At 73.8% G+C, this 56970-nt stretch carries 52 protein-coding genes (2 of these 52 cut by a window edge); 36 read left to right on the plus strand and 16 right to left on the minus strand.

What is annotated here, in order from left to right; translation table 11 throughout:
- Both NQU55_RS01570 and NQU55_RS01575 read left to right on the plus strand, forming a co-directional pair.
- Nucleotides 1-4541 carry the 3' end of a type I polyketide synthase gene (locus NQU55_RS01570; protein WP_256789471.1) on the plus strand. It extends 10912 nt beyond the left edge of the window, so the window shows 4541 of its 15453 coding nt (coding positions 10913-15453); the start codon falls outside the window, past its left edge; the stop codon is at nt 4539-4541.
- A 14-nt stretch (nt 4542-4555) separates the two neighbouring features.
- The gene (locus NQU55_RS01575; RefSeq protein WP_256789474.1) at nt 4556-8440 is read left to right on the plus strand and encodes a type I polyketide synthase; all 3885 of its coding nucleotides are present in this window, start codon (nt 4556-4558) and stop codon (nt 8438-8440) included.
- A 61-nt stretch (nt 8441-8501) separates the two neighbouring features.
- Here the strand turns inward: NQU55_RS01575 and NQU55_RS01580 are convergent, their stop codons facing one another.
- Entirely contained in the window at nt 8502-8846 is a 345-nt protein-coding gene (locus tag NQU55_RS01580) for a PqqD family protein (RefSeq protein ID WP_240976493.1), read from the minus strand.
- 270 nt (nt 8847-9116) lie between these two features.
- Between NQU55_RS01580 and NQU55_RS01585 the strand changes: the two genes are divergently transcribed.
- From NQU55_RS01585 to NQU55_RS01600, 4 genes are all read left to right on the plus strand, one after another.
- A complete protein-coding gene (locus NQU55_RS01585; protein WP_168093796.1) occupies nt 9117-9917 on the plus strand; it encodes an ABC transporter ATP-binding protein in 801 nt (266 codons plus the stop codon).
- Nucleotides 9917-12439, plus strand: a complete 2523-nt coding sequence (locus NQU55_RS01590; RefSeq protein WP_168093797.1) for an FtsX-like permease family protein — start codon at nt 9917-9919, stop codon at nt 12437-12439. Before NQU55_RS01585 ends, NQU55_RS01590 begins: the two co-directional genes overlap by 1 nt.
- Nucleotides 12440-12603: 164 nt before the next feature.
- Nucleotides 12604-13923 (plus strand): sensor histidine kinase, encoded by a 1320-nt coding sequence (locus NQU55_RS01595; protein ID WP_372504600.1) that lies wholly within the window; start codon nt 12604-12606, stop codon nt 13921-13923.
- Nucleotides 13887-14531, plus strand: a complete 645-nt coding sequence (locus NQU55_RS01600) for a response regulator (RefSeq protein WP_168093798.1) — start codon at nt 13887-13889, stop codon at nt 14529-14531. The genes NQU55_RS01595 and NQU55_RS01600 overlap by 37 nt, the downstream gene beginning before the upstream one ends.
- 12 nt (nt 14532-14543) lie before the next feature.
- Here NQU55_RS01600 and NQU55_RS01605 read toward each other — a convergent pair whose 3' ends face one another.
- Nucleotides 14544-14981: a hypothetical protein gene (locus tag NQU55_RS01605; protein ID WP_168093799.1), complete on the minus strand. Its 438-nt coding sequence runs from the start codon at nt 14979-14981 to the stop codon at nt 14544-14546.
- Nucleotides 14982-15255: 274 nt separating this feature from the next.
- On the opposite strand from NQU55_RS01605, the gene NQU55_RS01610 reads away from it, so the two are divergent.
- Nucleotides 15256-15669, plus strand: coding sequence for a DUF6542 domain-containing protein (locus tag NQU55_RS01610; RefSeq protein WP_168093800.1), 414 nt, complete (start codon nt 15256-15258; stop codon nt 15667-15669).
- Nucleotides 15662-17029 (plus strand): LCP family protein, encoded by a 1368-nt coding sequence (locus tag NQU55_RS01615; RefSeq protein ID WP_206329519.1) that lies wholly within the window; start codon nt 15662-15664, stop codon nt 17027-17029. Before NQU55_RS01610 ends, NQU55_RS01615 begins: the two co-directional genes overlap by 8 nt.
- A gap of 36 nt (nt 17030-17065) precedes the next feature.
- Here NQU55_RS01615 and NQU55_RS01620 read toward each other — a convergent pair whose 3' ends face one another.
- Together NQU55_RS01620 and NQU55_RS01625 are read right to left on the minus strand one after the other, a co-directional pair.
- Entirely contained in the window at nt 17066-17380 is a 315-nt protein-coding gene (locus tag NQU55_RS01620) for a putative quinol monooxygenase (RefSeq protein ID WP_168093801.1), read from the minus strand.
- A 26-nt stretch (nt 17381-17406) separates the two neighbouring features.
- The gene (locus NQU55_RS01625; RefSeq protein ID WP_240976494.1) at nt 17407-18414 is read right to left on the minus strand and encodes a hypothetical protein; all 1008 of its coding nucleotides are present in this window, start codon (nt 18412-18414) and stop codon (nt 17407-17409) included.
- 259 nt (nt 18415-18673) lie between these two features.
- On the opposite strand from NQU55_RS01625, the gene NQU55_RS01630 reads away from it, so the two are divergent.
- The 12 genes from NQU55_RS01630 (at nt 18674) to NQU55_RS01685 (ending at nt 32263) form a co-directional block, all read left to right on the plus strand.
- Complete coding sequence (locus NQU55_RS01630; protein ID WP_256789476.1) at nt 18674-19645, plus strand: glycosyltransferase family 2 protein; 972 nt, start codon at nt 18674-18676, stop codon at nt 19643-19645.
- A complete protein-coding gene (locus tag NQU55_RS01635) occupies nt 19645-21018 on the plus strand; it encodes an NAD(P)/FAD-dependent oxidoreductase (RefSeq protein ID WP_256789514.1) in 1374 nt (457 codons plus the stop codon). The genes NQU55_RS01630 and NQU55_RS01635 overlap by 1 nt, the downstream gene beginning before the upstream one ends.
- A gap of 14 nt (nt 21019-21032) precedes the next feature.
- Entirely contained in the window at nt 21033-22448 is a 1416-nt protein-coding gene (locus NQU55_RS01640) for an aspartate aminotransferase family protein (protein WP_168094508.1), read from the plus strand.
- On the plus strand, nt 22445-22813 hold the full coding sequence (locus NQU55_RS01645) for a hypothetical protein (RefSeq protein WP_168094507.1): 369 nt from the start codon (nt 22445-22447) through the stop codon (nt 22811-22813). Before NQU55_RS01640 ends, NQU55_RS01645 begins: the two co-directional genes overlap by 4 nt.
- Complete coding sequence (locus tag NQU55_RS36720) at nt 22810-24300, plus strand: FAD-dependent oxidoreductase (RefSeq protein WP_168094506.1); 1491 nt, start codon at nt 22810-22812, stop codon at nt 24298-24300. Before NQU55_RS01645 ends, NQU55_RS36720 begins: the two co-directional genes overlap by 4 nt.
- 59 nt (nt 24301-24359) lie before the next feature.
- The gene (locus tag NQU55_RS01655; RefSeq protein WP_168094510.1) at nt 24360-25541 is read left to right on the plus strand and encodes an MFS transporter; all 1182 of its coding nucleotides are present in this window, start codon (nt 24360-24362) and stop codon (nt 25539-25541) included.
- 116 nt (nt 25542-25657) lie between these two features.
- A complete protein-coding gene (locus NQU55_RS01660) occupies nt 25658-26074 on the plus strand; it encodes a hypothetical protein (RefSeq protein WP_168094505.1) in 417 nt (138 codons plus the stop codon).
- A gap of 158 nt (nt 26075-26232) precedes the next feature.
- On the plus strand, nt 26233-27840 hold the full coding sequence (locus tag NQU55_RS01665) for a M48 family metallopeptidase (RefSeq protein ID WP_168094504.1): 1608 nt from the start codon (nt 26233-26235) through the stop codon (nt 27838-27840).
- A gap of 52 nt (nt 27841-27892) precedes the next feature.
- Nucleotides 27893-28963: a hypothetical protein gene (locus NQU55_RS01670; protein WP_168094503.1), complete on the plus strand. Its 1071-nt coding sequence runs from the start codon at nt 27893-27895 to the stop codon at nt 28961-28963.
- Between the two features lie 223 nt (nt 28964-29186).
- Nucleotides 29187-29705, plus strand: a complete 519-nt coding sequence (locus tag NQU55_RS01675; RefSeq protein ID WP_240976205.1) for a cupin domain-containing protein — start codon at nt 29187-29189, stop codon at nt 29703-29705.
- Between the two features lie 34 nt (nt 29706-29739).
- Nucleotides 29740-31428 carry an FAD-binding oxidoreductase gene (locus NQU55_RS01680; RefSeq protein ID WP_168091838.1) on the plus strand — a complete coding sequence of 563 codons (1689 nt, stop codon included), beginning with the start codon at nt 29740-29742 and terminating at the stop codon, nt 31426-31428.
- 73 nt (nt 31429-31501) lie between these two features.
- On the plus strand, nt 31502-32263 hold the full coding sequence (locus NQU55_RS01685; protein ID WP_168091839.1) for an SDR family NAD(P)-dependent oxidoreductase: 762 nt from the start codon (nt 31502-31504) through the stop codon (nt 32261-32263).
- A gap of 54 nt (nt 32264-32317) precedes the next feature.
- Here NQU55_RS01685 and NQU55_RS01690 read toward each other — a convergent pair whose 3' ends face one another.
- The 5 genes from NQU55_RS01690 to NQU55_RS01715 all read right to left on the minus strand — a co-directional run bounded on the left by NQU55_RS01690 (nt 32318) and on the right by NQU55_RS01715 (nt 37517).
- Complete coding sequence (locus NQU55_RS01690) at nt 32318-33511, minus strand: ferritin-like domain-containing protein (RefSeq protein WP_168091840.1); 1194 nt, start codon at nt 33509-33511, stop codon at nt 32318-32320.
- Nucleotides 33508-35433 carry a GMC family oxidoreductase gene (locus NQU55_RS01695; protein WP_168091841.1) on the minus strand — a complete coding sequence of 642 codons (1926 nt, stop codon included), beginning with the start codon at nt 35431-35433 and terminating at the stop codon, nt 33508-33510. The genes NQU55_RS01690 and NQU55_RS01695 overlap by 4 nt, the downstream gene beginning before the upstream one ends.
- Nucleotides 35430-35939, minus strand: a complete 510-nt coding sequence (locus NQU55_RS01705; RefSeq protein ID WP_168091842.1) for a hypothetical protein — start codon at nt 35937-35939, stop codon at nt 35430-35432. The genes NQU55_RS01695 and NQU55_RS01705 overlap by 4 nt, the downstream gene beginning before the upstream one ends.
- A 229-nt stretch (nt 35940-36168) precedes the next feature.
- Nucleotides 36169-36882 carry a L,D-transpeptidase gene (locus tag NQU55_RS01710; RefSeq protein WP_168091843.1) on the minus strand — a complete coding sequence of 238 codons (714 nt, stop codon included), beginning with the start codon at nt 36880-36882 and terminating at the stop codon, nt 36169-36171.
- Nucleotides 36883-36998: 116 nt separating this feature from the next.
- Entirely contained in the window at nt 36999-37517 is a 519-nt protein-coding gene (locus tag NQU55_RS01715) for a hypothetical protein (protein ID WP_256789479.1), read from the minus strand.
- 261 nt (nt 37518-37778) lie between these two features.
- Between NQU55_RS01715 and NQU55_RS01720 the strand changes: the two genes are divergently transcribed.
- On the plus strand, nt 37779-38672 hold the full coding sequence (locus NQU55_RS01720) for a DMT family transporter (protein ID WP_168091845.1): 894 nt from the start codon (nt 37779-37781) through the stop codon (nt 38670-38672).
- A 27-nt stretch (nt 38673-38699) separates the two neighbouring features.
- On the opposite strand, the gene NQU55_RS01725 is transcribed toward NQU55_RS01720, so the two are convergent.
- The 3 genes from NQU55_RS01725 to NQU55_RS01735 form a co-directional block, all read right to left on the minus strand.
- The gene (locus tag NQU55_RS01725) at nt 38700-39269 is read right to left on the minus strand and encodes a sugar O-acetyltransferase (protein WP_168091846.1); all 570 of its coding nucleotides are present in this window, start codon (nt 39267-39269) and stop codon (nt 38700-38702) included.
- Nucleotides 39270-39389: 120 nt separating this feature from the next.
- Nucleotides 39390-39719 (minus strand): putative quinol monooxygenase, encoded by a 330-nt coding sequence (locus NQU55_RS01730; protein ID WP_058041714.1) that lies wholly within the window; start codon nt 39717-39719, stop codon nt 39390-39392.
- A 263-nt stretch (nt 39720-39982) separates the two neighbouring features.
- Nucleotides 39983-40837, minus strand: coding sequence for an ATP nucleotide 3'-pyrophosphokinase (locus NQU55_RS01735; RefSeq protein WP_168091847.1), 855 nt, complete (start codon nt 40835-40837; stop codon nt 39983-39985).
- 438 nt (nt 40838-41275) lie between these two features.
- On the opposite strand from NQU55_RS01735, the gene NQU55_RS01740 reads away from it, so the two are divergent.
- On the plus strand, nt 41276-43039 hold the full coding sequence (locus NQU55_RS01740) for a glycosyltransferase family 2 protein (protein ID WP_372504601.1): 1764 nt from the start codon (nt 41276-41278) through the stop codon (nt 43037-43039).
- 63 nt (nt 43040-43102) lie between these two features.
- On the plus strand, nt 43103-43765 hold the full coding sequence (locus NQU55_RS01745) for an NADPH-dependent FMN reductase (protein ID WP_240976206.1): 663 nt from the start codon (nt 43103-43105) through the stop codon (nt 43763-43765).
- A gap of 25 nt (nt 43766-43790) precedes the next feature.
- On the opposite strand, the gene NQU55_RS01750 is transcribed toward NQU55_RS01745, so the two are convergent.
- Nucleotides 43791-44753, minus strand: a complete 963-nt coding sequence (locus NQU55_RS01750; protein WP_168091848.1) for an FAD-dependent oxidoreductase — start codon at nt 44751-44753, stop codon at nt 43791-43793.
- Nucleotides 44754-44939: 186 nt separating this feature from the next.
- Between NQU55_RS01750 and NQU55_RS01755 the strand changes: the two genes are divergently transcribed.
- The 3 genes from NQU55_RS01755 to NQU55_RS01765 all read left to right on the plus strand — a co-directional run bounded on the left by NQU55_RS01755 (nt 44940) and on the right by NQU55_RS01765 (nt 48394).
- Entirely contained in the window at nt 44940-45602 is a 663-nt protein-coding gene (locus tag NQU55_RS01755) for a DUF4360 domain-containing protein (RefSeq protein WP_168091849.1), read from the plus strand.
- 95 nt (nt 45603-45697) lie between these two features.
- Complete coding sequence (locus NQU55_RS01760; protein WP_168091850.1) at nt 45698-47002, plus strand: cytochrome P450; 1305 nt, start codon at nt 45698-45700, stop codon at nt 47000-47002.
- Nucleotides 47003-47140: 138 nt separating this feature from the next.
- On the plus strand, nt 47141-48394 hold the full coding sequence (locus tag NQU55_RS01765) for a hypothetical protein (protein ID WP_168091851.1): 1254 nt from the start codon (nt 47141-47143) through the stop codon (nt 48392-48394).
- 2 nt (nt 48395-48396) lie between these two features.
- Here NQU55_RS01765 and NQU55_RS01770 read toward each other — a convergent pair whose 3' ends face one another.
- Nucleotides 48397-49542 (minus strand): amidohydrolase family protein, encoded by a 1146-nt coding sequence (locus tag NQU55_RS01770; protein WP_168091852.1) that lies wholly within the window; start codon nt 49540-49542, stop codon nt 48397-48399.
- Nucleotides 49543-49604: 62 nt separating this feature from the next.
- Nucleotides 49605-50996: a glutamine synthetase family protein gene (locus tag NQU55_RS01775; protein ID WP_372504602.1), complete on the minus strand. Its 1392-nt coding sequence runs from the start codon at nt 50994-50996 to the stop codon at nt 49605-49607.
- A gap of 172 nt (nt 50997-51168) precedes the next feature.
- Here NQU55_RS01775 and gvpO point away from each other — a divergent pair, with 172 nt between their 5' ends.
- The 10 genes from gvpO (at nt 51169) to ctaF (ending at nt 56860) form a co-directional block, all read left to right on the plus strand.
- Complete coding sequence (gvpO, locus tag NQU55_RS01780) at nt 51169-51489, plus strand: gas vesicle protein GvpO (protein ID WP_168091853.1); 321 nt, start codon at nt 51169-51171, stop codon at nt 51487-51489.
- Between the two features lie 138 nt (nt 51490-51627).
- Nucleotides 51628-52047 carry a gas vesicle structural protein GvpA gene (locus NQU55_RS01785; protein ID WP_168091854.1) on the plus strand — a complete coding sequence of 140 codons (420 nt, stop codon included), beginning with the start codon at nt 51628-51630 and terminating at the stop codon, nt 52045-52047.
- Nucleotides 52044-52760: a GvpL/GvpF family gas vesicle protein gene (locus tag NQU55_RS01790; RefSeq protein ID WP_168091855.1), complete on the plus strand. Its 717-nt coding sequence runs from the start codon at nt 52044-52046 to the stop codon at nt 52758-52760. Before NQU55_RS01785 ends, NQU55_RS01790 begins: the two co-directional genes overlap by 4 nt.
- Nucleotides 52757-52969, plus strand: coding sequence for a gas vesicle protein GvpG (locus NQU55_RS01795; protein WP_372504605.1), 213 nt, complete (start codon nt 52757-52759; stop codon nt 52967-52969). The genes NQU55_RS01790 and NQU55_RS01795 overlap by 4 nt, the downstream gene beginning before the upstream one ends.
- On the plus strand, nt 52966-53373 hold the full coding sequence (locus NQU55_RS01800; RefSeq protein ID WP_168091856.1) for a gas vesicle protein: 408 nt from the start codon (nt 52966-52968) through the stop codon (nt 53371-53373). The genes NQU55_RS01795 and NQU55_RS01800 overlap by 4 nt, the downstream gene beginning before the upstream one ends.
- Entirely contained in the window at nt 53363-54229 is an 867-nt protein-coding gene (locus NQU55_RS01805) for a GvpL/GvpF family gas vesicle protein (protein WP_256789484.1), read from the plus strand. The genes NQU55_RS01800 and NQU55_RS01805 overlap by 11 nt, the downstream gene beginning before the upstream one ends.
- Nucleotides 54226-54411: a gas vesicle protein GvpJ gene (gvpJ, locus tag NQU55_RS01810; protein ID WP_168091858.1), complete on the plus strand. Its 186-nt coding sequence runs from the start codon at nt 54226-54228 to the stop codon at nt 54409-54411. The genes NQU55_RS01805 and gvpJ overlap by 4 nt, the downstream gene beginning before the upstream one ends.
- Entirely contained in the window at nt 54408-54686 is a 279-nt protein-coding gene (locus NQU55_RS01815; protein ID WP_168091859.1) for a gas vesicle protein K, read from the plus strand. The genes gvpJ and NQU55_RS01815 overlap by 4 nt, the downstream gene beginning before the upstream one ends.
- Nucleotides 54687-54791: 105 nt before the next feature.
- Nucleotides 54792-56474 (plus strand): aa3-type cytochrome oxidase subunit I, encoded by a 1683-nt coding sequence (gene ctaD / locus NQU55_RS01820; protein WP_372504606.1) that lies wholly within the window; start codon nt 54792-54794, stop codon nt 56472-56474.
- A complete protein-coding gene (gene ctaF, locus NQU55_RS01825) occupies nt 56471-56860 on the plus strand; it encodes an aa3-type cytochrome oxidase subunit IV (protein ID WP_168094954.1) in 390 nt (129 codons plus the stop codon). Before ctaD ends, ctaF begins: the two co-directional genes overlap by 4 nt.
- Here the strand turns inward: ctaF and NQU55_RS01830 are convergent.
- Nucleotides 56857-56970 carry the final stretch of a hypothetical protein gene (locus NQU55_RS01830; RefSeq protein ID WP_168094955.1) on the minus strand. 801 nt of this gene lie beyond the right edge of the window, so 114 of the gene's 915 nt are visible here — the last part of the coding sequence; its start codon lies off the right edge, out of view; its stop codon occupies nt 56857-56859. The two genes, ctaF and NQU55_RS01830, sit on opposite strands and share 4 nt — an antisense overlap.

Below are 56970 nucleotides of genomic sequence, written 5' to 3' on the forward strand. Positions count from 1 at the left end.
TCCGCGGCACCGCGGTCAACCAGGACGGCGCCTCCAACGGCATCACCGCCCCCAACGGCCCCGCCCAGCAGCGCGTCATCCGCCGGGCCCTGGCCGCCGCGGGCGTCTCGGGCGCCGACGTCGACGTCGTCGAGGCGCACGGCACCGGCACCACGCTCGGCGACCCCATCGAGGCCCAGGCCCTGATCGCCACCTACGGCAAGGAGCACACCGGCGACCGCCCGCTGTGGCTGGGCTCGGTCAAGTCCAACCTCGGGCACACCCAGGCCGCGGCCGGCGTCGCCGGCGTGATCAAGATGGTCCAGGCCCTCCGCAACGAGGTCCTGCCCCGGACCCTGCACGTCGACGAACCCTCCCGGCACGTCGACTGGTCGGGCGGCACCGTCCGGCTCCTCACCGAGGCCCGGGAGTGGCCGGAGTACGGACGCCCGCGCCGCGCCGGCGTCTCCTCCTTCGGCATCAGCGGCACCAACGCGCACGTGGTCCTCGAAGCCGCCCCGGCGGACGCCGAACCCGCGCCGGAGCCGCGGACCGCGCCGCTCCCGGCCGTACCGTGGCTGCTGTCCGGCCACGACCAGGACGCCCTGCGCGCCCAGGCCGGACGGCTGCTGTCCCACCTGGCGGACCGGGACGACCTCGACCCGCACCACGTCGCCGGAGCCCTCGCCGGCGCGCGGACCGCGCTCACCCACCGCGCGGCCGTCACCGGCGGCGACCGCGGGGAACTCCTGCGCGGCCTGCGCGCACTGGCCGCCGGAACCTCCTCGCCGGCCGTGGTCACCGGCACGGCGACGGACGGCAAACTCGCCTTCCTCTTCTCCGGCCAGGGCTCGCAGCTCGCCGGCATGGGCCTGGAACTCGCCGCGGCCTTCCCGGCCTTCGACCGCGCCCTCGACGAGGCCTGCGGCCACCTCGACCCGCTGCTGGACCGGCCCCTGCGCGACGTCCTGTCCTCCGCGGAGCTGCTGGAGCGGACCGAGTACACCCAGCCCGCCCTGTTCGCCGTCGAGGTCGCCCTCTTCCGGCTGCTGGAGTCCTGGGGCGTCCGGCCGGACCTGCTGGCCGGCCACTCCGTCGGCGAGTTCGCCGCCGCCCACGTCGCGGGCGTCTGGTCCCTGGCCGACGCGGCGACCCTGGTCGCCGCCCGCGGCAGGCTCATGCAGGCCTTGCCCGCCGGCGGCACCATGGCCGCCGTCAAGGCCGCCGAGGACGCGGTCGCGCCCCTGCTGACCGGCGACGTCAGCATCGCGGCCGTCAACGGCCCGGACTCCGTCGTGCTCTCGGGCCCGGCGGAGGAGGTCCGCGCGATCGCGGCCCGCTTCGAGCGGACCCGGGAACTCGCCGTGAGCCACGCCTTCCACTCGCCCCTCATGGAACCGATGCTCGACGCCTTCCGCGAGATCGCCGAGGGCATCGCCTTCCACCCGCCCCGCATCCCCTTCGTCTCCGCCCTCACCGGCGCCCGGGCCACGCAGGACGAGCTGTGCTCGCCCGCATACTGGGTGCGCCACGCCCGCTCGGCGGTGCGCTTCGCCGACGCCGTGCGCGCCCTTGAGGACGCGGGCGCGCGGCGCTTCGCCGAGATCGGTCCCGGCGGGGTGCTGACCGCGCTGGCCGCCGAGTGCCTGACCGGCGACGCCGCCCTGATCCCCCTGCTGCGCAAGGACCGGGACGAGCCCGCAGCGGTCGCCGCCGCGCTCGGCGCGCTCCACGCCCACGGCGGCACGGTGGACTGGGCGCGGCTGCTGCCGGACGGGCGCGGCGTCGACCTGCCCACGTACGCCTTCCAGCGCCGCCGCTACTGGATGGCGAGCGACGCCCCCGGCCTCCGCGCGGCCGCCGACCACCCGCTGCTCGGCACCGCCGTGGAACTGGCCGGCGCCGACGGGCTGCTGTTCACCGGCAGCCTCTCCCTGCAGAGCCACCCGTGGCTCGCCGACCACGCCGTCGGCGGCACGGTGCTGCTCCCCGGCACGGCGTTCGTGGAGATGGCACTGGCCGCCGGGGCGCGCGCCGGATGCGGCACCGTCGAGGAGCTGACGATCGCCGAGCCCCTCGTCCTGCCCGGCAACGGCACCGTGCGCCTGCAGTGCACCGTGAGCGAACCGGACGCCTCCGGAGACCGGGCCTTCCGGGTCTGGTCCGCGGCCGCCGCGGGCGACCCGTGGACCACGCACGCCACCGGCCTCCTCAAGGCCGGGGCCACCCCCGCCGCGGCCGCGCCGGAGGCCTGGCCGCCCGCCGCCGAACCGCTCGACCTGGACGGCGTGTACGAGCGGCTGGCCGGACTCGGCGCCTCCTACGGGCCGCGGTTCCAGGGCCTGCGCGCCGCCTGGCGGCGCGGCGACGAGATCTTCGCCGAGATCGGACTTCCCGTGGAGTCCGACGCGTTCGCCCTGCACCCGGCACTGTTCGACGCCGCGCTGCACGCGATCGGGCTGCGGGAGGGCGCCGCCGAGCGCATGACGCTGCCGTTCGCCTGGACCGGCGTCGAGCTGCACGCCGTGGGAGCGACCGCACTGCGCGTGCGGATCACCGGCAACGGTCCCGGTTCCGTACGGATCGAGGCCACGGACGGGCTGGGCGTACCGGTGCTCTCCGTGCGGTCGCTGACGCTGCGCGAGGTCTCCGCCGACCGCCTCGCCTCCGCCGCCGCAGGCAGGAGCGACACGCTGTTCGCCGTGGAGTGGGTCAAGGCGCCCGGCGACGACGCGGCCTCCGGCACCGGCCGCTGGGCCGTGCTCGACGACGGGCGGGGGATCGCCGGGGCCCTCGAAGGGGAGGTCGCGGCCGTCCACGCGGTCGCGGACCTCGACGAGGCCGCGGCACACCTGCCCGCCCCGGCCGGCGTGCTCGTCCTGCCGTACACCGGCGGCGACGGCCCGCAGGCCGTCCGCTCCGGCACGGCCGGCCTGCTCGGCCGGCTCCGGGCCTGGCTCGCCGACCCGCGGTTCGAGGCCTCGACCCTGGCCGTCGTGACCGGCGGGGCCGTCAGCACCGACGGCGAGGACGTCACCGACCTGGCCGCAGCCGCCGCCTGGGGCCTGCTGCGGTCCGCGCAGTCCGAACACCCCGGCCGCATCGTCCTGATCGACCTCGACGCGCACGCCGGACCCGACGCGTACCGGCTGTTGCCCGCGGCCGTCGCGACCGGCGAACCCCAGCTCGCCCTGCGCTCGGGCGTCCTCAGCGCACCGCGGCTCACCCGGGCCGCGCGTTCCGCCGCGCGCTCCGCCGACTGGCACGGGACCGTGCTCGTCACCGGCGGGACCGGCGCCCTCGGCCGCCTCGTGGCACGCCACCTGGTCACCGCACACCGTGTGCCGAAGCTGCTGCTGACCAGCAGGCGCGGCCCGGACGCCCCCGGGGCGGCCGAGCTCCGCGCCGAACTCACCGCCCTGGGCGCCGAGGTCACCGTCGCAGCCTGCGACGCAGCCGACCGGGACGCCCTGGAGCGGCTCCTGGCCGAGCACCCGGTGACCGGCGTCGTCCACGCCGCCGGCGTCCTCGACGACGGCGTGATCGACTCCCTGACGCCGGAGCGCCTCGACACCGTGCTCCGCCCCAAGGCGGACGCCGCCCGGCACCTCCACGAACTCACCAAGGACCGGCCGCTGTCGGCGTTCGTCCTCTTCTCCTCGGCCGCCGGCCTGCTCGGCAGCCCCGGACAGGCGAGCTACGCCGCGGCCAACTCCTTCCTCGACGCCCTGGCCGCGCACCGCAGGGCGGCCGGCCTGCCGGCCACCTCCCTGGCCTGGGGCGCCTGGTCCGGCGGCGGGGGCATGGCCGACCGCCTCGGCGACGCCGACACCCGGCGCCTCGCCCAGGCGGGCGTGGCCGGCCTCGGCGAGGACGAGGCCCTGGCCCTGTTCGACGCGGCGTCCGGCCACGAGGAGACCGTGCTGATGCCCGCCCGGCTCGACACGGCCGCCATGGCCCGCTCCGGCCGCATCCCGCCCCTGCTGCGCGGCCTCGTCCGGCCGTCCCGGAGCGTCATCCGGGCCGCGTCGACGGCGTCCGCCGCGCTCCGCAACCGGCTGGCCGGGCTGCCCGAGGAGGAGCGCACCCCGCTGCTCCTGGACGTGGTCGGCGAACAGGCCGCCGCAGTGCTGGGGATCACCGCGATCGAGCCGGACCGCGCGTTCGGCGAGCTGGGCTTCGACTCGCTGACCGCGGTCGAGTTCCGCAACGGCCTCAACGAGACGACCGGCCTGCGGCTCCCGGCCACGCTGATCTTCGACTACCCGAGCCCGCAGGTGCTGGCGGACCACCTGGCCGCCGAACTGGCCCCGGCCGAGCGGTCCGCCGCCGGCACCGAGGGGGGTGAGGAAGCGGCCGTCCGCCGCGCCCTCGCGCAACTTCCCCTGGCCGCACTGCGCGACGCGGGCCTGCTCGACGGCCTGCTGGAGCTGGCCGGGGTCCGGCCGGAGCCCGGCGCGGACCAGGAGGACGGGAGCGGCGCGTCGATCGACGCCATGGACGCGGAGAGCCTGATCAGCCTGGCTCTCGAAGGCACGGCCGGGGACGACGACGCCCTGTGACAAGGAGTGGGAACGTGGCTCAGCCCGAGACACCGGACGCCAGGATGGTCGAAGCGCTCCGCGCTTCGCTCAAGGAGGCCGACCGGCTGCGGGAGCGCAACCGCAAGCTGACCGCCGCGCTGCGGGAGCCGATCGCGATCGTGGGGATGGCATGCCGGTACCCGGGCGGCGTGCGCTCGCCGGAGGAGCTGTGGGACCTGGTCGCGGAGGGCGGGGACGGCATCACCGGCTTCCCCGCCGACCGCGGCTGGGACCCCGCCCTCCACGACCCGGAACCCGGTACCGAGGGCCGGAGCTACACCGCCGAGGGCGGGTTCCTGCACGATGCGGGGGAGTTCGACGCGGGGTTCTTCGGGATCAGCCCGCGCGAGGCGCTGCTGATGGACCCGCAGCAGCGGTTGCTGCTGGAAGGCTCGTGGGAGGCCCTGGAGAGCGCGGGCATCGATCCGGGTTCGCTCAAGGGCAGCAGGACCGGTGTGTTCGCCGGGTTGATGTACCACGACTACTTCGGGAGTTTCGGCTCGGGCAGCATCGTCTCGGGCCGGGTGGCGTACACCCTGGGCCTTGAGGGGCCGACGCTGTCGATCGACACCGCGTGCTCGTCCTCGCTCGTCGCCCTCCACCTGGCCGCCCAGTCCCTGCGCCAGGGCGAGTGCACCCTCGCGCTGGCCGGCGGGGTCACGGTCATGGCCTCGCCCGGCACATTCGTCGAGTTCAGCAGGCAGGGGGCGCTCTCGCCCGACGGCCGGTGCAAGTCCTTCGCCGACGGCGCGGACGGCACCGGATTCGCCGAGGGCGTCGGCGTCCTCGTCGTGGAGCGGCTGTCGGACGCGCGCCGCAACGGCCACCGCCTGCTGGCCGTCGTCCGGGGCAGCGCCGTCAACCAGGACGGCGCGTCCAACGGTCTGACGGCCCCCAACGGCCCGTCGCAGCAGCGGGTGATCCGCCAGGCGCTGGAGAGCGCGGGGCTGGCGGCGGCCGATGTGGACGTGGTGGAGGCCCACGGCACGGGCACGACGCTCGGGGACCCGATCGAGGCCCAGGCGCTGCTCGCCACGTACGGCCAGGAGCGGTCGGCCGACCGGCCCCTGTGGCTCGGCTCCGTCAAGTCGAACATCGGTCACACGCAGGCCGCCGCGGGCGTCGCCGGGGTCATCAAGATGGTGCAGGCCATGCGCCACGGCGTGCTCCCCAGGACCCTGCACGTGGGCGAGCCCTCACGGCAGGTCGACTGGTCCGCGGGCAGCGTGGAGCTGCTGACGGAGGCGCGCGAGTGGCCGCGGGCCGAAGGCCGTCCGCGCCGGGCCGGTATCTCCTCGTTCGGCATCAGCGGCACCAACGCCCACACCATCATCGAGGAAGCCCCGGCCGAGCCCGCCCCGGAGCAGCCGGAGTCCGGCCCCGTGCCGCCCGTCCTGATCTGGCCGCTGTCCGCCCGCGGCCGCCAGGCCCTGCCCGCCCAGGCCGAGCGCCTCCACGCGTACGCCGAGGCGCGGCCGGAGCTCGAACCCGCCGCCGTCGCCCGCTCGCTGGGCACCCGGCGCGCCGTCCTCGGCGACCGCGCCGCCGTCGTGGGCACCGACCGCGCCCAGCTGCTGCGCGGTCTGCGGGCCCTGGCCGCCGGCGAGAGCTCGCCCGCCGTGGTGCAGGGCACCGCGCGCAAGGGCGGGCGCACGGCGTTCCTCTTCACCGGGCAGGGCGCCCAGCGGCTCGGCATGGGCGCCGGGCTCCGGGCGGCCCACCCGGTGTTCGCCGAGGCCTTCGACGCGGTGGACGATGCGCTCGGCACCGGCCTCTCCGGCGTCCTCTCCGGCACGGACGCGGACCGGGCCGACCAGACCCTGCACGCGCAGACCGGCCTCTTCGCCTACGAGGTCGCCCTCTTCCGGCTGCTGGAGTCGTGGGGGATCCGCCCCGACCTCCTCGCCGGGCACTCGATCGGCGAGCTCGCCGCCGCGCACGTCGCGGGCGTCCTCACCCTGGAGGACGCGTGTACCCTCGTCGCGGCCCGCGGCCGCCTGATGCAGGCCCTGCCCGCGGGCGGGGCGATGGTCGCGGTCCGGGCGGGCGAGGAGGAGATCCTCCCGCTGCTCACCGACCGGGTGGCCCTGGCGGCCGTCAACGGCCCCGCTTCAGTGGTGATCTCCGGTGAGCGGGACGAGGTCCTGCGGATCGCGCAGGGCTTCGGGAGGACCAAGCGGCTCAAGGTCTCGCACGCCTTCCACTCGCCGCTCATGGACGGCATGCTCGACGGCTTCCGCGCCGTCGCCGAGAGCGTGACCTACCACGAGCCGCGCATCCCCGTCGTGTCGAACCTGACCGGGCGGCCGGCGGAGAAGGGCCTGCTGTCCGATCCCGCGTACTGGGTCCGCCACGTGCGCGAGCCGGTCCGCTTCGCGGCCGGCGTACGGGCCCTCGCGGACGCCGGCGCCACCCGCTTCGCCGAGCTGGGGCCGGACGCCGTCCTGACCGGCATGGCCCGGGAGAGCGCCCCGGAGAGGACCTTCGTCCCCCTGGGCAGGCGGCAGGGCGAGGAAGCGGTGGTGCTGGCGCAGGGCGTGGCACAGCTGTACGCGGACGGCCTCGCCCCCGACTGGCGGGCGCTGTACCCCGGCACGGCGACGGCGCCCCTGCCCTCGTACGCCTTCCGGTGCCGGCGGTACTGGCTCGCCGCGGACGTCCCCCTGACCGTCGGTGCCCTGACCACCCCGGAAGAGCCCGCGGCCGCGGAGGAGCCGGTGGGTGCGGAACCCCTGCGGGACCGGCTGGCGGCCGCCGGCCCGGCCGGGCAGGAGGAGCTGCTGACCGGCCTCGTACGGGCCCGCACGGCCGCCGTGCTCGGCCATGCCGGCCCCGAGGAGGTCGACCCGGAGACCGGGTTCCTGGAGGCCGGGATGGACTCGGTGTCGGCCACGGAGCTGCGGCACGCGCTCGCCGGCGCGACCGGGCTGACCCTGCCGGCCGGAGTCGTCTTCGAGCACGGCACCCCGGCCGCGCTCGCCGCCCATCTGCGCACCAGGCTCGCCGACGGAGGCCGGGCGCCCGCCGCGCAGGAGGACGCGGAGTCCGAGTCGGTCAGCGGCCTGCTGCGCCGCGCGGCGGCCGGCGGGAACATGATGAAGGGGATGGCCCTGCTCAACGCCGTCGCCGAGATCCTGCCCGGCTTCTCCTCCGCGGCCGAACTGGGCGCGCTGGAGCAGCCCGTACGCCTCGCGCGGGGCGGCGAGGGCCCCAAGCTGATCTGTTTCCCCTCGCCGATGGCCCTCGGCGGCGCCCAGCAGTACGCGCGCTTCGCGGCCCGTTTCCGGGGTCGCCGGGAGGTCGTCGTGCCTGCCGTGCCGGGCTTCGGCAAGGGCGACGCCCTGCCCCTGTCGGTCGACGCGGCCGTCGAGGTGTTCGCCGAAGAGGTGCGGGCCGCCGCCGCGGGCGAGCCCTTCGTCCTGGTCGGCTACTCCTCGGGCGGGCAGTTCGCCCACGCGACCGCGGAGGTGCTGGAGAAGGCGGGCACCCCGGCGCGGGCCGTCGTCCTGCTGGACACCTATCTGCCCGGCGACGGCAAGGACGAGCTCTGGCGCCAGATGTTCCACGGCATGCTGGACCGGGAGTCCTCCTTCGGCCGGTTCAGCGCCGCCCGGCTCGCCGCGATGAGCCGCTACAGCGACCTCATCACCGGCTGCCTGCCCGGTGCGCTGTCCGCGCCCGTCCTCTTCGTCCGGCCGGCGGAGTCCTTCGCGACCGGAGCGGGCACGGAGGACTGGCGCGCCACCTGGGACGGCGCGCACGTGCTCCGCGAGGTGCCGGGCACCCACTTCACGATCCTGGAGGAGTCGGCCGCCTCCACCGCCGCGGCCGTGGACGACTGGCTGTCCTCTCTCGGCGACTGCCCCCTCCACGGCTGACGAGACGTCACAGGCGTTGTCCGGTACCGCGATCCGCGGTGCCGGACAACGCCTGTGCGCGTCAGTGCGGCCGGATGGTCAGCAGGCCCGCGGCGAGGAACTCGCCCACCCACCCGTTCAGTTCGGCGCGGATCCCCTCCTCGTCGCCGCCCCAGAGCGGGGCGAGCTCCGCCGCCGCACGCCCGGGGTCCCAGTCGTTCTGCTGCAGGGCGATCCACATCGACGTGCCCAGCGGCCCGCACCGGTGCCGGATGCCCGTGCGCGGCGAGAACAGGTCCAGCCGGCCGTCGGGCAGGACCTTGGCCATCAGATCCGGCTCGGCCCGTAAGCCCTCCACCACCGCCTTCTGCGGCGGCCGTTCACCGCCGGTGCGGCGGGCCGTTCGGCGAATCGAATGCAACACCATGGATCCTCCCGGCTGGGACGCGACTGGACGGGCGCCCTCGTGGGTCCGCACCGCCCGTGCGGCGGCCCGCATCGCTGTTGACGCTACCGAGGCTCGCCCCCTGGCGGAACCACGCTGACTGAACTCGGCAGACGGAGGAAACGGGTGCCGGGAGGTAGAGAAACCTCTACCCCCAAGACACCCTTCAGCGTCATTCTTTCGAACCCGCCCGGCTCCTAGCGTTGTCACCAGGTCACGCGGGGTGCGTGACAGTCCGGTGGGGGAGTCTCGGTGCACACACGAGAAGACGTGCGATCAACGACCGCGGTGCGGCTGGAAGCGGTCCGGAAGATCTACGGCAAGGGCGACAACGAGGTGGCCGCGCTCAAGGAACTGAGCATGTCCTTCGGCACCGGCACCTTCACCGCCGTGATGGGCCCGTCGGGCTCCGGGAAGAGCACCTTCCTGCACTGCGCCGCCGGCCTCGACCAGCCCACGTCGGGCTCGGTGACGGTCGGCGACGTGGACCTCGCCGGGCTGGACGAGGTGCAGCTGACCAAGCTGCGCCGCGACCGCATCGGCTTCATCTTCCAGTCCTTCAACCTGCTGCCCGCGCTGACCGTGATGCAGAACATCGTGCTGCCGCTGAAGCTCGCCGGAAAGCGCCCGAACAAGAACCAGATCCTCATGGTGGTCAACCGGGTCGGCCTGGCCGAGCGGATCAACCACCTGCCGGGCCAGCTCTCCGGCGGTCAGCAGCAGCGCGTGGCCATCGCCCGCGCCCTGGTCACCCGGCCCGACGTCATCTTCGCCGACGAGCCCACCGGCGCCCTGGACACCCGGACCGCCGCCGCGGTGCTCGCCCTGCTGCGCGAGTCGGTCTCCGCCATCGGCCAGACCCTGGTGATGGTCACCCACGACCCCGTGGCCGCCTCGTACGCCGACCGCGTGGTCTTCCTCGCGGACGGGCGCTTCGTCGGCGAGCTGCACCGGCCGACGCCCGAGGCGGTCGCCGCCCGGATGACGCGCCTGGGCGCCTGGGACGACGAGACCCGCGAGCCGTCCGCGACGGTGGCCGGAGGGCTGCACTGATGTGGTCCCTGGTCTTCCGCACGCTGAAGTTCCGTAAGACGGGGTTCATCGCCACCTTCCTCGCGATGTTCCTCGGCGCCGCGATCGTCATGGGCTGCGGCGGTCTTCTCGAGACCGGCATCCGGATGGCAGCGCCGCCGCAGCGGCTCGCCGCCGCACCGGTCGTGGTGACGGGCCAGCAGAAGCACGACGGCACCGCGCTCAGCGAGCGCAACCGCATCGACCCGGGCCTGGTCGACACCGTCCGCTCGGTTCCCGGGGTCCGGCAGGCCGTCCCCGACGTGTCCTTCCCCGCGACCGTCCTCACCGGCGGGAAGCCGGTCGCCGGCAGCTCCGGCTCCGCCGGCCACAACTGGGACAGCGCCCAGCTGACCCCGTATGCCCTCAAGCAAGGCGCGGCCCCCGCCCGCGACGGCGAGGTCGTCCTCGACTCCGGCCTGGCCGCCCGCTCGGGAGCCTCCGTCGGTTCGAGCGTCGACCTGGCCGCCCACGGCACCACGCGGAAGTACGTCGTCACCGGCATCGCGGACCGCAAGGGCGGAGGCGACGGCACGGATCCGGCGGTGTTCTTCTCCGGCGCCGAGGCGCTGCGGCTGGCCGCGACCGGCGGGAAGATCGACTCCATCGGCGTGCTGCCCGCGCCGGGCACGAGCACGGCCGCGCTCGGCAAGGCCGTCGAAGCAAAGGTGGGGGACGGCGCCACCGTCCTCACCGGCGAGCGGCGGGGGCTGGCCGAACTGCCCGGCACCCTGGCCAGCCAGCAGACGGTCACCATCCTGGCGTCGATCTTCGGCAGCTGGGCGATCCTCATCGTGATGTTCGGCGTGGCCTCCACCCTGGGGCTGTCGCTGCAGCAGCGCCAGCACGAAATGGCCCTGCTCCGCGCCATCGGCACCACCTCCCGGCAGGTGCGCCGGATGATCCTCGGCGAGACCGCCGTGCTGTCCGTGCTGGCCACCGTTCTGGCGGTCCTGCCCGGCCGGTACCTCGGCGAGCTGCTCTACGGCCAGTTGACCGGGCACGGCGTCGTGTCGGACGCGGTCGCCTTCCGCGAGGGCTGGATCCCGGTCGCCGTCGGCGCGGTGGCCGCCATCGCCGCGGCCCTGGGCGCGACGCTCTTCGCCGGGCGGCGCGCCGCCCGGACCAAGCCCGTCGCCGCGCTCGCCGAGAGCGCGCTGCAGACCCGCTGGTTCACCGTGCCCCGGCTGCTGCTGGCCCTGTTCTTCTTCGCCAACGGCATCCTCCTGTCGATCGTCACGGCCACGGTGATGGAGGACGGCCCGTCCCTCGCGAGCACCGCCGGACCCGCCTCCGTCCTCTTCGCCATCGGCCTCGCCCTGCTGGCCCCCGGCATCACCAAGGGGATCGTGACCGTGCTGCGCCTGCCGGTCCGGCTGCTGACGGGCCTGTCCGGCGAACTCGCCCTGCACAACGCGGCGACGCGCAACGTCCGCATGGCCGGCGCCGTCGCCCCGATCATCCTGCTGATCGGCATCGCCACCGGCACCCTCTACATGCAGTCGACGGAGGACAGCGTCTCCGCACGCAGCTACTCCAAGAACGTGCTCGCCGACTACGTGGTCGACTCGTCGGCCGGGGGCTTCGGCCCGGGCGTCGTCGAACAGGTCCGCGGCCTCCCCGGGGTGGCCGGCGCCTCCGAACTGGTCTCCTCGGACGGAAAGGTCGAGAAGAACGGCGGCTCCGACATCGCCCTGCGCGGCGTCTTCGGGGCCGATGCGGACAAGACCCTCGCGGTCGCCCCCGTCGCCGGTTCGCTCGACGGGCTGCGGGGCAACACGGTGGCCCTGTCGGACAAGCAGGCGCAGAAGTTCGGCGTCCGCGTCGGGGACACGCTGCCGGTGCGCCTCGGCGACGGCACCCGCACCGACCCGAAGGTCGTCGCGCTCTTCCCCGACAACCCCAAGCAGCAGTACCTCCTGCTGCCCTCCGCGGTCCTGGCCCCGCACACGACCGCCGGTCTGCCCGAGCAGATCCTGGTCCGCGCCGATGCCGGCGCCGACAGCGGCGCCCTCCGGCAGCAGCTCGACCGGCTCGCGGCCGCCCAGCCCGGCGCCGAGGTCGCCGGACGCGCCTCGCTGACGAGCCAGAACAACCAGATCCAGCAGATCCTGGTCTCGGCGAACTACACCATCGTCGCCATGATCGTCGGCTACGCGGCGATCACCGTGATCAACGCCCTGGTGGCGGTGACCCGCCAGCGCAACAGGGAGTTCGGCCTCCAGCGGCTGACCGGCGCCACCCGCGGCCAGGTGATCGGCATGCTGAGCGTCGAAGGCGGCCTGGTCGCCGTCATCGGGACCGCGCTCGGCACCGTCGCCGCCGCCACGACCATCGTCCCGTACAGCCTCGTCAAGAACGGCACTCCGATGCCCGAGGGATCCGTCGGCATCTACCTGGCGATCATCGGGGGAGCCTTGGTCCTCATCTTCGGAGCGACGCTGGTGCCCTCCTGGCGCGGGATGCGCACCCCGCCCATCGAGACGGTGACCAAGCCCGCCTGACCGGACGGCGGCCGGCCGGCCGCCGTTCCCCACGGACGTCTTTCCCGGGCGGTGCCCCCGTAGCCGCCCGGGAAAGGCCCGTCTCCAACAACCGGCCCACATAGGCGCATTGTGGACGCGAGCCGGCTTCCCTTAGCATGCGGACACCAAGACCACCTATCCTGATGAGGACGACCGGGACCTTGACCGACGCTCTCGGCGCATGGCGCGCCCGGGCCCGCCGCGCGGGTGCCGACATGGCGGTCGGAGCGGCCATCGCGGCCGGATCGATGGTGGCGTTGTCCCTCTTCCTCGTCACCGCCTACTTCGTGATCCTCTTCGTCATCGGCATCGGCGCCGTCGCGCTGCCGATCGTCACCAAGGGCGTCCGGTGGCTGTGCAACCTCAACCGCCGCGCCGCCGGCCGGGTGGGCGTCCCGGTCGCCGTCCCCTACCACCCCGAACCCCTGGAGTTCGAGAAGGACATCGTGGGGTGGATGCGCCGCTGCAAGTGGATCCTCATAGACCCCGCCACCTGGCGCGACCTGCTGTGGCTGCTGCTCAACACCGCGGCCGGGATGATCGGCCTGGTGCCGGCCGCCGTCCTCTACTACGCCCTCGAAGGGCTCGCGGTGGGCGCCGGCCTCTGGCAGCCCATCCTCGACGCGAACGGCAGCGGCCGGTGGTACTGCTTCATCACCGTCGACAGCTGGCCGAGCGCCCTCCTGGCCCTGGCGGCCGCGGGCGGCCTGCTGTTCGCCTGGCTGTGGGTGAGCCGGCCGGCCCTCAAGGCGCACGCCTACTTCACCCGCTTCCTCCTCGGCCCGGCCGAGCGCACCGTGCTCGCCTCCCGCGTGCGGCACCTGGCCGAGACCCGGAGCACCGCGCTGGACACACAGGCGGCCGAGCTCCGCCGCATCGAACGCGACCTCCACGACGGCGCCCAGGCCAGGCTCGTGGGCCTCGGCTTCACCCTCGGGGCGGTCGAGCGGACCATGGACCGCAAGCCGGAGGAGGCGCGTCGGCTGCTGCGCGAGGCGCGCGAGTCCTCCGTCCTCGCGCTCAGGGAGCTGCGCGACCTCGTCCGCGGCATCCACCCGCCCGTGCTCGCCGAGCGCGGCCTCGCCGACGCCGTGCGCGCCCTGGGCATCGACAGCCCGCTCGAGGTCGCGGTGGAAGCGGATGTCCCCGGCCCGCTGCCGGCGCCGGTGGAGTCCGCCGTGTACTTCTCCGTGTCGGAGCTGCTGACCAACGCCCTCAAGCACTCCGGGGCGGACCGCGTCGAGATCGCGCTCCGGCACGAGGGGGACGTGCTGCACGCCCGCGTCGCCGACGACGGCCGCGGCGGCGCCGACCTCGGCGGGGGCACCGGGCTGCACGGCATCCGCCGCCGCCTGGCGGCCTTCGACGGAACCCTGGACATCAGCAGCCCCGTGGGCGGTCCGACCGTGACGAAAATGGAGATACCGTGCGCGTTGTCCTCGCCGAAGACCTCTTCCTCCTGAGGCAGGGGCTCATCCAGCTCCTGGAGGCCTACGACTTCGAGGTCGTGGCCGCCGTGGACAACGGCCGCGACCTGTCCGCGGCCCTCGCCGAGCACCGGCCCGACATCGCGATCGTGGACGTGCGGCTGCCCCCGACGTTCACCACCGAGGGCCTCCAGGCCGCGCTGCAGGCCCGCCGCGACATCCCGGGACTGCCGATCCTCGTGCTCTCCCAGAACGTCGAGCAGATGTACGCCAGGGAGCTGCTGGCCGACGGCACCGGCGGCATCGGCTATCTGCTGAAGGACAGCGTCTTCGACAACGACCAGTTCATCGACGCCATCAGCCGGGTGGCGGCCGGCGGCACCGCCATGGACCCCGCGGTGGTCGCCCAGCTGATGGTCAGCCACGCGCGCGACGAGCCCCTCGGCGCCCTCACGGCGCGCGAGCGGCACGTCCTGGAGCTCATGGCCGAGGGCTGCTCCAACATGGCCATCGCGCAGCGCCTGACCATCAGCGAGGGCGCGGCGGCCAAGCACATCTCCAACATCTTCGCCAAGCTCATGCTGCCGCAGGACAGCGACAGCAACCGCCGCGTCCTCGCCGTCCTCGCCTACCTCAACGCCTGACCGGCCGCGCCGTCAGTGGATGCGGACCATGCGGACCGGTGACCTGCGCACCACGTCCGGATGCCGGTCGCCGGGCGCGTCCAGGCCGTAGAGCACGCCGCGGAGCTGCAGCGCGCCCCGGTGCCGCGCCCGCACGCTCGCCTCGACCGTCGCCCCGGACCCCGAGGACACCGTCCGGCCGCAGCCTGCCGTGCGCCAGGCGGCCGCGCCGAGCGCCCGCTCCTGGACGCAGGCGCGCAGGTAGCGGGCCCGGTCGTCGTCGCCGTCCCCGCTGATGCGCAGGGCCTGCCCGGCGCGGACGGGACGGCCGGGGGTGCTGATCGCCATCGCCCCCTCGGCGGCCGCGGCGGCCGCGGCGGCCGAGGGGGCCGCGGCGAGGGAGAGCGCGGCGGCGCCGAGGAGCGCGGCCGCGGCGGTGCGGGGGAGGAGGCGCTTGGGGTCGAGTGTCATGGCCCACCCTTCTGCGATCCGGTCGTTCACATGGAATTTTTCCGGGGAATTCATATTTTCCGCGCCAACTCCCCTTTGAACCACTGTTATTGGTACGGTCCGGGCGAATGAGACGATACGTTCCCGGGAGGCGCCGGCCGTGGACACTTCGCCCCCCTCCGGCCGCCCGCCCGGCATCCGCGCGGCAGTCCGGAAATAACACTTGCTATATTGCGCAACTGTGAAAGTTGCGAGGTCGTCGCGGGCGCGGCGGCCGGACCGATGGGGAGCACGTATGGGCCGTAGGCGGACGGAGACGCCAGGGAAGCGGACACGGCGGGCCGGCACGGCACTGCTCGCCCCGGGAGCGCTGCTCCTGGCCGGCGCCGTGGTGGACGAAGCGACCGGAGCCGGCCTCGGCCGGATCTTCACCCTCTCCGCCGCGGCCGCCGCCGCCCTCGCCGCGGTGCTGTGCGCCCGCGCCCACACGTGGTGGGTGCCGGCCGCACCGCCCCTGGTGATCGCCGCGGTGGCCGTCGGCGCACAGCTGGTCGCGGCCCCGGCCGGCCACGGCGGCACGCTCGCCGCGGCGCTGCACTGGGCCCTGGACACGTTCCCCGCCATGGCGGCGGCGGAGGTCGCGGCGGCTCTCGTCCTGGCCGTGCGGACCTTCCGCCCCCGCCGGGGACGGAGGGCCTGTCATGCGTGAGCCGTACCGCCGCGAGCCCTCCCGGCCCGACGGCCGGACCCGCTCACCGGGCGCCGGCCGCGGCCGCCCGGCCGCCCGCCCGGCACCGCGCAGACGCCGCGCCGGGCGCCCCCTGCGGCCCGGCCGCGCGGTCCGCATCGCGATCTGCCTCACCTCGGCGGCCGTCATGCTGACCAGCGGCGTCGGCTGGTGCGCGTACCACTGGCTGGACCGCGGGGTGAACACCTCCAGCGCCCTGGACGCCCTGCGCGACGGCGCGCCGCGGGGGCGCGGCGACGCGGTGAACCTGCTCCTGATCGGCCTCGACAGCCGCAAGGACATGAACGGCAAGGACCTGCCCAAGGAGTTCGTCCAGGACGAACTGCACGCCGGCTCCAGCGACATCGGCGGCTACAACACCAACACCTTGATCCTCATGCACATCCCGGCCGGCGGCGGCAAGGTGACGGCCTTCTCGATACCGCGCGACGACTACGTCGAGATCGCGGGCGGGCGCGGGGAGCACAAGATCAAGGAGGCGTACGGGATCGCCAAGGCCGAGGCCGAGGAGAAGCTGTCCGCCCAGGGCGTCAAGGGCGCCGACCTGGAGCACCGCGGCCGCGAAGCGGGGCGCGAGGCCACCCTGGCCACGGTCCAGCGCTTCCTCGGCGTGCCCATCGACCACTTCGCCGAGGTCAACCTGCTCGGCTTCTACGACATCGCCAAGGTGGTCCAGCCCGTCCAGGTGTGCCTCAAGCACGCCGTGCGCGACCGGTACTCCGGCGCGGACTTCCCCGCCGGGCTGCAGGAGCTCGACGCCCGCCAGGCGCTGTCCTTCGTGCGGCAGCGGCACGGCCTGCCCGGCGGAGACCTCGACCGCACCCACCGCCAGCAGGCGTTCCTGTCGTCCGTCACGCACAAGCTCAAGGAGCAGGGCGTGTGGAGCGACTTCGGCAAGCTGCAGGGGCTGTTCGACGTGATCAAGAAGGACGTCGTCATCGACAACCGCTGGAACATCCTCGACTTCGCCCGGCAGGCCCCCAACCTCACCGGGGGCAACGCCGAGTTCCACACGCTGCCCATCGAGGGGTTCGCCAACCGCAAGGGAGAGGCGGTCAACCTCGTCGACCCGGAGAAGGTCAGGTCCCTGGTCAGGGCGATGACCGGGCAGAAGGAGGAGCGGAAGGAGGGGCAGGGCGGCGGCGCGCCGGTCGCCGGTCCGCAGCACGAGGGCGGCGGTCCGGGTGGCTCGAAGGGCTCGGGCGGCGGCGGTGGCGGTGGCGGCGGTGACGACGCCAAGGGCGGCGGCTCGGCCCCCGTCTCCTCCGACTCCTTCCAGGGCCCGCCGGTGAAGATGGGCGGCGTCCCCTGCGTCGACTGACCCCCTCGGGGAGCGCGCCGCCCGGATCCGCGAGGCCTACGCCCTCCCCTTGGTGACGACGAGAGTCCGCTCGTAGTGCTTCATCTCCTCGATGTCGTCCACGAACGGGCGGATCTCGGCGAAGAACGGCCGGAAGTGCGGCCCTTCCCGGAACCCGTGTTCGTGGTCGTGCACGGACGTCCACTCGATCCGCAGGACGAACCGGTCCGGCTCCTCCACCCCGTGCGCGAGCTCGTAGCCCAGGCACTGCGGGGCCGCGTACAGGTGTTCGGCGGCGGCCGCGTACGCCTTCTCGAAGGCGGCGCGCCGCTCGGGATCGCCGATGCGGTAGCGGATGTACTCGACGGTCACGGGGCCTCCTCTTGCCGCGCCCTGCGTCAGCTGCCGAAGCCGACGTGCACGTGGTCGTGGTGGGTGTCGTCGGAGAAGAACGGCCGCCCCGGACTCCCGCCGGCCGGCAGGACCGGGCCCCCGACGTTGTACGAGCCGGTGGCGACGGCATCGCGCATGAACGCCTCGACCAGCGCGCGCGGCGTCGCCGGGTCGACCACCGCCCGGTCGTCGATGCGCCACACGTCGAACGCCCGGCCCGGCGGGTGGTCGCTGGGCCGGTCGGTGCCGAAGACGTTCAGGGGGTGGCCCGAGCGCACGACGCTGACGTCGAAGCGGTAGCGCTCCGCCAGCTTCAGCATCGACCGGAGCACGGCGGCGTGCACACCCCCGTTGCGGATGTCGGCCTCGGCCGCCGCGGGCAGCCGGATCCGCCGCTCGGCCAGCACCCGGCGCGCCGCCTCCGGCAGCGAACCGGCGGCGGGGCCCGGATCCGCCGGATGCAGCCCGCCCACCGACCAGGGAGCACCGGCCGTCGCCCCCTGCGCGAGGCGCACGTCCACGGTCGTCCCGCCCGTCACCACGGGCCCGCCGCCCTCGCGCGTCCACTGCCGGCACACCACCAGCACGCTCGCGGAGTCGGCCAGGATCCCGCCGTACTGGGCGTCGACCACCTGCACGACGGCCTCGTCCGCTGCGGAGAGCAGCGGGCCGGCCTGCCCGGCGAGCCCGGGCGGCAGCCCGAGCGCCGCCACCCGCTCCCGCGCCTTCTCCGTGCCTCCGGCTCCGCGCCCCCAGGTGCCCAGGGCCTCGACCAGCCGGACGGCGCGCAGCTTCACGTCGGGCCGGATGTCCGCGGGGGCGGGGCGCCAGGCCGCGGGGCGGGGGAGCCGGGCGGCCGGTGTCGGCGGGCCGCTGCCCATGGCGTTGCGCGGGGGCGCGGTCCCGCACCCGGACGCGCCGAGGGCGAGCCCCGCGGCTCCCGCGAGGACGGCCCGGCGGCCCATCCCCAGGGGGGTCGTGGCGGCGGCTGCGGGGCGCGGGTCGCGGGGCATGCGCCGTTCCTCCTCCAGGCTGCGTCCGGCCGGGGCCTGGCTCAAGTCTCGGGCCCGGGCGCGGGCGCCGCATCCGGCACTGCGCCACCCGGGAAATACGCTCGGGCAGGCACGATTTACCGGCTCCGGAGCCGCGTTGCGGGGATCTTGCCCGCCCGCTCCGCCGTCGGCTACCGTCGATTGGTGCAAGGGGAAAGTATCTGAATGCGCGGCAGAAAAGAAGCACGGCGATAACCGGCTCCCGGCACAGGAGAGGTCTATGCCCGCCAGCCAGACCGGCACTCCGTCCCCCACGACACGGCTGATCAGTGTCGTTCTCCCCTGTTACAACGAAGAAGCGGTCCTCGGCCGTACCCACGACCGCATCGCCCGCGCCCTGCGCCCCGCGGAAGGCGTCCGTTACGAGGTCATCTACGTGGACGACGGCAGCGCCGACGCCACCTGGAATCTCATCCGCACGTTCACCCGGGAGTCCCCGATGGTGCGCGCGGTCCGGTTCAGCCGGAATTTCGGCCACCAGGCGGCCTGCCTCGGCGGACTCAAGGAGGCCCGGGGAGATGCGGTCGTCCTCCTCGATGCCGATCTGCAGGACCCTCCCGAAATCATCCCGGAAATGGTGTCGCGCTGGCGCCAGGGCTGGCGCGTGGTCTCCGCACGGCGCACCGCGAGACACGGCGAGACCGCCTTCAAGAACTTATCGGCCTTCGCCTTCTACCGGCTCCTGGACAGGCTCTCCGACCATCCCGTGGCATTCGACACCGGGGACTTCCGGCTCCTCGACCGGGAAGTCGTCGACCTGCTCACCGGGCTGACGGACCGGGAGCTGTTCCTGCGCGGCGCCGTCAGCTGGGCGGGCTTTCCCGAGACCGCGATCGAATACCAGCGGGAGCCGCGGGCCGCCGGGGCCTCCAAATACACCCTGCCGAAAATGCTCTCCCTCTCCCGCAGCGCCTTCCTCACCAGCGGATCCGCCCTGCCGCTGCGCATCCCCCTCTGTACGGGCTCGGTCTCGCTCGCTGGCGCGCTCGTCATGGCGCTGACCCGCCGGGGGCGGCCCAAGGCCCTGCCCCTGGCCCTGTTCGGCGCGCAGTCGCTGGCGGTCGGCGTGGTGGGGGAGTACCTGCACGCCGTCCTGCGGCAGGGGCAGAGCCGGCCCGCCTACGTGATCAGGGAACGGATACGGAGCACCATTCCCGGGGCCGTCCTCGCCTCGGTCGAGGAGGTCGCGTGATGCACACGGACGTCATCGTCGTCGGCGCCGGATTCACCGGCCTGTCCGCCGCCCTGGAGCTCGCGGAGCTCGGCCACTCCGTGCAGCTCCTCGAACGCGACCCCGACATCGGCGGCCTCGCGGGGACCTTCACGGTCGGCGAGCGGCGCCTCGAACGCTTCTACCACCACTGGTTCGCCTCCGACGAGGAAATGCTCCGGCTCTGCGCCCGGCTCGGCATATCCGACCTGATGGAACCCCACCTGACACGCACCGGCATGTACTACGCCAACTCCGTCTACCGCCTGTCCAAACCCCTCGACCTGCTGCGCTTCGCCCCCCTGCCCCTCGTCGACCGGCTCCGGCTCGGCCTGCTGACCGTGCGCGCCCAGCGCGTGCGGGACTGGCGCCTGCTGGAGCACCGCACCGCCGAGGAGTGGCTGGTCTCCCTCGGCGGCCGCCGGGTCTACGACGTCGTCTGGCGGCCCCTGCTGGAGGGGAAGTTCGGCGACCACGCGGCGGAGGTCGGCGCCACCTGGATGTGGACCAAGCTGCACCTGCGCGGCGGCAGCCGCACCCGCTCCGGCAGCGAGACCCTCTACTACCTGCGCGGCGGCAGCGACGTCCTGCTCACCGCCCTGCGCAAACGCCTCGCCGACCACGGCGTCGACATCCGCACGGACACCCCCGTGCGGGGCGTCGTCACCGACGGGCGCCGGGTCACCGGCGTGCGCACCGGCGACGGGGAGTTCCTCCCCGCCCGCCGCGTGCTGCTCACCGTCGCCCCCGAGCTGGCGGCCGGGATGCTGGAGGAGCAGAGCGACACCCACCCCTCCGTGCCGCCCCTCCTCCGGCAACTGCGCAGGATCCGCTACCTGGCCAACATCTGCCTGGTCCTGGAGAACAACCGTCCCCTCTCGGACACCTACTGGCTCAACGTCAACGACCCGTCCTTCCCCTACGTCGGGGTGATCGAGCACACCAACATGGACGACCCGGCCCGCTACGGCGGCCGGCACATCGTCTACCTCTCCAAGTACCTCCCGGCCGACGCCGAGCTGTACCGGATGGACGACGAGCAGGTGTTCGAGCACAGCCTGCCGTACCTGCGGCGGATGTTCCCCGGCTTCGACCGCAGCTGGGTCGACGCCCACCACGTGTGGCGCGCCGACCACGCCCAGCCCGTCATCACCCCCGGCTACACCCGCGTCATGCCCCCGGTGCAGAGCCGCGTGACCGGCCTCCACCTCGCCGGGATGGCACAGGTCTTCCCCGAGGACCGCGGCACCAACTACGCCGTCCGGGACGGCCGCCGCGCCGGGCGCCTGATCGCCGACCGGCTGCGCACCGAACCCGGCGACCGGCACACCTTCCCCGAGGACACCCATGCCTGAGCACGAGGACGCCCATGCCTGAACTCATCTCGCTCGACCAGGCCGAACACCTCGGCATCGACCAGGTCCACGCCCTCTACGAGAAGTACGTCAGCCGCAGCCAGGTCTCGCTCATCGGCTCCTTCGGCTTCGGCCGCGACCTCGTCGACAGCGCCGAAGGGGCCTGGATCACCCTCCGCGACGGCCGGCGCATCCTCGACTTCACCGGCGGCATCGGCGTCCTCAACCACGGCCACAACCACCCGCGCATCCTCGCCGCCCGCGACCGCTTCCGGCAGCGCCGCCGCATGGAGGTCCACAAGAACTACTTCTCGCCCTACGTCGCCGCCCTCAGCCACAACCTGGCCGCACTGCTCCCCGGCGACCTCGACATCTGCTACTTCCCCAACTCCGGGGCGGAGGCGGTCGAAGGCGCGGTGAAACTCGCGTACAAATACCACGGCGGGCGGCGCGGCACGGTCCTGCACACCGACATCGCCTTCCACGGCAAACTGCTCGGCGCGGGCAGCCTCACCGCCTCGCCCGAGATCCACTTCGAATTCCCGCGGATCCCCGGGACCGACTCCTTCGCCTTCGGCGACCTCGCCTCCTTCGAACTGGCCCTGGAACGGCACCGCGACGCCACCGGCCGCAGCGACGTCTACGCCGTCGTCCTCGAACCGTTCAGCGCTTCCGCCCTCCGCGAGAGCCCGCCCGCATTCCTGCGCGAAGTCCGGCGGCTGTGCACCGAACAGGACATCGTCCTGGTCTTCGACGAGGTGTACACCGGCTGGGGCAAGACCGGCGAGCTCTTCCACTTCATGCGCTGCCCGGGCCTCGTCCCCGACGTCCTCACCATGTCGAAGTCCTTCGGCGGCGGGAAATCCTCCATCTCCGGGTACGTGGCCCGTGAACCCGTCTTCCGGAAGGCCTACGACAACCTCAGCGACGCCACCTTGCACAGCACCACCTATTACGGATTCGGCGAGGAGACCGCCACCGCGCTGGAAGCCGTCTCCGTGGCCGTCGAGGAGGACTTCCCCGGCCGCGCCCGCAAACTCGACCAGCTGCTGTCCGCCGGCCTCGCCCGCATCGCCGAGCGCCACCCCCGCCTCGTGGCCTCCACCACCGGCCGCGGCGCGCTCCACGGCGTCTTCCTGCGGCCCGGCCCGGGCATCCCGGACCGCATCCGCACCGCGCTCCCCGCGGCCGCCCGCGACCCCCGGGCCGTGCCCAAGCTGCTCACCGCCGCCGTGATCGCCGCCCTGTACCGCGACCACGGGATCCTGACCTTCTTCGGCTCCAACCGCGACATCGCCCTGGTCGTCTCACCGCCCCTGGTCGCGGGCGAGGAGGAGACGACCGCCTTCCTGAACGCCCTGGACGCGGTCCTCGCCAAGGGCGCGGCCCGGCTGCTGGCCGCATTCCTCAAAGAGAAGGTGACCGGATGATCCGCGGCGCACTGCGCGCGAGCGGCCTGCGCTCGTACTGGCTGCGGCAGTACGCCTGCCTGGGCGACCCCCGGGCCCGCACCGCCGCCGAGACCCACGTGACCGAGACCCTGAGCACCCTCCCGCTGCCCTACCGGGCCGGCTACGCCCTCGCCCTGCGCCTGCTGCCCGCGGCCTTCTTCGTCGTCGCGGGGCGCGGGCTGCGGGGCGCCTCCGCCGCCGAGGGCCGCCGCGGCATGCAGCGGCTGGCCGCCCTGCCGGGCTTCGCGGAGGTCGTGCGCTCCGGCACCGCGCTCGCCCTGCTCGGCGCGCTCGACGGCCGCCCCGCACCGCGGCCGACCGCACCCGCGGGGGCGAGCCGGTGAGCCTCCGGTCCGTACACGGGGCGCACACACGGGACAGCGACGTCCTCGTCGTGGGGTCCGGCGCCGGCGGCAGCGTCGTCGCGCGGGAGCTGGCGGCCGCCGGGCGGCAGGTGACCGTCCTCGAAGAGGGCCCGCGCGTCGGCACCGACCGCATCGCCGCCGCCACGCCCGCCGAGAACATGCGCCGCCTCTACCGCCAGGGCGGCCTGACCCCCGTCTTCGGCACGCCCACCCTCGCCTACGGCGAAGGCCGCTGCGTCGGCGGCACCACCGTCGTCAACGGCGGGCTGCTGTGGGACCCCCCGCCCGCCCTGCTCAACCGCTGGGCCGCGGAAGCCGGCATCGGCGGATACCGGGCCGCCGACCTCGCCGGGCACCTCGCGGCCGTCGCCCGCCGCCTCGGCGTCGCCGCCCAGCCGCACGGGGACGGCAACCACGACTCCCGGCTGCTCGCGGCCGGCGCCGAGCGCCTCGGCTGGCGCTGGCAGCCCTCCCGCCGCGCCGTCCGCGGCTGCCTCCACCGCAACCGCTGCACCACCGGCTGCCCCGGCGGCGCCAAGCAGAGCATGGCCGTCAGCTACCTCCCGGAGGCCGAGGCCCACGGCGCGCGCATCGTGCCCGGCACCCGCGTCCTGCGGATCCTGCACGAGGACGGCGAGGTCCGCGGCGTCCTCGCGGCGGGGCCCGGCGGCCGGACGCTCGTCCACCGCGCCCGCGAGGTCTTCCTCGCCGCGGGCCCCCTGCAGACGCCCGCGCTGCTGCAGCGCAGCCGCATCCACCGGGAGACGGCCGGGCGCGAGCTGTCCCTGCACGTTAACCTCCGGACCGTCGCCCGCTTCGACGAGCCCGTCCACGCCGACCGGGGCACCATCTTCACCGCGCAGGTCCACCAGTTCGCCGACGACGGAGTGCTGATGATGCCGTCGAACGTCACCCCCGGCACGCTCGCCGCCGCCCTCGCGAGCCGTCCCCCGCAGCTCCTCGACCGCCTCCTCGCCGCCTTCGGCCTGCTCGGGTCGTACACGACGCAGGTCCGGCTGCAGGGCAAGGCCCGGCTGCGGGCCTTGCCGCGGGGCGGGCTGCTCCTGCGGCACGGCATGACGTCCGCCGACCACAGCCGGCTGCGCGAGGCGTTCCGGCGCACCAGCGAGCTGCTCTTCGCCGCGGGGGCACGGGAGCTGATCCCGCCCGTGGCCGGCGCCCACCCCCTGCACACCCCCGCGGAGGCCGGGGAGTTCTGCCGCCGCGTGCGCCCCGCCGACTGGGAACTGGTGTCCGTCCACGGCATGGCGTCCGCCCGCATGGGCCTGCCGGAACGCGGCGGCGTCTGCGACGGGCACGGCCGCCCCCACGGCTTCCGGCGGCTGCGGGTGTGCGATGCCAGTGTCCTGCCGGGCGTCACCGGCATCAGCCCGCAGGGCACCGTCATGGCGTTCGCCCACGAGATCGCCGAACGTTTCCTGGACGCCGGGGCGGGATGCCCGTGACCGACCCGGCCACGCGGGCACCCGCCTCCGCGCAGCACGGCGGCCGGAGCGCCGCCCCGATGTTCACCCCGGCCGCCGTCGCCGCCTCCTGCACAGGCTTCGTCCTCATCGGCGCGCTGCAGTCCCTGTACGGGCCCGCGATCCCCGCCCTGCGCGAGGAGTTCGGCCTGTCGCCCTCCGCCGCGGGGCTGGCGCTCAGCGCCCACTTCGTCGGCGGCGTGACCGGCGTCCTGCTCTTCAACCGCGTCCACGGGCGCACTGGCAACCGCGTGCTCCTCGGCTCCTCCTACGCGCTCATGGCCCTCGGCAGCGCCGCCTTCGCCTTCGCCCCGGTCTGGCCGGTCGCCCTCGTGGCCGCGCTCGTCACCGGCCTCGGCTTCGGCGGCATCGACTACGGGCTCAACCAGCTGTTCGCCGTCGGCTTCGGCCGCCGCAGCACCGCCATGCTCAACGTCCTCAACGCCCACTTCGGCATCGGCGCCGTCGCCGGCCCCGCCCTGATCGGCCTCCTTGGGCCGGACCGCTACCCGGTGGTCTTCCTCGTCTTCGCCGCCCTCGCCGCCGCCCTCGTCCTCTTCCTGAAGGGCGTCGGCGACAAGGACCCGGCCGGCGCGGCCGGCGGCCCCGGCGGCCCGCCGCGGGCCCCCGGGCGCCGGCCCGGCCGGGCGGTGGTGCTCCTGGGCGCGTTCGTCCTGCTGTACGTGGTGCACGTCGGCGTCGAGGCGGGCGTCGGCGGCTGGGAGCCCACCCACCTCGAAACCGTCGGCTACGGAGCCTCCGCGGCGGCCTCCGCGACCTCCGTCTACTGGCTGATGCTCACGGCCGGCCGGTTCCTGGTCGTGCCCCTGGCCGTCCGCCTGTCCGAGCCGGTGATCGTCGTCGTCAGCTGCGCCGGCATGACGCTCTGCGCGGCGGCCGCTGCCCTGCCGGGCCTCGCCCCCTACGCCTACGCCGGCGTGGGCCTGTTCATCGCGCCGGTCTTCCCCACCGCCCTGCCGTGGCTGGGCCGCGCCGTCCCCACCGCCCGCCGCGCCGCGGCCTACGTGATCGCCGCGTCGATGGTGGGCGGCGTCGCCGCGGGACCGGCCCTGGGCAGGGCGATCGAGCTGTCGGGCGTGCGGGCGGTGCCCCTGGTGCTGTGCGGCATGGCGGCGGTCTGCACGGTGGCCGCGCTGGGGCTGGCCCGGGCCACCCGCCCGCCGCGGCCGGCCGCTCCGCTCGCCCGTGCGAGTGATATATAGCCGACCGGTGACGGTAGAGAGCCGCGGCCGGCCCCGCGGCGCGCGACGATGCCGGGGCGGGGGTTTCGTACGCATCCGCCCCGGCCTTGAACCGTTTCCCCTTGCGTGGAGGTGCCGTGTACACCACCGAGCCAGTCGCCAACACCCTTGCCCCGTCTCCCCAGGAGGACCAGCTGGCCGAGGACTACGCCAGCGTCCTCGGCACCCTCTCCCGCATCGACGAGGCGGTGCGCGAAGGCGCCTGGCAGGGGGTCCGCGACGAACTCGACCAGCTCATCAGCGCTGCCGAGGACATGTGGTCGACCCTGACCGACCCCGACCCCAGCGCGGATGACGCGGACGCCGACCGGCGCCGCTTCCCGGTGACGGCCGACCCCGCCACGGTCCGCCGCCTGGTCACCACCTACGCCGAGCCCTACGCGATCGGCCGCCTCCTCTACCCGTCCAACGGCGCCACGCCGTCCGAACTCCGCGCCCGCCCCGCCACCGAGGACCCCGCCCTCCACGACGCCCGCCCGGAGGCGTGGGCCTGACCCACCGGCATTTCCGGACGACGGCGGCCCCCGCGGGCCGCCGTCGCCGCATTTAAAAAAGTTTTTGCCGATGTGAAACCCTTTGCGGCATACTGATCATTCTCCCCCCACCGCATCGACCACCCCCCTTTTTCTTTCTGTGTGAGGGCTCCTGCCCCATGGGCGTCTTTCTGCGTGCCCTGCGTGCACTCGTTCTGCTCGCGGGTTTCTATCTCCTGTGCTTTGCCGTGCTCGGCGTCTTCGCCGGAATCGGTGCCGCCGCTTATTGGCGGGGCGTAAACCTCCTCGCCCTCAAAATCACCGCCGTCCTCGTGCTGCTGGCCTTCCCCGTCGTCCGGGGAATGCTGCTCCTGCGCACACCGAAGGACGACGGCGAGGACGGGCTCTCCGTCAGCGAGGCCCAGCAGCCGCGGCTGTGGGCCGCCGTCCGCGAGGTCGCCGGCGCCGCCGGCACCCGCATGCCCGACGAGATCCTCCTCACCGGCGACGTCAACGCCGCCGTCACCGAGAACGCCCGCATGCTCGGGCTCCTGCCCGGCCGCCGCCGGCTCTACCTCGGCACACCCCTGATGACCGGCCTCGACGAGGCGCAGCTGCGCGCCGTCCTGGCCCATGAGTTCGGCCACTACGGCCATGCCGACACCCGCCTGTCCGCCATCACCGCCCGCGGCCGCCACGCGATCGCCCGCACCGTCAACGCCTTCACGGAGAGGGCCGAGCAGCAGGCCGAGAAGGAGCGGCTGCGGCAGGAGAAGGCCGCCGCCAAGGCCGTGCGCAAGGGCCGGAAGGCCAAGGAGATCAATACCTCCGGCGCCGGGTGGACCTACCGCCGCATGGGCAGGCTCTTCACCGCCTACGGCCTGTTCGCCCTGCGGGCCACCCGCAGCGACGGCCGCCGCCAGGAGCTCGCCGCCGACCGGCTCGCCGTGCGGATAGCCGGCCGCGACGCCACCGCCTCCGCCCTCCGCGAGACCGCGGTCCTGGCCGCCGCCCACGACTTCTACCTCCGCCGGTACGCCACCTGCGGCATACCCGCCGGCCTCCTGCCCCCGTACGGCCAGTTCCACGGCGGCCTGGCCCGGCTCCTCGCCGAACCCGCCCGCCAGGCCGAGCTCGACGAGCTGCGCCGCGACCTCCCCGCGGAGGAGCCCTCCCCCTACGACGCGCACCCGCCGACCGCCGAGCGGATCCGCCTCATCGAGGCCCTGCCCGACGACGGCCGCGGCGCACACCCCGCCGGGCCCGCCCTGGCCCTCCTGCACGACCCCGGGCGCGTCCTCGCCGAGCTCGAAGCGGCCACCCTCACCGAAGAGGCCCTGCACATGCGCCGCGCGGACTGGCCCGAGCTCGTCCACCTGGGCATCCGCGCCCGCCACGAGGCCGACGCCGCACCTTTGCGCCACGCCCTAGCCCGGGTCACCGGCGGTCACACCGGCCTCCACGCCCTCCTGGACGCGGCCGACCGCGGCGCCCTGTGGCGGATAGCCGACGGCCTCCCCAAGTCGCGGACGGCCGAGCAGGCCAGTGGGCGTGCCGCGCGCGAATTCCTGCGCCCCGCCCTGCTCGACGCCCTCTCCAGCCTCGTGCTGCTGGAGCTCGCCGACGCGCGGATGGCCTGGTGGGAGATGTCCTGGGCCGAGAGCGCGCGCCTGCGCCTGCCGGACGGGTACGACACCTGGCTGCAGCCGGCCCTGGAGGCGCTCGTCGCCGACGTCCCGGACACCGCACCACTGCGCCGGCTGCTGCCGCAGGCCTCACCCGCCTGACGCCCCGCCGGCCGACCCCCCACCCCCCTCACACGAATCGAGCCGAACCCCCGTGGCACGACTGCTGCCCCTCCTCGTCATAGCCCTCGGCATCTTCTTCTGGTACAGATCCCGCAGGAACGCCGCCGGCCGGCCCGGCTCCGCCGCCTCCTCCGCACCGGGCCTGTCCAAGGAGGCCGCCGCCCTCGGATTCCTCCCGCAGGACCGGCAGGACACGGAGCGGCTGACCCACGACCCGCAGATCGACGGCGCCCGGGAGGCGGCGGAGCACGGCGCATGGGAGCCCGCCGCCCGGGCCATGGCCGCCATCGGACGCGACTGGGAGCGCCGCACGGCGCTCGTCATCGCCCTCGCGCACGTGGCGGCGGAGGAGGACGCGTGGCTGACGGCCTGGCAGGCCGCGTGCCCCGGAGACCCCGGCGCCGCCGCCGTCCGCGCCCGCTCCACCGTCTTCCTCGCCGGGAAGCTCAGGGGCAGCGGCTACGCGAAGGACACCTCGGCCGAGCAGTTCGAGGCCTTCCACCGCGTCCTGCTGCGGGCCCGCGAGGACATCGCCCTGGCCATGGAGCTCGACGCCGAGGACCCGTCCCCGCACGTCTCCGACCTCTGGGCCGGCCTCGGCCTGGGCTATCCGCACGCCTACGTCGACGAGCTCTGGGCGGAGATCACCACCCGGGCGCCGTTCCACTTCGAGGCGCACTACGGCGCCCTCCAGTACTGGTGCGCGAAGTGGCACGGCTCGGAGGAGCTTGCCCGCGCGTTCGCGGACAAGGCCGCCGCCGGCGCCCCCGCGGGCACCCTGCTGCCCGCCCTGCGGCTGATCGCCCACTTCGAGCACCTGGACCGGCCGCTCAGCGCCAAGCACTACCGCACCCCCGAAGTCGCGGCCATGACCGACGCCGTGCTCGCCGACCTCCCGGCCGTCCGCCCCGACCACCCGCGCCTGGCCGAGGTCCGCCACCTGCTCGCCTTCTTCCTGGTGCAGCAGAAGCGCCACGCGGAAGCCCTCGAACAATTCCGTGCGGTCGACGGATGCGTCGGCTCCCTTCCCTGGGACTACTTCGGCGACCCCGCGAAGTTGTACTGCGATTACCGCGAACGAGCCGTACAAGGCGCCAAGTAGCCACGCCCCGTTCAACCGGGGCGCATCCTCCTCCGCCCCCGGCACAACCGAATAAAAAAGCAGAGCCCAATCCGTTTCCGGCCTTGCGCAGCGTGAACTCCTCGCTGCCCACCGCCACTTGACGGATTGGGCTCAGTTGTCTTGCCGGTGCCCGGTTTACTGGGGAACGCTCGGAACCAGCCGGTCGGGCGCTGCAGCGCACCGCAAGGGATCTGGAGGAGTAATGACGACAGCGCCGTACGGGCGGGAAGAACTCCCCTTCGGCGAGGACGGCGTTCTGCCGGCCGTTCTCAAACCGGGCGACGGAGTGCAGCGGCTCTGGGGGAAGGGCTCCCTGGTCACCGTGAAGCTCACGGCCGAACAGACCCGGGGCGCCATGGGAATGACGCATTTCGCGGCGAAGCTCGGCGAGCGCTCCCCGAGCCACATCCATACGCTCGAGGACGAGATCTTCATGATCGGGAGCGGTGGTGTGCGCGCCACGGTGGGCGACCGCACCGAACTCCTCGAAGGCGGCAGCGTGCTCTTCCTGCCGCGCGGAATTCCGCATTCGTATCTGGTGGAGAGCGAGACGGCCGACCTTTACGTGCTCACCTGCCCCGGCGGATTCGAGCGCTTCTTCCTGGAGGGCGGATACCCCGTGCACATGGGGGCCGACGCACCGGTCGGCGACCGCTGGTCCGTCGAGCGCACCCACGAGGTCGCGGAGAAGCTCGGCCTCGGCATCACCTGGGGCACCTGACCGGCGCCACCACTCGGAACGCACAGAGAGAACCATGGGCATGCTGAACAGACGAACCATGCTGACCGGCACCGCCGCCGCCGTGGCCGGTGCCGCCGTGACACAGACGGGCCTCGCGCCCACCCGGGCCGCCGCGGCGGGCACCGGCGCCGGGGCGGAGGCCGGCGCGGGTGCACCTGCGGCGGTCACCGTCCTGCCGGACGACCCGCGCTACGCGGACCTGGTCGTCGGCAACAACACCCGCTGGGTGGGCCGCCCCGATTCCGTGCGCATCGTCCACACCACCGAACAGGTCGTCCAGACCGTCCAGGAGGCGGTCAAGGCCGGCAAACGGCTGTCCATACGCGGCGGCGGCCACTGCTACGCGGACTTCGTCTACCACCCCGACGTGCGCATCGTCATCGACATGACCACGATGGACCAGGTCACCTATGACGAGCAGCGCAAGGCCTTCTGCGTCGAGGCCGGGGCCACGCTGCTGCACGTCTACGAAGCGCTCTACAAGGGCTGGGGGGTGGCCCTCCCCGGCGGCATGTGCTATTCCGTGGGCGTCGGGGGTCACATCAGCGGCGGTGGCTACGGAATGCTCTCGCGCAAGCAGGGCCTCACCATCGATCACCTCTACGCCGTCGAGGTCGTCGTCGTGAACGCCGACGGCACCGCGCGGGCCGTGGTCGCGACCCGCGAGGCCGACGACCCCCACCGCGACCTGTGGTGGGCGCACACCGGCGGGGGCGGCGGCAACTTCGGCGTGATCACCCGCTACTGGTTCCGCTCCCCGGGCGCGACCGGCAGCGCCCCCGCCAAGCAGCTGATGCACCCGCCGAAGGACGTCTTCGTCAGCGCCATCTCGCTGCCGTGGAGCAAGCTCGACAAGGCGCGCTTCACCACGCTGGTGAAGAACTTCGGGACCTGGCACGAGAAGAACGCCGGCCCCGACTCGCCCTACGCGTCGCTGTGCAGCTTCCTGATGATCAATCACAAGGCGAACAACAGCATCGGGCTGCTCACCCAGATGGACGCCGGCGTCCCCGACGCCGAGAAGCTCATCACCGCCTACGTCGCCTCCATCACGTCCGCGCTCGGCATCAAGCCCGAGCCGCTGACCTCCGCCGTCGGCGAGCAGGGCCCCATGCCCGACTTCTTCACCCCCCAGCGGGTGCCCTGGCTGGCCTCCGTCCGCTTCCTGGGCACCAACAACCCCACGCTCACCAACCCCACCCTGCGCGGCATCCACAAGTCCGCGTACCTGCGCAAGGGCTTCAACGACGCCCAGATCGCGTCGATGTACAAGCACCTGACCCGGACCGATCTGCAGAACCCCAACTCCATGGTGGTCCTGCTGTCCTACGGCGGGAAGATCAACACCGTGCGCTCCGGCGACACGGCCTCCGCCCAGCGCGACTCCCTCTTCAAGGGCCTCTTCCAGAGCTTCTGGCCCGACAAGAAGCAGGACCCCCAGAACCTGGCCTGGACCCGGGAGATCTACACCGAGGTCTTCGCCTCCACCGGCGGCTACCCGGTCCCCGGGCCGGCCACCGACGGCTGCTACATCAACTACCCCGACAGCGACATCGCCGACCCGCAGCAGAACAAGTCGGGCGTGCCCTGGTACACGCTCTACTACAAGGACAACTACCCGCGCCTGCAGCGGGTGAAGGCCGCCTACGACCCGCGGAACGTCTTCCGGCACTCGCAGTCGATCGCCCTGCCCACGTCCTGACCCCGTCCGAGCCCCGGCCCGGCCGGCGGAACACCCGGCCGGCCGGGGAGAACCCCAGTTGGAGGAGAACCAGATGACCGCACAGTTCGAAGGCAAGGTCGCCCTCGTCACCGGGGCGGGCTCCGGCATAGGCCGGGCCAGTGCCCTGGCCTTCGCACGCCGGGGAGCCACCGTCGTCGCCGTCGACGTCGCGCTGGAGCCCGCCGCGGAGACCGTACGGCTCATCGAGGAGGAGGGCGGCAAGGCCAGCGCCGTCGCCGCGGACGTCACCAGCGCCCAGGACGTCGAGGCGATGGTCGCCACGGCGGTGTCCCGCCACGGCGGCCTGCACATCGCGCACAACAACGCCGGGCTCTTCGCCCGGCCGACGCCCCTGGCCGACACCGACCTCGCCTCCTGGCACCGGCTGCTGGGCGTCAACCTCACCGGCGTGATGCTGTCGATGAAGTACGAGATCGCCCACATGCGCGAGCACGGCGGCGGTGTGATCGTCAACGCCTCGTCCAACATCGGCTTCCACGGCCGCCGCCCCGGCATGGCCGCCTACGTCGCCTCCAAGGCGGGCGTCAGCGCGCTGACGCGCGTGGCCGCGCTGGACCACATCAAGGACGGCATCCGCATCAACGCCGTCAGCCCCGGCGCCTCCAACACCTCCATGTCCTTCCGCCCCGGCGAGACCGAGGCCGACCGCGACGCGCGGGTGGCCGGAACGGTGCCGATCGGGCGCGTGGCGGAGACGGAGGAGATCGTCGCCGCGGTGCAGTGGCTCGCCTCGGACGCGGCGAGCTTCGTGGTCGGCCACGACCTGGTGGCCGACGGCGGCATGACCGCCTGACCCTCCCTGCCCGGGGCGCGGGGTGCCGGCCCCGCGCCCCGGGCAGCACCCGTCTCACCACTTCGGACCGCCCGGCAGCGCGGTGCTGCCGGGAACGTTGCCGGGCAGGCTGCGGCGGGCCTCGCCGAGGAGCTCCGCGGTGATCTCGTACGTCGCGGAGGCGTACAGCCCGCGGGCGCGCCGGGCCGGGTCGGGGTGCGGATTGCGGGACAGCTGCACCGACAGGTCGCGCAGCCGCAGCATGGTCGGGACGGCCGCCTGCATCACCGCCGGATCCCGGGTGAACGCCTCTTCCAGCACCCACAGCAGCCGTGCGTAGGTCGCGTTGAAGCGCTCGGCGGCGCGGCGTACCGCGCTGCTCGGCGGGTAGTGGGCGACCTTGGCCTCGGGGTCGATGGGGTAGGCGTCCTCCCAGCTGACGTCGAGGGCCGGGCCGGTGGGCCCGGAGGCCGGGGTGTCGTGCGGGCCGTAGCGGCGCCGCCGGCGGATCTCGTCGAACCGGAAGTAGTGCGCGGGCTCGCGGGCCTCGCCGAAGAGCTGGTCGTCGGTGTTGTAGATGGTGCGGCTCACGCCCTCGCCCTGCTCGGTGATCACGCGCAGGGCCGTGAGGGCGGAGGCCAGCCCGGTCACGGGGAAGACCTCGCCGCCGGAGTTGTAGAAGTCCTCCGGGCCCACCTGGCGCCGGGGGTCGCCCCGGAACAGCTCGGCCTCGCCCAGCTCCTCCGCCAGCCGGACCAGCCCCGTGCGGATGGTGTTGTAGAACTGCCCGATCGACGTCCAGCCGGTGTCGCCGGCCACGGAGGGGTGGCCGGGCGGCTCCGCCACGTACTCCGGGCGCTCGATGTACAGGAAGGTGTCCAGCGCCGCCGTCCCGAAGTGGCGCAGGGCGACGGGGACCTTGTCGCGGCTGTAGGGGAGCAGGGCCGGATAACCGGTGACGAACCGGGAGTGGGCGACCAGGGGCGTGCCGCCGACGGCGTTGAGGAGGTTGGCCACCAGCGTCATGTGCAGCATCTCTTCGAGCACGACGGCCCGGATCGCGTAGAAGGCGGTCCGGTTGGTGCCGGGCCGCAGGGTGTACATCGCCGTCAGGTAGGGCGGGATGGTGAGGTGTTCCAGCGTCAGCGCGGCCTGCAGGAAGACGTGCAGGTCGGCGCGGTCGCGCGGGACCCGGAACGGCGGCTCCTCGACCCGGGACGGCTCGGCCGAGAGGCCGGCGAGGGCCGCGGGCGGGGGAAGGGCGCTCATGCCCGGCCCTCCTTCCGGCCGTGCGGAGCGGCGGCGGCGGGCGGTCCCACGGCGGCGGGCCGGTGAGATTCCGTCAGGTCGCGGTGGATGCGCTCGCTGCTGCGCAGGGCGAGGGCGGCCATGGTCAGCGAGGGGTTGGACGTGCCCATCGAGGGCATGCTGCCGCACCCCACGGCGTAGAGGTTGGGGTGGTCCCAGCAGCGCTGCCACGCATCGACGACGGAGGTGCCGCGGGAGGCGCCCATGATGTGCGTCCCGCCGCCGTGCCCGGCGCCGTTGAAGGTGAAGCCGCGGCCCTCGAAGCGGAAGTGGCCGGGGGAGAGGGGGCCGGGCGCGTAGGCGGTGCGGTCCTCGGCTCCCAGCAGGCGGAAGATCTCGCCGGAGACGGTCCTCGCCGCGGCCATCCCGCGCTTGACCCGGTCGGAGAGGTCGTAGGTGATGACCGGGCGCGGATTGCCGAGCCGGTCGCGGTGGCGCGGGTCGACGGTGACCCTGTTGCGCTCCTCGGCCTCCTGCTCCATGAGGAACTGCACGGAGACCTGGCGGCCGATCTGCTCGCCCAGCGCGGCGCGCAGCCGGGCGCCGAAGACGCCCTTGCCGCGCGGCTGCGCGGAGTCGGCCCCGATGCCCAGCAGCCGGGCCACGTCGCTGCCCGGGGAGCCCGTGGGCCAGCCCCATCCCCAGTTGCTGATCTCGATGCGGAAGGGGGCCCGCTCGCGCCGGGCGGGGCCGGTGCGGAAGCTCTCCAGACCCGAGGTGGACGCGGGTCCGCGGAATGGTCCGACCGGGTGGCCCGCCAGGCCCCAGCCGAGCAGGACCGGGTGGTCCATCAGGTTCCGCCCGACCTGGTCGCTGTGGCCGGCGAGCCGGGAGACGAGGAGCAGCCGGGCGTTCTCGACGGCGTGGGCGGCCAGGACGACGACGTCCGCCTCGGCCGTACGGGTGGTGGCGACGGGGGCCGCCGGGTCCTCGTACTCCTGGTACTCGACGCCGAGGGCGCGGCCGTTGCCGTCGGCCAGGACGCGGCTGACGACGGCGTGGGTGAGCAGCCGGACCCGCCGGCGGTCCCACGCGGCCTGGGTCTTGAGCGGGGTGTACTTGGCCTGCACCGGGCAGATCGGCACGCAGGAGGCGTTGCCCACGCAGCGCTCCCCGTAGTTGGGCAGGCCGGCCGCGCCGACCGGGCGGTAGCCCCGTCCCGCGTCGTAGCGCCGGTCGGGGGTGCTGTTGCGGGCGTGGGGGGTGCCGACGACGCGCAGGGTGGTGGCCGGGGCGCCGGGGGCCTCCCGGACCGCGGCCCCGTCGAGGCGGGCGGCGAAGACGTCGTCGACGTAGCTCCGGGGGATCTCGTGCATCGGGTAGACGTAGCCGTCGGGGAAGGGGAGGCCGATCGCGGCGGCCTGCTCGGCGGCGTTGCCCGCGACGCCGAGGGCCCGTTCGGCCGCGCGGTAGTGGGGCTCCAGGTCGTCGTAGCCGAGGGGCCAGTCGCGGCCGTAGCCGTAGGTCCGGCGGGTCCGGAAGTCCTCGGGGTGCATGCGCGGCGTCAGCCCGAGCCAGTGCAGGACGGTGCCGCCGCGGGCGCGCAGGTAGTCGGTGGCGTAGGGGAGGGGGCCCTGCTGGACGAAGTAGCCGTGGGCCCGGTAGCCGCCGGAGGGGAGGCCGGTGAGGTCGAGGACGTCGGGGGAGGGGGCCGCGGCGTTGGGCCGGTAGGGGGAGTTGGGCACCTTGGCCAGGGCGCCGTAGAAGGTGTCGAGGGCGTCGAGGTGGCCGGGCCAGGAGTCCAGGGTGCCGGTGCCCGCCTCCAGGACGAGGACGCGCCAGCCCTTGTCCCCCAGCTCCTTGGCGACGAGCGAGCCGGACAGGCCGGCGCCGACCACGATGACGTCGTACCGCCCGCGGCCGTGGCGGGGTGCCGGGCTCATGCGCCGTCTCCGTGCGGGCCGGGCGCACCGGGCAGGCCCTCGCCCGCCCGGGCGACGGCCGGGGCGCCGGGCGGCGGATCGGCCCAGGTGCCGAAGCCGGGCGGCTTGGCCCCGGCGGGGTGCCCGTGGAAGGTGCGCCACACCAGGCCCTCCGTGTGGGCCTCGGGGGAGACGGTGAAGGCGGTGTTGGCCCGCTCCCGGCCGAGGGCGGTGTGGACGGACCCGGCGAGCTGCGGCCACACGCCCAGGTACCAGGTGTGGGCGAGGGCGCGGGCGATGTCGCGCGAGGTCTCGTCGGTGATGCCGTCGGGGTCGCCGCCGGCGGCGGCGAGGGCGTCGAGGAAGCGGCCGAGGGCCGGCTCCCCGACCTGCTCGCGTGCGGTCGCGTGGTAGAGCTCGGCCATGCCGGTGCCGTGGAGCTCGAAGGCGTCGAAGCCGGTCACGGCGGCCGAGGCGGTGAGGAAGTCGTCGAGGGAACGTGCGGACGTGCTCGTCTTCGGTGTCATCCGTGACCACCCATCCGTGGGACCTGACGCATGTCTATCGGAGACTCCACGGTGAGTGAAGAGGAAACAAACCCCCTTTACTCGTATGAGTGTTCGGCGAGGCGGGGCGAGGGCCGGGCGGCTGCCGGACGGGCGCCCGGCGGGAGGCCGCGGGCGGCGGCGGGACGGCCCCCGCGCTCGGGGTGCGGGGGCCGTGGGACCGCGGAGCGGAGGGGTTCTCCGGGTCCGCTCAGGTGCCGGGCTTGCGGCCGTAGACGAAGACGTCGTCCCCGTTGCCCAGCATGGACCAGTACGTCCTGGCGTCGGCGATGCGCATGTTCACGCAGCCGTGCGAGCCGGGCGGCGACCAGACGCTGCCGTCGATGGCGTGGAAGGCCTGCCCGCCGTCGAAGAACTGCGCGTAGGGCATCCGCACCTTGTAGATCGTCGACCAGTGGTCGGCCGAGCGCCAGTAGATCTTCTTGGCGCCGGTCCGCGTCTCGTAGCCGTCACGCCCGGTGCGCACCGGCACCGGGCCGAACTTGAGGGCCTTGCCGTCCTGTATCCAGCTGATCTGGCGGCCGAGGTCGACGCAGGCTATCCGGCCCTTGTCCACCGGGCACTTCCCCGCGGCGTTGGGGTCCCGGCGGGTGATCTCCTCCTGCATCACCCCCCAGGTGATCGGCCCCGCGAAGCCGATGTTCGGAGTGATGCGGCGACTGGTCTGGAAGTCCTGGATGGCCTTGCAGTCGGCGGGCGACTGCTGCCCGTCGACCGGTCTGCCCAGGAACTTCTCGGCCTCCTTCTGATAGGGCCCGGTCCTCGTCGTGCAGGAGGGGGCCGCCTCGGCGGACCCGCCCATCGCCAGCGTCAGCGGCGCCGCCAGCCCGAGGGCGCCCAGCAGCACCCCGAGCCGGCGTGCCGCTGCCGGCCGCGCCGTGTTCCTTCTGCTAAGTGTTCCCATATGACGTAAGACTGATAGCACCGGCCGGTGGTTGCAGCCGGGACCGAGGGGGCCCGGGGGTCGAAGAGGGCCCGCCGCCGTCCCGGACGGCGGTCCCTCGAACGGAGCAGCGGGCGCTAGGAGATGGCGGCGCCCGTGGGGATCGCGTTCAGGGCCACGGGGGAGATATTGACGATCTTGTTCCAGTCGAAGTAGTACTTGTCCATCGCGGCCGGGCTGGTGATCCAGCGCTTGATGCCGTTGCTCACCAGATACACCGCGGGACCGTCGGGCGATTTCGCGAGAATGGCGCCGTCGGACAGCTGGCCGCCGTCGTCGATGCTCGCGATGTCGACGACGGTCTGAATTCCGTTCCAGTTCCGGAACAGGTTGTTGTACGTGGCCGGGTTGGGGATCCAGCGCCGTTTGCCGTCCAGGACCAGATAGACGGCGGGGCTGTTCACCCCTTTCAGCCTGGCGCCGTTGAGTTCGGGGTGCCGGCCGCGGAGCTGCGCGCCGGAATCGCGCGCGACGGCGGTGCCGGTCGCTGTTTCTGACGCGGTGTCGGCGGCCGCCTGGGCCGCGGGCGCCGCGGCGAGGCCGGAAACGGAGGCGGCCACGAGGGCCAGGGCAGCGAACCACGAGCGTCTGGACATATTTCCTCCGACCGTGAACGGAAGTGGGGGAAGAGCTCAACTCGCCGGGAATGCCGTGCCTTTTGCCTGCCGGCCAACCCTTACGGCGCCGTGCGCGCTTGTCAATGTCCGCCCGGATTTCGGTGCGGACGGCCAGCGATTCTCCGCCACCGGTGCGCCTGTGCCCCGTCCGCCCGCGACCGGCAGAAGATAGAAAGGGCATTCCGGATCCGCTCCCCAGGAATACCCGATTCCGCAGTGCGGCACGAAAGGAGTGACGGCGTGCGGAGTTTTCCCGCCCTCCTCTTCGCCCTGCTCGCCGCGGCCGCCAACGCCCTGGCGATCGTCCTGCAGCGCCGGGCCGCGCGGACCGTTCCCCTCGCCCCGGGACTGCGCCTCTCCCTCTTCGCCCAACTGCTGCGGCGCAAGGCCTGGCTCGGCGGAATGGCCGCCGTCATGGCCGCGGCCTGCCTCCAGGCCCTCGCGCTCTCCCAGGGCGCCATGGCCGTCGTCCAGCCCGTCTTCGTCCTCGAACTGCCGTTCGCCCTTCTCCTGGGCGGTCTCCTGCTGGGCCGCAAGGTCACCCGCCCGGCGTGGCGCGGAGCCGTCTGCATCGCCGCCGGGCTGGGGCTGGCCCTGGCCGCCGCGGCACCCTCGCCCGGCACCGGGCGGCCGCCGGCGGACCGCTGGACGATCGCCCTCGTCTGCTGCCTCGCCGTCATCGCGGCGCTGGCCGCGACGGCGCTGCGCCACCCCGAAGGGGGCCTGCGGGCCCTGTGCTTCGGCACCACGGCCGCCGTCGGCTACGCCCTCACCGCCGCCCTGATGAAGGACGCCACGCACGCCTGGCAGGACGGCGGCATCACCGCCTTCTTCCTCTCCTGGCAGACGTACGGATTCGCCCTCGTGGGCGTGCTGGCCCTGTTCCTGCTGGAGAACGCCATGCAATCCGGCCCCCTGACGGCCTCTCAGCCGGCCCTCACCCTCGGCGACGCCCTGGTGAGCCTCGCGCTGGGCATCACCCTGTACGAGGAGCGCGTCCGCAGCGGCTGGTGGATCCTGCCCGAAGCGCTCGGCGCGGCCCTGGTGCTGTACGGGGCCGTCACGCTCTCCCGCGTCGCCCTCGCGCGGGACCTGGTGGTGCCGGACCGCCCGGGGGAGCCCGCACGGTCCTGAACCGCCGGGGGCGCCGGGAGCAGGCCGTCAGCCGGCGGAGGGCTCCAGCACCCGGACGACCCGCGCCGGATTGCCGACCGCCAGCACACCGGCAGGCAGGTCCGCGACGACCACGGAACCGGCGCCCACGACCGTGTTCTCCCCGATGGTCACCCCGGGGCACACGATCACGCCGCCGCCCAGCCAGACGTTGTCGCCGATCATCACCGGCATCGCCTTCTCCCAGCCGGCCCGGCGCCGCTCCGCGTCCAGGGCGTGGTGCGGGGTGAGCAGCTGGACGTTGGGCCCGATCTGGACGTCCGCCCCGATCGTGATCGGCGCGGCGTCGAGGAGGACCGCGCCGAAGTTGACGAAGGTCCGCGCGCCGATGCCGATGTGACGGCCGAAGTCGCAGCGGAACGGCGCCCGGATCCGTACGCCCTCGCCCACCGAACCCAGGAGCCGTTCCAGGAGGGCGAACCGCTCCGCGTAGGGGAGCCGCTCGGCGGCGTTGAAGTCGGCGCAGAGCCCGACGCAGCGCCGGTGGTCGTCCGCGAGCTCCGGATCGTCCGGCAGGTACCAGTCACCGGCCAGCAGACGCTGCTTGTTCTCCCCCACGGAAGGCCCCCTCCTCGGTCCGGCCCGGCGAGCGCGTGCGCCTCACCGGTCACCCGGACAGCGTAGGCCCCGCCGTTTGCGCCGTCCGGGTGATCCGGCCGGCGCCGGCCGGGCCGCCGCTCAGCGGTTGCGCGGAGTGAGCTCCGCCATCGCGGACCAGCCGTTGCCGGGGGCCTCGGTGCTGATGATCTGCGGCGTGGTGGCGATGGCCTCCGCCATGGTGTCCATGGCGGTCTTGAAGTGCACGGAGTTCACGTGCGCGTCCCCGGCCTCGCGGGAGGCGAAGCCCTCCACCAGGACGAACTGGCTCGGGTTGTCGACGCTCCTGGACCACTCGAAGAAGAGGTTGCCCGGCTCGTCACGGGTGGCCCGGGTGAAGTCGCCGACGAGCTCCAGCCACTTGTCGGTGTACTCGGGGCGGACGGTCATCTTGACGACGATGAAGATCATGGAGGCTCCTGCTCGTATCGCGGGCGTCGTGCCGGAGGCACCGGCGACGGGCCGGTCGTACCGACGGCGGCGGGCCGGAGCGCCCGCGCCGGTGCCCACCGTGGCGGAGGCGGGGGCACCCGGCGAAACGGGGACGACGGTGATTCCGGCCCTCCCGGAAAATTGCACCCCGGCGACGACGGAACGGCCAGTCGGGCGGGGGCGGGCCCCTGCCCGGCCGGCCGCTCCGCCGTGCGGATCACGGGCCCGTACGGCAGGGTGTGCTACGCGGCGGCGGGACGGTCCACGGGTGCCGGAAGGGTCTGCGCGTCCGTCGGCCGGGTCTGCGCGGGAGCGCCGAGCTGCTCCGCGCCTTCCGGAACGGGCACCGAGGCGAAGATCGCGTCCTGCTGCTCCTGGAGCTCGCGGGCCCGCTCGGGGGAGGTGCTGGGCAGCCGCTGCTCCTCGTACAGCTTGTGCGTCGCCTCCTGGGCCCACTTGCTCGACGGGGTGTGGAACTGCACCTCGAAGACGTGCCCGGAGCCCGGGTCGCGCCAGGCCGAGTTGATGCCCTTGTAGCCGTGCTTCCGGCCCCAGGTGTTGGACCACTTGACGCTGTCGTTGCCCCACAGGGCCAGGGCGGAGGAGGCGATGGCCACGCCCCGGCTGTAGCTGCCGTCCGTCCACTGGAAGGTGTAGCGGACGGAGTCGCTGATCCTGGACAGGGCGGTGTCCACGCTCTGCCCGGGCGCCTCCTTCAGGGCGGTGGCGACCTTGCGCTTGAGCGAGTCCGGCGACTTCAGCCGGTGGTCGAAGCCGATCAGGTTCGCGTGGCTGATGCGGGCCACCGCCTGCATCTCGGGGCTGACCGTCCGCTCCGCGGACCGCGCACGGGCGAGGAACCGGTCGACCTTCTTGTTGTCCGCGGCGTTGAGGGAGAGGCCGTCACCGTGCCACCCGCCCTCGTCGCCGGGCGGCAGGTCCGCCTTGACCGCCTTGTCGGCGTGGGCGTGGTGCGACAGCGCCCCGGGCCGGGCCGTCCTGCCGTCGGCCAGGGCGGTGGGCACGGCCCCGACGCTCAGTGCGGCGGCCAGCGCCGCTGCGGCCGCGAGGCGGTGGGCGATGCGGTTGTTGGTCATCCGTGTGATTCGTCCTTCGGCACGTGAGGTGTCATCCGGCGACTCATACAACCGGCGCGGCGCCGCCCCGGTCACTGGACCCGCCGCGGCGCCGCCGCTTTTGGCCGGATGGTGCGGTTGCGGGGCGGAAACGGGCCCGGGCGCCGGTGACCAGGGGTGATCGCCGACCGTGAGCCATCGGTTCATATGCCTGTCGTACGGCCGTATGGGCTGTGTGGGTGATCGGGGGGTGTGTTGGGCCCAATCGTCGGATGATCGCTCCGGTGCGTTGTTACGTTTTGCTGACTAATAACCCCTTTGGTGGCGGTTTCGGCGGCGGGGGAGCGGGTGGTGGTTGTGGTGGTGGGTGGAGTGCGGGTGTCGGGGCGCGGTGTGGTCGCCGACGAGGGTGCCGGGGGCGCGAGCGCCGTGCCGGGGCCCGCGGGGGAGCGGGGCGTCGTGTCCCCTCTCACGGACCCGGGGACGAGCGGCACCTACGACTACGACGGGTTCAGCCGGCTGGCGGGAGCGATGGAGGAGCCGCCGCCGCTGGGGACGTACCGGGTGGGGTTCCGGCGGATGCCGGGCCGGGAGGGGGTGGTGAGCGTATGGGTGGGGCTGCTGGTGGCGCTGGCTCCCCTGATGGCGGCAGGGGTGTTGGTGTGGCTGATGTGGCCGGGGCACTGGGTGGTGCGCGGCGGTTGGCCGGCGGTGGGGGACGTGGCGATGCTGGCGTCGATGGGACTGGTCGAGGTGTTCCGCGTGGTGAACGTGGTCTCGGTGGCCCACGCCTCCTGCGCGGCCCGCGATCCGGTGCCGGTGCGGGCGCAGCCGGGCGCCCGCGTGGCCTTCTGCACGTCGTTCGTGCCGGGCAAGGAACCCCTCGCCATGGTGTCGGCGACGCTGGAGGGGGCGGTGCGGGTCTGCTACGACGGCCTGGTCGACGTGTGGCTGCTGGACGAGGGCGACGACCCGGGCGCACGGGCGCTGTGCGCACGACTGGGGGTGCGTCACTTCTCCCGCAAGGGCGTGGCGCGGTACAACCGGCCGTCGGGGAAGTTCCGGGCCCGCACGAAGCACGGCAACTACAACGCCTGGCTCGACGCGCACGGCGACGGCTACGACTTCGTGGCGTGCGTGGACACGGACCACGTGCCGCTGCCGAACTTCCTGGAGCGGATGCTCGGGTACTTCCGCGACCCGGACGTGGCGTTCGTGGTGGGGCCGCAGGTGTACGGGAACTATTCGGCCCGGGTGACCAAGGCGGCGGAGAGCCAGCAGTTCCTGTTCCACGCGCTGGTGCAGCGGGCGGGGAACCGGTACGGATCGCCGATGTTCGTGGGGACGTCCAACTGCCTGCGGGTGAGCGTGCTGCAGCAGATCGGCGGCTTCTACGACTCGATCACGGAGGACATGGCCACGGGCCTGGAGATCCACCGGCGCAAGAACCCGGCGACGGGGCGCCGCTGGCGCTCGGTCTACACCCCCGACGTCCTGGCGGTGGGGGAGGGCCCGTCGTCGTGGACGGACTTCTTCTCGCAGCAGCTGCGCTGGTCGCGGGGGACCTTCGAGACCCTCCTGCGGCAGTTCGGGCGGGCCATGTGGTCGCTGTCCCCGGGCAGCCTGTGGAACTACTGCATGCTGGTCGCCTACTACCCGATGGCCGCCATGACCTGGGTCCTCGGCGGGGTCTCCTGCGTCCTCTTCCTCGGCCTCGGGGCCTCGGGGATCAACGTGCCCTCGCAGGTGTGGCTGATGCTCTACGGCGACGCGGCCGTGCTGCAGATCTGCCTGTACGTCATCAACCGCCGCCACAACGTCAGCCCGCACGAGCCCGAGGGCTCCTCGGGCGTGGCGGGGATGGTGATGTCGGCGGTGTCGGCGCCGCTGTACGCGCGGGCGTTGACGCAGGCGCTGCTGCGGCGCCGGTCGGGGTTCGTGGTGACGCCGAAGGGCGCGTCGGCGTCCGGGGACTGCGCGGCGACGTTCCGCACGCACCTGTGGTGGGCGGGAGTGTTCGGGGCGTGCCTGATGGCGTCGGTCGTGCTGGGGCACACGTCGGCGGCCATGCGGGTGTGGGCCTGCCTGGCGATGCTGACGGCGCTGGGCCCGGTGGCGATGTGGCTGGCGGGCCGTGCCCGCGGGCGCTGGCCGAACGGGCGCGGCACCGGCGGCGGGGGCCCGACCATCTCCCGGCCCCGCGCCCAGCACAGCACCGTCTGACCCGGGCCCGCCGGGCGCCTCCCCGGGAGGCACCCGGCGGGCAGGACCGAAGGAGGCAGGACCATGGCCACCGGAACCGCACCCGGACCCATGCGCGTGCTCGTGCTCGGCGCGTCGCTGCGCGGCGACTCCCTCAACGCCCGGCTGGCCGCACTCGTGGCCCGGCTGGTCCGTGACGAGACCGGGGCGGAGGTCGACCACGCCCACATGGACGAGTTCTCGATGCCGCTCTACAACGGCGACGCCGAGATCGCCGAGGGCCTGCCGCCCGGAGCGCTCGCGCTGCGCGACCGCCTGGCCTCGTGCGACGCCCTGGTGATCTCCTCGCCGGAGTACAACGCCTCGCTGCCCGGCGGGCTGAAGAACGCCATCGACTGGGTCTCCCGCGTCCGCCCCCAGCCGTTCAAGGACAAGCAGGCCCTGCTGGTCTCGGCGTCACCGTCCATGGTCGGCGGGAACCGCGGGCTGTGGGCGCTGCGGATTCCGCTCGAACACCTGGGGGCGCGCGTCTACCCCGACATGTTCAGCCTCGCCAAGGCGCACGAGGGCTTCACCGCCGACGGCGACCTCGCCGAGAGCGGGCTCCACGAGCGGCTGGTGGAATCGGTGACGTCGTTCCTGCGGCTGGTCGAGGCGGACACCCGCTACGTCTGCCTGCAGCGGCGCTGGTACGAGTTCCTCGGCGACTGCACGGACGCCCCGGTCACCCAGCGCGCCCAGGACTGACGGGCCGGCCGGGCCGGGCGGGGGTTCAGCAGCCCGCCGCGTCCGCGAGCCGCGCCACCGCGAGCGCGCAGCCCCACGACACCGTGACGCCCGCGCCGCCGTGCCCGTAGTTGTGAATCAGCCTCGCGCCGTTCGGCAGCCCGTCGGTTTCCAGCCGCGCGGGGGAGCGGGCCGGGCGCAGCCCGACCCGGTGGGCGAGGACGCGCGCCCCGGCCAGACGCGGATGCGCGCGGGCGCAGCGGCCGACGATCGACCGCGCCGTGGCGGGAGAGGGGGTGCGGTCCCAGACGTGCGCCCGCGCGGTGCCCCCGAGGACCACCCCGTACGGCTGCGGGAGGACGTAGAGGATCTCGCCCGTGCCGTGGTCCTCCGCGGCCAGCCACTCGTCCACGCCGGGGTTCTCCACGACGACGACCTGTCCCTGCACGGGGTGCACCAGCGGGTCGGGGACCAGGTCGCGGGCGCCGAGGCCGGTGCAGTTCACGACGAGCGGCGCCGCGCGCCCGGCTTCGGCCAGGTCCGGCACGTCCCGGTCGGTGACGGTGCCGCCCGCGGCCGCGAGCCGGTCCTGGAGATATCCGAGATATACCGTCATATCCACCAGGGGAGTGCGAGCCCGGAGGCCGTGGCCGTAACCCGGGGGCAGCTCGCCGGGCCCGGCCGGGCGGATCCCGGGGACGTCGGCCGTCCAGCGTCCCTGCTCCTCGGGCGCCGTGCTCGCGTGGGTGCCGTCGACCAGCCGGACGCCCGTCTCCGCGGGGCGCGCGGCGAGGCCGGACAGCACCCGCAAGGACTCCAGCGACCAGGCGGCGACCGCCTCCTCGGGCTCGATCCGGTACGGCCACCAGAGGCCGCCGGCCACGGCGGACGTGGTCTCCGCCGCCCGCTCGCGGCTCCACACCGCGACCCGCCGCCCGGCCTCCGCCAGCACCACGGCAGCGGTCAGCCCGATGACACCCGACCCCACGACGATCGCATCGTCCGCCATGGGCACACCGTACCCCCGTGTCCGGAACCTCTTTCCCCGGTTATCGGTGCTGTTGACTTCTCCGCCGCCCTGTGGAATTGATTCCCCACCCGGATCCGGCTTTTCGCCATTCCCCGGATTCCTCAGATTCCACAGATTCCTCTCGGTCCCCGTCCCCGGTCCCCTGTCCCCAGCCACAGGAGCGCCATGTCCAGATCCAGAGTTCTCTTCCTCTGCAGCGCGGCAATAGCGGCGTTATGCGGTCCGGTGCTGCCCGCGCACGCGTCGGCTCCCGGGATCACCGTTCCGCCCGATAAAATCGTGATCGAGGTCGCCACGGTCAACGGTTCGGGATGCCCCGCCAACTCCGCCGCCGTGGGCGTCTCCCTCGACAACACGGCCTTCACCGTCACCTACAGCAAGTACCTCGCCCAGGTGGGTCCGGGGTCGAAACCGACGGACTTCCGCAAGAACTGCCAGCTGAATCTGATCGTCCATGTGCCGCACGGATTCACGTATGCCGTCGCGAGCGTCGACTACCGCGGATATGCCCAGCTCGCACCCGGCGCCACGGGCGAGCAGAAAGCCTCCTACTACTTCCAGGGGCAGTCGCAGACCACGGCCAAGTCCCATCAGTTCAAGGGCGCCCTCGACGACAACTGGCAGGCGACCGACATCAACGAAATCGCACAGTACGTGTGGTCGCCGTGCGGGGAACGGCGCAACTTCAACATCAACACTGAGCTGACCGTCAACGCCGGCACCTCCGACCCCACGAAGACCACCAGCTTCATGGCCATGGACTCCACGGACTCCGCCATCAACACCCTCTACCGCCTCGCCTGGAAGGAGTGCCCGCCGAAGCGGTAGTCCCCCGGGGTTGTGGGAACCGCACAGGTACCCCTCGCCGGGACTGGAGCCGGCCCCGCTGTCCTGAAACGCGTGGGACGGACGAGGATGAACAGGTGCTCGATACCCTCGATCCGGCGGACCCCGACTTCGCACGCGACCCGTACCCCTACTACGCACGGCTGCGCACGACGGGCCCCGCGGCGCGGGTGGCGCTTGCCAACGGCACGGAGGCCTGGCTGGTCACCGGCTACCGGCAGGCCCGGGAAGTGCTCGCCGACCCGCGCTTCTCGAACGTACCCCCGCGCGCCGCGGGCCGCCCCAAGCCCGACTCGCCGGCACAGCGCGCCCGCGGCTGCCTCGCCCGCCACATGCTCAACACCGACGCCCCGGACCACACCCGGCTGCGCCGGCTGACCACGGCCGCGTTCACCCCGCGCCGGGTCGACGCCCTGCGCCCCCGCATCGAGCGGCTCACGGCGGAGCTCGTGGCGGACGTGGCCGCGGGGCTGGCCCGCGAGGGCACGGCCGACCTCGTCGACGCCTTCGCCTTCCCCCTGCCGGTCCTCGTCATCGGCGAGGTGCTCGGCGTGCCCGCCGCGGACCGGGCGGACCTGCGCACCTGGACGTACCGGGTCGGATCGCCCGCCGACGCCCTGCCCGCCGGAGCCGTCGACGAGGCCTGGACGTCCCTCCACGCCTACTTCACCGCCCTCATCGCGCACAAGCGCCGGATACCCGGGGACGACCTCTTCAGCGCCCTGATCCACGATGCGGGCGAGGGCGGCCTGGACGACGGCGAGCTGCTGGCCATGGCGTTCCTGCTGCTCTTCGCCGGCTACGAGACGACCATGAACCTGCTGGCGTCCGCCTCGCTCCTGCTGCTCACCCACCCCCGGGAGCTGGCCGCCGCCCGGCGGGGCGGCCCCGGCGCCTGGGCCGCCGTGGCCGAGGAGGCCCTGCGGCACGCGAGCCCCCTGGAGGGGACGACGTGGCGGCGCACGACCGAGGAGGTCGACCTGGGCGAGGGCGTGGTCCTGCCGGCCGACGCCTCGGTCCTCGTGGTCCTCGCCGCCGCCAACCGCGATCCGCAGGCCTTCGCCGAACCGGACGCGTTCCGGCCCGCCCGCTACGCCGCGGCCGGTGAAAGGGGCGGCGACGGGACGGGCGGCAAGGCCGGCGAAAGGGCCGCGCCCCACGCGGCCTTCGGCCACGGCCCGCACTTCTGCCTCGGCTCGCGGCTGGCCCGGCTGGAAGCGGAGGTCGCCCTTCCGATGCTGTTCGGCGAGGGCTCCCGGATGCCGGAGCTCTCCCTCGCGGCCGACCCCGCCCTGCTGCCCTACCGCCCCGGCCTCCTGGTCCGCGGCCCGCGCCGCCTTCCCGTCCGCGCGACGCCGCCCGGCAGCACGCGAACCGGCTGATTCCACCCCCGGGTTGACGCGCGCGACCGCCTGCCGGCCCACCGTCCGGGGTGGCGGGAGGGACGTTCTTCCCCTGCCCGTGCCCATGGGCTCTACAGTGGCCTGTGCCTTTGTGTGCTGCCAGGGAGGAAGTGCGTAGTGGTCGACACGGCCCGGGGTTGTGTGCTGTTACTGGACGGTACGCCTGACCGGCGACGAGGCGTCCTGCCGAATCCGACCGCACATGCCATTGCGGGCGCCAATCCCCGCCGCTTCCTCGCCGCGGACGCCGTCGACGTCGTGCAACTGCCCGCCGTGGAGGGGCCGCAGAGCGCCCTGGCCTATCTCCAGCACGCCGCGGCCGTGCCCGGCCCGCTCCTGGTCTGGGTGACCGGACGGCTGATGATCCCGGCCCGCCGCGGCGGCGAGCTCCACCTGGCCCTGCCCGGCAGCACCCCGGCCACCGTCCGCTACACCGGCCTGCCCTGGGCCTGGCTGCTGCGCACCCTGCAGGCCCACGCGGGCCCGGTGCTGGTGCTGGCGGACCTGGAGGCCGACCCGGCCGCCCTGCCGCACGTGGAGAGCGGCGCGCAGACCGGGGAACTCTCGCAGGGCGTCCCGCTGTTCGGCGTGGTCCAGCCCGTCCCTCCGGTCGCCGCGCGCGAGGCGGGCCCGTACACGCGGGCGCTCCTCGAAGCGCTGCAGACCGGCGACCGCCGCGCCGGCGCCGTGCTCGACGCCTCGGCCCTGCACCAACGGGCCCTGCTCGGGGCGGGCCTGGGCGCGGAGACGCTGCCGCTGCAGTGGGGCGTGCCGGGACCGGTCCTGGCCAACGTCGCCGCGGGCACCCGTCCGCACCCCCGGCCCCGGTACGCGGCGGCACCCGCCCCGGCCCCCGTGCTGCCGCACCCCGCGCCGGTGCAGCGGCCCGAGCCGCCCGCGGCGCCCGTAGCGCCCGCCCCCGCCGAAGAGCAGGCCCCGTCCCAGGACGACCTGCTGCCGGTCATCCTCGCCGCCGCCCACGCCGGGCGGCACAACGAGGCCGCGGCCATGGCCGCCGCGGGCGAGCAGCAGGCCCTGCGCCGCCACGGCCCGGACAGCCCCGAGGCGGGGTTGTGGGTCGAGGTCCGCGCGGACCTCGCGCGCATGGCGGGCGACCACGCGCGGGCCGCCGAGCTGTGGATGGCGGCCGCGGGCGCACGCCTGGGCCGCAGCGGACCGGCCGACGAGGAGGCGCTGGCCGCGGTGAAGCGGGCGCACTACTGCTGGCAGCACAGCGGCGACGGGGCGGTCCGCCTCGCTCCCACTCTGCTCGCGCTGTGGGAGCGGATCCCCGGGGGCGAGGGCGCGGCCGAGCACATCCGGGCGTACCTGCAGGAAGCGGAGGAGTCCTGGCCCGGGGTGGCTCGCTGAGCTCAGGCCGGGAGCTCGTAGAGCCGCCGCGCGGTCTCCGATCCGATGAGCCCGGCGATCCGGGGCACCTCGGCGGCGGGCCACGCGCCCTCATCGGCCCACTCCTGCGTCAACCGCCCGAGCGCCCGGGTGAACAGGCGGGTGCCGACGAGATACAGCTCCGGCAGCCCGTAGGCGTCGGTGGAGAACATGACCTTCCCGAACGGGGCGAGCTCCAGCACTTCCGCGAGGACGGCCGTGGCGCGCGCCCCGGTGTAGGAGAGGGTCAGCCCGACGTCGGCGTAGACGTGCGGGAACACCTGGGCCAGGTAGGCCGCGTTGCGGTGGTACGGGTAGGCGTGCAGCAGGACCAGCGGGCAGCCCGTCGGCCGCACCGCCTTGATGAAGTCGGTGAGGAGCGCCGGGTCGCTGCGGTGCAGGCGCAGGTCGGGGTCGCCGAAGCCGGTGTGGATCTGCAGGGGCAGCGCGGTCGCGGCCGCCGTCCACAGCAGGTGGCGCAGGAGCACGGGGTCGTGGAGGCGGCCGCCGGGCTCGCGCGCGGCCAGCCAGCGGTCCGTGGCGGCCCGCAGCTCCCCGGGGCCCGGCGGCGCCGGGTCGAAGTCGAGTCCGTGGCGGTAGGCGGCCACCGACTTGAAGCCCACGGCGGTGCGGGCCGTCGCGTGCACCGCCTCCTGCAGGCCGTCGAGGAACTCCCGGCCGGTGCCCGCCTTGTCCGCCGTGTGCTCGGCGAGGGTCTCCAGCCGCACGATCTCGTGGGCGCGCCCTCCGCCCGCGCGGGCGAGCTCGTGGTGGGTGGTGAGGTCGTCGGCCAGGCCGGTGTCGACGACGTAGTCGGTGATGCCGGTGGCGCCGAGCAGCCGCCGGTTCACCTCGTCCGCGCCCAGCTCGGCGCGCCGGGCCAGGTAGTCGGCGGGCGGGCAGTGGGCCGGGAGGCCGAGGAGCGGCGGGCACCAGCAGCGCACGGCGAAGCCCAGCTGGCTGTCGAAGAACGTGGTGCCGTCGGCGGCCGGCGCGTCGGACTCCGTCAGGTACGCCGTGAAGCGGGAGCCGGTGAGCGGCCCCCTGGCCACGCCGTGGCAGTGGTGGTCCACCAGCCCACCGCCGGGGGGCTGTTCGGCGGGCGGTGCGGTCGCTGTCCGGTTCGCCATGGCTGCCGCCTTCTTCACGACGTCGGGTCGGGGAGGGATCGGTCGGGGCCGGTGGCTCCGGGTCAGTAGCGGTGCCGGAGGTCCGCGACGACGGCTTCCGGCGTGTGGTGCCGCAGGCGCGCGTGCTCGCCTTCGCGGACGGCGAGGAAGGCCTCGTAGAGGGGGTCCCCGAGGGCTTCGCGCAGGAGGACCGAGCCGCGGAAGTGCTCGATCGCCTCGGGCAGGGAGGCCGGCAGGCGGGGAACCCTGGCGTGCGTGACCGCCGGATCGCCGCTGACGGGGGCCGGCAGGGTGCACTGCCGGTCGATGCCGTCGAGTCCGGCGGCGATGACCGCGCCGGCCACCAGGTACGGGTTGGCCGTCGCGTCGATGCACTTGATCTCGGCGTTGGCGCCCTGGAGGTCCTTCTCCGGGCCGGGAATGAAGCGGAGGGCGGCCTCCCGGTTCTCTGGTCCCCAGCACTGGAAGACCCCCGCCCACATCGACGGTGCGAGCCGCAGGTACCCGGCGGGGTGCGGGGCGGTGACGGCCAGCAGCTCGGGAAGCGTGCCGAGCACGCCGGCGAGGAACGCCTCGCCGGTCCGCGTCATCCCCAGCGGGCCGTCGCCGCCGCGGCACAGGTTGACGCCGTCCTTCCAGAGGCTGAGGTGGAGGTGCGCGCCGTTGCCCACGGCCCCGTGCTCGACCACGGGGGCGAACGTGGCGTGCAGGCCGTGGCGCGCGGACACGGCGCGGATCGTCTCCCGTACGAGCACCGCGTCGTCGGCGGCGGCCACCGGGCCGGACGGGGCGGTGGACACCTCGAACTGGCCGGGGGAGTACTCCGGATGGATCTGCAGCACGTCGATGTCCTGGGCGGCCAGGGCCTGCAGGACGTCGCGCACGTAGCCGGAGAGCCCGGTGATCCGGGTCATGCCGTAGGCCGGGCCCGGGCCCGCGTAGCGCCGGGCGCGGCCGGGCGCCTCCGGCCCGTCCCCCTCGCCGTCCGCTCCCGTCGCGTGGGTGACGACCCATTCGGTCTCGTAGCCCATGCGCAGTTCGAGGCCGGCCCGCGCGGCCAGCTCGGCCATGCGCCGCGCGAACCCGCGCTGGCAGGCCGCGTAGGGGGCGCCGTCCTGTTCGAAGCGGTCGGCCGGGGCCCAGGCCCAGCCCGGCTGGGCGGCGAGGACGGTCAGCCGGTCGAGGTCGGGGAAGAGGCGCAGGTCCCCGTCGGGCCCGCCGATGTGGGCGCTGGTGACGGCGGAGTCGTCGCTGAGGTAGACGTCGAAGACGGGGGACATGCCGACGCCCCACTGCGCCGCGTGGGCGAGCCGGGCGGTGGGGACGGCCTTGACGCGCGCGATGCCCGCGTTGTCGACCCAGGTCAGTGCGACGCCGTGCACGTCCATGGCCGTCAGGCGCGCCGCCTCCTGGCGCGCTGCCGAGGCCGCGGCCTCGTGCGGTGGTGTGTCCAAGCTCGCTCCCGGGTGCCGGTGCCCTCGACTGCCCTGTGCGGGCCATTACACCGTACGGTGGCGGGCCCGGCGGGCCAAGGACGCCCCGGAGGGAAACGCAGGCCGGGGCGGTCGCGCCGTGATCGGGAGTTTGGGCCCGCCGGGACGCGGTATCCGCAGGGCGAGGCTCTCCATGACTGATAAGGCAGACATACCCGACGAGACCGGCACGGGCCCGGAAGCGGGAACACGGCCGGACCTCACCGCAGCCCAGGTACTCCGCGCGGCCCGCGAGCAGTTCGCCGAACTGACCGGGCTGCAGCCCGAAGGCGTCTCCCGGTTCGAGCGGACCGAGGACGGCTGGACGCTGGAGGCCGAGGCGGTCGAGGTCGCCCGGATCCCCGAGACGATGAGCGTCATGGCGCTCTACGAGCTCACCCTCGGCCCCGACGGCCTGCTCACCGGCTACCGCCGCGTCCGGCGCTACGAGCGCGGCAGGTCCGACGCCCGCTGAGCGCCCTGCGGCGGGCACGCCGCACAGCACGAGCGCTGGGCAGCACGAGCGCGGGGCAGCGCGAACCCCGGGCAGTCCGGGCCGCCGTGCGCCGGTCGCGTCGCGACGAGAGAACAAGACGAGAGGAAACCGCCCGAGATGAGCGTTGTCCCTGCGCAACCGGGCACCGGCTCCGCCGGCGGCACCAGCGGTCTGTACGACGTGATCGAACTGGTGCTGGACCGCGGGCTGGTCATCGACGCGTTCGTACGCGTCTCGCTGGTCGGCATCGAGATCCTGAAGATCGACGTGCGCGTCGTCGTCGCCAGTGTCGACACCTACCTGCGCTTCGCCGAGGCCTGTAACCGCCTCGACCTGGAATCCGGCCCCCACAAGAGCGCCGGCCTGCCCGAACTCGTGGGCGAGGTGACCGAGAGCGGCGCCCACGGCAAGACCAAGGGCGCCCTGTCCGGCGCCGCGCAGACCGTCTCCGACGCCCTGCACCAGGTGCGCGACCGCGGCGAGGAGAAGACCCGCAGCAGCCGTTCCACCTCCCGCAAGAAGGAGGACACCGAGTGACCACCTACGTCTACGGCATCGCGCGCGCCGGCAGCACCGACCTGCCCGACGGCCTCACCGGCATCGGGGAACCGCCACGCCCCGTACGGGTGGTGAGCCGGGACGGCCTGGCCGCGGTCGTCAGCGACTGCCCCGAGCAACTGCGCCCCAAGCGCCGCGACCTGCTGGCCCACCAGCAGGTGCTGGCGGCGGCCGGCCGCCGCACCCCCGTGCTCCCGATGCGCTTCGGCAGCGTCTCCGACAGCGACGACAAGGTGGCCGAGGTGCTGTCCGAGCACTCCGGCCGCTACGAGGAACAGCTCGACCGGCTCGCCGGACGCGTCGAGTACAACGTCAAGGTCCTGCACCGGGAGGACGCCGCCCTGCACCTCGTCCTCGCCGGGAACGCCGAGCTGCGGGCCCTGGCCGAGGCCAACAAGGCCGCAGGCGGGGGCTCCTACGAACAGCGCCTGCGCTTCGGCGAGATGGTCGCGAACAGCATGCGCGAACGCGAGGTCCTGGACGCCGGGCTGGTGCGCGAGGCGCTGGTGCCCCTGGCCGAGGAGCACTGCGACGGCCCGGAGAGCGCGGGCTGGTTCCTGAACGTGTCCTTCCTCGTGGAGGAGCAGGCCGCCCGGCGGCTGCTGGAGGAGGCAGGGCGGCTCGGCGAGCGCCACCCGCAGCTGGACATCAAGGTCAACGGTCCGCTCCCGCCGTACAGCTTCGCGACGTGATCACCTTCGTGAGCTGGGTGCTGCGCCGGGTCGTCGCGGAGGCCGAGCGCCTCCACCGCGACCCGGCGGCCGTCCGGCGCGAACTCGAAGTGCTCGAGGAGCAGCTGGTGAGCGGCGTCATCGACGAGGAGGAGTTCGACCGGCGCGAGGACGCCCTGCTGGACCGCATGGAGCCGGTGCGGCAGCAGCCCGGGGGAGGCGCGGCATGACGGGCCGGTCCGAGACGTCGCTCTCCGGCGGCGGCAGTCCGGCGAACCTCGCCGACATCCTGGAGCGCGTGCTCGACAAGGGCATCGTCATCGCCGGCGACATCCGCGTCGACCTCCTCGACATCGAGCTCCTCACCATCAAGCTGCGCCTGGTCGTCGCCTCCGTCGACAAGGCCAGGGAGATGGGCATCGACTGGTGGGAGAGCGACCCCTCCCTGTCCTCGGGAGCCCGCCGGCGCGCCATGGACGCGGAGAACGCACGGCTGCGGTCGCGCATCGCCGAACTCGAAGCACGCGGCGAACTCGAAGCGCGCGGCGGGCTCGAAGCGCGCGGCGGGCTCGCAGCACATGACGGGCCCGAAGAGGCCGAAGGACCCGAAAGGAGGAGTTCCGGTGAACCGTGACCGTCCTGACCGTACGGAACTGCTGTACGCCTATGCCGTCCTGCGGGACACCGGTGCCGCCGGGAGCCGGCTGGAGACGGTCACCGGCGTGGCCGGCGAGCCGGTGCGCGCGGTGCGGGAAGACGGCCTCGTGGTCCTGGTGGGGCCCGTCCCCGCGGCCGAGTTCGACGAGAAGGGGCTGCGCGAGCGGCTGGAGGACCTCGCCTGGCTGGAGCACGTCGCGCGCGGCCACCAGCGGGTGGTCGACGCGGCGTCGGACGGGGCCCCGTGCGTCCTGCCGCTGCGGCTCGCGACCGTCTACCGCGACGAGGCCGGCGTGCGCCGCATGCTGACGTCCCGGCACGCCGCGTTCGGCGCCGCCCTGGACCGGCTGGAGGGCCGCGCCGAGTGGGGGGTCAAGATCCACACCGCGGCGGAGGGCGCCGGCGGGCCGCCGGCCGCCCCGCCCCCGGGCCCGCCGTCCCGGGCCCGCCCACGAGCGCCGCGCGCCGCCACGTCCGGCCGCGACTACCTCCGGCAGCGCGCCGCGGAACGGCAGGCGCGCGAGGAGGAGTGGCGGCACGTGGACGAGGCCGCGCGCGGCATCCACGCCGCCCTCGCCACCCTCGCGGAGGAGACCCGGCTCTACCCTCCGCAGAACCCCCGCCTCACCGGGCACCCCGGCCGCAACGTCCTCAACGCCGCCTACCTCGTGCCCCGCGAGCGCGGCCCCGCCTTCACCGCCGCCGTCGCGGCGCTGGCCGGCCGTGCGCCCCGGGACGGGCTGCGCGTGGAGCTGACCGGGCCGTGGGCGCCGTACTCCTTCGTCACCGGCGAGCCCTCGCGGGAACCCGCCCACGACGCGGGCACGCCGTGACCGGCGCCGGCGGCGGCCCCTTCGCCGAGCGGCGCGTGTCGCTGCTCGACCTCCTCGACCGGCTGCTCGCGGGCGGCGTCGTGCTGGCCGGGGACCTCACCCTGAGCATCGCCGACGTCGACCTCGTCCGCGTCGACCTGCGCGCCCTCATCAGCTCGGTCGAAGGGGAGGAGCATCCATGACCACGCGCCGCCTGGAGCTCGACGAGGAGGCCGTCGAGCGCGACCTCGTCACGATCGTGCTGACCGTGGTGGAACTCCTGCGCCGGCTGATGGAGGCGCAGGCGCTGCGCCGGGTGGAGCTGGGCGGGCTGAGCGAGGAACAGGAGGAGCGGCTCGGCCTCACGCTGATGCTGCTGGAGCGGCGCATGCGGGAGCTGTGCGCGCACTACGGTCTGGAGCCGCGCGACCTGAACCTCGACCTCGGCCCGCTGGGTTCCCTGCTGCCGCGGGAGTGAGCCGGCGCCCCACCCGTCCGAATGGCCCATCCCTGGTTTGCGCGACGGCGGCCACGGCTACACACGTGGCGCCCGCCGCAACGGGCACGGGCCCACGGAGGGGCGATGCCGCAGCTGGAGCAGGAGAGACCCGAGGGGACGGCGGAGACCGCCGACAGTCCGCACCTCCGGCTGGGCAGCAGAATGCTCACCTACCTCACCACCACCGATCACAAGGTGATCGGAAACATGTATCTGGTGACCGCGTTCTGCTTCTTCCTGTTCGCCGGGCTGATGGCGATGGTGATGCGGGCGGAGCTGGCCCGGCCGGGGCTGCAGATCGTCAGCACCGCGCAGTACAACCAGCTGGTCACCATGCACGGCACCGTCATGATGCTGCTGTTCGCCACGCCCATGTTCGCCGGGTTCGCCAACGCCGTGATGCCCCTGCAGATCGGCTCCCCGGACGTGGCCTTCCCCCGCCTGAACGCGATGACCTTCTGGCTGTTCCTGCTCGGCGGCCTGATCGTCGTCTCCGGATTCGTCGTGCCCGGCGGGGCCGCGTCCTTCGGGTGGTTCGCCTACGCCCCGCTCAACAGCGCCGTCTTCTCGCCCGGCGCCGGCGGCGACCTGTGGGCGATGGGCCTGGTGGTGGCGGGCCTCAGCACGGTCCTGGGGTCGGTGAACTTCATCGCCACCATCGTCTGCCTGCGCGCGCCCGGTCTCACGATGTTCCGCATGCCGGTCTTCACCTGGAACATCCTCTTCACCTCCATCCTGGCGCTGCTCGCCTTCCCCGTGCTGACCGCGGCCCTGCTGTGCCTGGAGGCGGACCGGAAGTTCGGCGCGCACGTCTTCGACGCGGCCAACGGCGGCGCGGTGCTGTGGCAGCACCTGTTCTGGTTCTTCGGTCACCCCGAGGTCTACATCGTCGCCCTGCCGTTCTTCGGCGTGATCACCGAGATCATCCCGGTCTTCAGCCGCAAGCCGCTCTTCGGCTACGCCGGAATGGTCGGCGCGACCATCGCCATCACCATGCTGTCGGCCAGCGTGTGGGCGCACCACATGTTCGCGACCGGCGCCGTCCTGCTGCCGTTCTTCTCGCTGATGTCCTTCCTCATCGCCGTCCCCACGGGAGTGAAGTTCTTCAACTGGATCGGCACCATGTGGCGCGGCAGCATCTCCTTCGAGACCCCGATGCTGTGGGCGATCGGCTTCCTCGTGACCTTCCTGCTCGGCGGGCTCAGCGGCGTCCTCATCGCCTCCCCGCCCCTCGACTTCCACGTCACCGACTCGTACTTCATCGTCGCGCACCTGCACTACGTCCTCTTCGGCACGGTCGTCTTCGCCATGTTCGGCGGCTTCTACTTCTGGTGGCCCAAGTGGACGGGGCGGATGCTCGACGAGCGCCTCGGCAGGATTCACTTCTCCACCCTCTTCGCCGGCTTCCAGATCACCTTCCTGGTGCAGCACTGGCTCGGCGAGGAGGGCATGCCCCGGCGCTACGCCGACTACCTGGCCGCCGACGGGTTCACCCTCATGAACACCGTCTCCTCCATCGGGGCCTTCCTGCTCGGCATCTCGACCCTGCCGTTCCTCTACAACGTGTGGCACACCGCCCGCCACGCGCCGAAGGTGACCGTGGACGACCCCTGGGGCTTCGGCCGGTCCCTGGAGTGGGCCACCAGCTGCCCGCCGCCGCGCCACAACTTCCACGCCCTGCCGCGGGTGCGCTCCGATTCCCCCGCCTTCGACCTGCACCACCCCGAAGTCCTGGAGGCGGCGCCGACGAGGAGCATCCCGAAGTGAAGACAGAGGCCGTCCTCTTCGCCGGCGTCGCCGGTTTCTTCCTGGCCACCGGAGCCGTCTACGTCTGGCTCTCCGGCCGTGAGCCCGCGGGGACCGCGGCGCTGACGGTCTCCTTCCTCATGGCCTCGCTGGTGGCCTTCTTCTTCACCGTGAACTACCGCCGCCGGGGCGCCCGGCCGGAGGACCGGAAGAAGGCCGACATCGCCGAGCGGGCGGGCCCCCTGGACTTCTTCCCGCCGCGCAGCGCCTACCCGGCCCTGACCGCCCTGGGCGCCGCCCTCGCGGCGCTGGGCATCGTCTTCGGCCTGTGGCTGTTCATCATCGGCTTCGGCGTCCTGGCCGCGGGGGTGGGAGGGATGTCCTTCCAGTACGTCCAGCGCGACTAGGCGGCGCCTGACGGCCCTTCGGCGTTACGCCCGTCCGTCCGCCGCCGTGACCGCGGCCGTGCGCTCAGCACGGTGAGAGCGGCGAGGAGGCCGAGGGAGACCGGCCCGGT

Origin of the sequence: Streptomyces telluris (genome assembly GCF_024519335.1) — a bacterium.
Taxonomy (GTDB): Bacteria; Actinomycetota; Actinomycetes; order Streptomycetales; family Streptomycetaceae; genus Streptomyces; species Streptomyces telluris.

Coding starts and splice junctions, on each gene's coding strand:
- NQU55_RS01710 (WP_168091843.1), bottom strand. CDS start 36,882: ATGGGAACACTTAGCAGAAGGAACACGGCGCGGCCGGCAGCGGCACGC.
- NQU55_RS01680 (WP_168091838.1), top strand. CDS start 29,740: ATGGGCATGCTGAACAGACGAACCATGCTGACCGGCACCGCCGCCGCC.
- NQU55_RS01635 (WP_256789514.1), top strand. CDS start 19,645: ATGCACACGGACGTCATCGTCGTCGGCGCCGGATTCACCGGCCTGTCC.
- NQU55_RS01750 (WP_168091848.1), bottom strand. CDS start 44,753: ATGGCGGACGATGCGATCGTCGTGGGGTCGGGTGTCATCGGGCTGACC.
- NQU55_RS01625 (WP_240976494.1), bottom strand. CDS start 18,414: ATGCCCCGCGACCCGCGCCCCGCAGCCGCCGCCACGACCCCCCTGGGG.
- NQU55_RS01745 (WP_240976206.1), top strand. CDS start 43,103: ATGGCCACCGGAACCGCACCCGGACCCATGCGCGTGCTCGTGCTCGGC.
- NQU55_RS01755 (WP_168091849.1), top strand. CDS start 44,940: ATGTCCAGATCCAGAGTTCTCTTCCTCTGCAGCGCGGCAATAGCGGCG.
- NQU55_RS01590 (WP_168093797.1), top strand. CDS start 9,917: ATGTGGTCCCTGGTCTTCCGCACGCTGAAGTTCCGTAAGACGGGGTTC.
- NQU55_RS01640 (WP_168094508.1), top strand. CDS start 21,033: ATGCCTGAACTCATCTCGCTCGACCAGGCCGAACACCTCGGCATCGAC.
- ctaD (WP_372504606.1), top strand. CDS start 54,792: ATGCCGCAGCTGGAGCAGGAGAGACCCGAGGGGACGGCGGAGACCGCC.
- NQU55_RS01715 (WP_256789479.1), bottom strand. CDS start 37,517: ATGTCCAGACGCTCGTGGTTCGCTGCCCTGGCCCTCGTGGCCGCCTCC.
- NQU55_RS01690 (WP_168091840.1), bottom strand. CDS start 33,511: ATGAGCGCCCTTCCCCCGCCCGCGGCCCTCGCCGGCCTCTCGGCCGAG.
- NQU55_RS01730 (WP_058041714.1), bottom strand. CDS start 39,719: ATGATCTTCATCGTCGTCAAGATGACCGTCCGCCCCGAGTACACCGAC.
- NQU55_RS01705 (WP_168091842.1), bottom strand. CDS start 35,939: ATGACACCGAAGACGAGCACGTCCGCACGTTCCCTCGACGACTTCCTC.
- gvpO (WP_168091853.1), top strand. CDS start 51,169: ATGACTGATAAGGCAGACATACCCGACGAGACCGGCACGGGCCCGGAA.
- NQU55_RS01735 (WP_168091847.1), bottom strand. CDS start 40,837: ATGACCAACAACCGCATCGCCCACCGCCTCGCGGCCGCAGCGGCGCTG.
- NQU55_RS01615 (WP_206329519.1), top strand. CDS start 15,662: ATGCGTGAGCCGTACCGCCGCGAGCCCTCCCGGCCCGACGGCCGGACC.
- NQU55_RS01675 (WP_240976205.1), top strand. CDS start 29,187: ATGACGACAGCGCCGTACGGGCGGGAAGAACTCCCCTTCGGCGAGGAC.
- NQU55_RS01800 (WP_168091856.1), top strand. CDS start 52,966: ATGACGGGCCGGTCCGAGACGTCGCTCTCCGGCGGCGGCAGTCCGGCG.
- NQU55_RS01630 (WP_256789476.1), top strand. CDS start 18,674: ATGCCCGCCAGCCAGACCGGCACTCCGTCCCCCACGACACGGCTGATC.
- NQU55_RS01580 (WP_240976493.1), bottom strand. CDS start 8,846: ATGGTGTTGCATTCGATTCGCCGAACGGCCCGCCGCACCGGCGGTGAA.
- NQU55_RS01665 (WP_168094504.1), top strand. CDS start 26,233: ATGGGCGTCTTTCTGCGTGCCCTGCGTGCACTCGTTCTGCTCGCGGGT.
- NQU55_RS01610 (WP_168093800.1), top strand. CDS start 15,256: ATGGGCCGTAGGCGGACGGAGACGCCAGGGAAGCGGACACGGCGGGCC.
- NQU55_RS01655 (WP_168094510.1), top strand. CDS start 24,360: ATGTTCACCCCGGCCGCCGTCGCCGCCTCCTGCACAGGCTTCGTCCTC.
- NQU55_RS01695 (WP_168091841.1), bottom strand. CDS start 35,433: ATGAGCCCGGCACCCCGCCACGGCCGCGGGCGGTACGACGTCATCGTG.
- NQU55_RS01605 (WP_168093799.1), bottom strand. CDS start 14,981: ATGACACTCGACCCCAAGCGCCTCCTCCCCCGCACCGCCGCGGCCGCG.
- NQU55_RS01685 (WP_168091839.1), top strand. CDS start 31,502: ATGACCGCACAGTTCGAAGGCAAGGTCGCCCTCGTCACCGGGGCGGGC.
- NQU55_RS01770 (WP_168091852.1), bottom strand. CDS start 49,542: ATGGCGAACCGGACAGCGACCGCACCGCCCGCCGAACAGCCCCCCGGC.
- NQU55_RS01595 (WP_372504600.1), top strand. CDS start 12,604: ATGAGGACGACCGGGACCTTGACCGACGCTCTCGGCGCATGGCGCGCC.
- NQU55_RS01815 (WP_168091859.1), top strand. CDS start 54,408: ATGACCACGCGCCGCCTGGAGCTCGACGAGGAGGCCGTCGAGCGCGAC.
- NQU55_RS01645 (WP_168094507.1), top strand. CDS start 22,445: ATGATCCGCGGCGCACTGCGCGCGAGCGGCCTGCGCTCGTACTGGCTG.
- NQU55_RS01785 (WP_168091854.1), top strand. CDS start 51,628: ATGAGCGTTGTCCCTGCGCAACCGGGCACCGGCTCCGCCGGCGGCACC.